Annotated in this window: 65 protein-coding genes (1 of these 65 running past the window's edge); 48 read left to right on the plus strand and 17 right to left on the minus strand. The window is 67.3% G+C overall.

Going from position 1 to position 53255, the window contains the following annotated elements; genetic code table 11:
- From ACIPRI_RS25160 to ACIPRI_RS25230, 15 genes are all read left to right on the plus strand, one after another.
- On the plus strand, positions 1-131 hold a 131-nt coding region (locus ACIPRI_RS25160; RefSeq protein ID WP_446624325.1), incomplete at its 5' end, for an EF-Tu C-terminal domain-related protein.
- A gap of 23 nt (positions 132-154) precedes the next feature.
- Positions 155-469, plus strand: a complete 315-nt coding sequence (gene rpsJ / locus ACIPRI_RS25165) for a 30S ribosomal protein S10 (RefSeq protein WP_028250951.1) — start codon at positions 155-157, stop codon at positions 467-469.
- Between the two features lie 134 nt (positions 470-603).
- On the plus strand, positions 604-2175 hold the full coding sequence (locus ACIPRI_RS25170) for a hypothetical protein (RefSeq protein WP_446624244.1): 1572 nt from the start codon (positions 604-606) through the stop codon (positions 2173-2175).
- A 10-nt stretch (positions 2176-2185) separates the two neighbouring features.
- The gene (locus ACIPRI_RS25175) at positions 2186-2701 is read left to right on the plus strand and encodes a hypothetical protein (protein ID WP_446624245.1); all 516 of its coding nucleotides are present in this window, start codon (positions 2186-2188) and stop codon (positions 2699-2701) included.
- 220 nt (positions 2702-2921) lie between these two features.
- Positions 2922-3599: a 50S ribosomal protein L3 gene (rplC, locus tag ACIPRI_RS25180; protein WP_446624246.1), complete on the plus strand. Its 678-nt coding sequence runs from the start codon at positions 2922-2924 to the stop codon at positions 3597-3599.
- A complete protein-coding gene (gene rplD / locus ACIPRI_RS25185; protein ID WP_446624247.1) occupies positions 3599-4219 on the plus strand; it encodes a 50S ribosomal protein L4 in 621 nt (206 codons plus the stop codon). The genes rplC and rplD overlap by 1 nt, the downstream gene beginning before the upstream one ends.
- The gene (gene rplW / locus ACIPRI_RS25190) at positions 4216-4551 is read left to right on the plus strand and encodes a 50S ribosomal protein L23 (protein WP_446624248.1); all 336 of its coding nucleotides are present in this window, start codon (positions 4216-4218) and stop codon (positions 4549-4551) included. The genes rplD and rplW overlap by 4 nt, the downstream gene beginning before the upstream one ends.
- A 3-nt stretch (positions 4552-4554) precedes the next feature.
- Complete coding sequence (gene rplB, locus ACIPRI_RS25195) at positions 4555-5379, plus strand: 50S ribosomal protein L2 (protein ID WP_446624249.1); 825 nt, start codon at positions 4555-4557, stop codon at positions 5377-5379.
- 11 nt (positions 5380-5390) lie between these two features.
- Entirely contained in the window at positions 5391-5669 is a 279-nt protein-coding gene (gene rpsS, locus ACIPRI_RS25200; RefSeq protein WP_007838132.1) for a 30S ribosomal protein S19, read from the plus strand.
- A gap of 9 nt (positions 5670-5678) precedes the next feature.
- Positions 5679-6011: a 50S ribosomal protein L22 gene (gene rplV / locus ACIPRI_RS25205; RefSeq protein ID WP_007838134.1), complete on the plus strand. Its 333-nt coding sequence runs from the start codon at positions 5679-5681 to the stop codon at positions 6009-6011.
- A 16-nt stretch (positions 6012-6027) separates the two neighbouring features.
- The gene (gene rpsC, locus ACIPRI_RS25210) at positions 6028-6933 is read left to right on the plus strand and encodes a 30S ribosomal protein S3 (protein ID WP_446624250.1); all 906 of its coding nucleotides are present in this window, start codon (positions 6028-6030) and stop codon (positions 6931-6933) included.
- A gap of 28 nt (positions 6934-6961) precedes the next feature.
- Positions 6962-7378, plus strand: coding sequence for a 50S ribosomal protein L16 (rplP, locus tag ACIPRI_RS25215; protein ID WP_446624251.1), 417 nt, complete (start codon positions 6962-6964; stop codon positions 7376-7378).
- A gap of 17 nt (positions 7379-7395) precedes the next feature.
- Positions 7396-7629: a 50S ribosomal protein L29 gene (rpmC, locus tag ACIPRI_RS25220; RefSeq protein ID WP_446624252.1), complete on the plus strand. Its 234-nt coding sequence runs from the start codon at positions 7396-7398 to the stop codon at positions 7627-7629.
- Positions 7630-7638: 9 nt separating this feature from the next.
- Positions 7639-7908 carry a 30S ribosomal protein S17 gene (gene rpsQ, locus ACIPRI_RS25225; protein ID WP_446624253.1) on the plus strand — a complete coding sequence of 90 codons (270 nt, stop codon included), beginning with the start codon at positions 7639-7641 and terminating at the stop codon, positions 7906-7908.
- A 90-nt stretch (positions 7909-7998) separates the two neighbouring features.
- Positions 7999-8505, plus strand: coding sequence for a redoxin family protein (locus ACIPRI_RS25230; protein WP_446624254.1), 507 nt, complete (start codon positions 7999-8001; stop codon positions 8503-8505).
- On the opposite strand, the gene ACIPRI_RS25235 is transcribed toward ACIPRI_RS25230, so the two are convergent.
- Together ACIPRI_RS25235 and ACIPRI_RS25240 are read right to left on the minus strand one after the other, a co-directional pair.
- Positions 8502-9074: a GNAT family N-acetyltransferase gene (locus ACIPRI_RS25235; RefSeq protein ID WP_446624255.1), complete on the minus strand. Its 573-nt coding sequence runs from the start codon at positions 9072-9074 to the stop codon at positions 8502-8504. The two genes, ACIPRI_RS25230 and ACIPRI_RS25235, sit on opposite strands and share 4 nt — an antisense overlap.
- Positions 9071-9781, minus strand: coding sequence for a cytochrome b/b6 domain-containing protein (locus ACIPRI_RS25240; RefSeq protein ID WP_446624256.1), 711 nt, complete (start codon positions 9779-9781; stop codon positions 9071-9073). Before ACIPRI_RS25240 ends, ACIPRI_RS25235 begins: the two co-directional genes overlap by 4 nt.
- Positions 9782-9950: 169 nt before the next feature.
- On the opposite strand from ACIPRI_RS25240, the gene ACIPRI_RS25245 reads away from it, so the two are divergent.
- A complete protein-coding gene (locus tag ACIPRI_RS25245) occupies positions 9951-10400 on the plus strand; it encodes a c-type cytochrome (protein ID WP_446624257.1) in 450 nt (149 codons plus the stop codon).
- Between the two features lie 143 nt (positions 10401-10543).
- On the opposite strand, the gene ACIPRI_RS25250 is transcribed toward ACIPRI_RS25245, so the two are convergent.
- Entirely contained in the window at positions 10544-11044 is a 501-nt protein-coding gene (locus ACIPRI_RS25250) for a TlpA family protein disulfide reductase (RefSeq protein ID WP_446624258.1), read from the minus strand.
- 86 nt (positions 11045-11130) lie between these two features.
- Here ACIPRI_RS25250 and ACIPRI_RS25255 point away from each other — a divergent pair, with 86 nt between their 5' ends.
- From ACIPRI_RS25255 to ACIPRI_RS25300, 10 genes are all read left to right on the plus strand, one after another.
- Entirely contained in the window at positions 11131-11667 is a 537-nt protein-coding gene (locus tag ACIPRI_RS25255) for a hypothetical protein (RefSeq protein ID WP_446624259.1), read from the plus strand.
- A gap of 65 nt (positions 11668-11732) precedes the next feature.
- Positions 11733-12191: a PTS sugar transporter subunit IIA gene (locus tag ACIPRI_RS25260; protein WP_446624260.1), complete on the plus strand. Its 459-nt coding sequence runs from the start codon at positions 11733-11735 to the stop codon at positions 12189-12191.
- Positions 12160-12429 (plus strand): HPr family phosphocarrier protein, encoded by a 270-nt coding sequence (locus ACIPRI_RS25265; RefSeq protein WP_446624261.1) that lies wholly within the window; start codon positions 12160-12162, stop codon positions 12427-12429. Before ACIPRI_RS25260 ends, ACIPRI_RS25265 begins: the two co-directional genes overlap by 32 nt.
- Positions 12426-14231 (plus strand): phosphoenolpyruvate--protein phosphotransferase, encoded by a 1806-nt coding sequence (ptsP, locus tag ACIPRI_RS25270; RefSeq protein WP_446624262.1) that lies wholly within the window; start codon positions 12426-12428, stop codon positions 14229-14231. Before ACIPRI_RS25265 ends, ptsP begins: the two co-directional genes overlap by 4 nt.
- Positions 14232-14345: 114 nt before the next feature.
- Complete coding sequence (locus ACIPRI_RS25275; protein ID WP_446624263.1) at positions 14346-15308, plus strand: LysR family transcriptional regulator; 963 nt, start codon at positions 14346-14348, stop codon at positions 15306-15308.
- A 115-nt stretch (positions 15309-15423) separates the two neighbouring features.
- A complete protein-coding gene (locus ACIPRI_RS25280) occupies positions 15424-15885 on the plus strand; it encodes a Spy/CpxP family protein refolding chaperone (RefSeq protein ID WP_446624264.1) in 462 nt (153 codons plus the stop codon).
- Positions 15878-16264: a DUF4260 family protein gene (locus ACIPRI_RS25285; RefSeq protein ID WP_446624265.1), complete on the plus strand. Its 387-nt coding sequence runs from the start codon at positions 15878-15880 to the stop codon at positions 16262-16264. Before ACIPRI_RS25280 ends, ACIPRI_RS25285 begins: the two co-directional genes overlap by 8 nt.
- A 37-nt stretch (positions 16265-16301) precedes the next feature.
- Positions 16302-17009, plus strand: coding sequence for a response regulator transcription factor (locus tag ACIPRI_RS25290; protein WP_446624266.1), 708 nt, complete (start codon positions 16302-16304; stop codon positions 17007-17009).
- The gene (locus ACIPRI_RS25295) at positions 17006-18331 is read left to right on the plus strand and encodes an ATP-binding protein (RefSeq protein ID WP_446624267.1); all 1326 of its coding nucleotides are present in this window, start codon (positions 17006-17008) and stop codon (positions 18329-18331) included. The genes ACIPRI_RS25290 and ACIPRI_RS25295 overlap by 4 nt, the downstream gene beginning before the upstream one ends.
- A gap of 68 nt (positions 18332-18399) precedes the next feature.
- Positions 18400-19449: an NADP-dependent oxidoreductase gene (locus ACIPRI_RS25300; RefSeq protein WP_446624268.1), complete on the plus strand. Its 1050-nt coding sequence runs from the start codon at positions 18400-18402 to the stop codon at positions 19447-19449.
- Here ACIPRI_RS25300 and ACIPRI_RS25305 read toward each other — a convergent pair.
- From ACIPRI_RS25305 to ACIPRI_RS25315, 3 genes are read right to left on the minus strand one after another with little or no spacing between them, the layout of a single operon-like run.
- Entirely contained in the window at positions 19446-20585 is a 1140-nt protein-coding gene (locus tag ACIPRI_RS25305) for an SLC13 family permease (protein WP_446624269.1), read from the minus strand. The genes ACIPRI_RS25300 and ACIPRI_RS25305 overlap by 4 nt on opposite strands.
- Before the next feature lie 8 nt (positions 20586-20593).
- Entirely contained in the window at positions 20594-22147 is a 1554-nt protein-coding gene (locus ACIPRI_RS25310; RefSeq protein ID WP_446624270.1) for a class I adenylate-forming enzyme family protein, read from the minus strand.
- A 27-nt stretch (positions 22148-22174) separates the two neighbouring features.
- Positions 22175-22678: a nuclear transport factor 2 family protein gene (locus ACIPRI_RS25315; protein WP_446624271.1), complete on the minus strand. Its 504-nt coding sequence runs from the start codon at positions 22676-22678 to the stop codon at positions 22175-22177.
- A gap of 289 nt (positions 22679-22967) precedes the next feature.
- Here ACIPRI_RS25315 and ACIPRI_RS25320 point away from each other — a divergent pair, with 289 nt between their 5' ends.
- Positions 22968-23864, plus strand: coding sequence for a LysR substrate-binding domain-containing protein (locus ACIPRI_RS25320; protein WP_446624272.1), 897 nt, complete (start codon positions 22968-22970; stop codon positions 23862-23864).
- A gap of 121 nt (positions 23865-23985) precedes the next feature.
- Here the strand turns inward: ACIPRI_RS25320 and ACIPRI_RS25325 are convergent, their stop codons facing one another.
- The 5 genes from ACIPRI_RS25325 to ACIPRI_RS25345 form a co-directional block, all read right to left on the minus strand.
- Positions 23986-26046 carry a pyridoxamine 5'-phosphate oxidase family protein gene (locus tag ACIPRI_RS25325; RefSeq protein WP_446624273.1) on the minus strand — a complete coding sequence of 687 codons (2061 nt, stop codon included), beginning with the start codon at positions 26044-26046 and terminating at the stop codon, positions 23986-23988.
- A gap of 29 nt (positions 26047-26075) precedes the next feature.
- A complete protein-coding gene (locus ACIPRI_RS25330) occupies positions 26076-26708 on the minus strand; it encodes a glutathione S-transferase family protein (RefSeq protein ID WP_446624274.1) in 633 nt (210 codons plus the stop codon).
- A gap of 132 nt (positions 26709-26840) precedes the next feature.
- On the minus strand, positions 26841-27830 hold the full coding sequence (lipA, locus tag ACIPRI_RS25335) for a lipoyl synthase (protein ID WP_446624275.1): 990 nt from the start codon (positions 27828-27830) through the stop codon (positions 26841-26843).
- A 16-nt stretch (positions 27831-27846) separates the two neighbouring features.
- Positions 27847-28515, minus strand: a complete 669-nt coding sequence (gene lipB / locus ACIPRI_RS25340) for a lipoyl(octanoyl) transferase LipB (protein ID WP_446624276.1) — start codon at positions 28513-28515, stop codon at positions 27847-27849.
- 29 nt (positions 28516-28544) lie between these two features.
- Positions 28545-28850, minus strand: a complete 306-nt coding sequence (locus ACIPRI_RS25345; protein ID WP_446624277.1) for a YbeD family protein — start codon at positions 28848-28850, stop codon at positions 28545-28547.
- A gap of 158 nt (positions 28851-29008) precedes the next feature.
- Between ACIPRI_RS25345 and ACIPRI_RS25350 the strand changes: the two genes are divergently transcribed.
- The 15 genes from ACIPRI_RS25350 (at position 29009) to ACIPRI_RS25420 (ending at position 42960) form a co-directional block, all read left to right on the plus strand.
- Positions 29009-29488 carry an ATP synthase subunit I gene (locus tag ACIPRI_RS25350; protein WP_446624278.1) on the plus strand — a complete coding sequence of 160 codons (480 nt, stop codon included), beginning with the start codon at positions 29009-29011 and terminating at the stop codon, positions 29486-29488.
- A gap of 25 nt (positions 29489-29513) precedes the next feature.
- Positions 29514-30383, plus strand: coding sequence for a F0F1 ATP synthase subunit A (gene atpB, locus ACIPRI_RS25355; RefSeq protein ID WP_446624279.1), 870 nt, complete (start codon positions 29514-29516; stop codon positions 30381-30383).
- Between the two features lie 58 nt (positions 30384-30441).
- Entirely contained in the window at positions 30442-30705 is a 264-nt protein-coding gene (atpE, locus tag ACIPRI_RS25360; RefSeq protein ID WP_165908898.1) for a F0F1 ATP synthase subunit C, read from the plus strand.
- Between the two features lie 78 nt (positions 30706-30783).
- Positions 30784-31254, plus strand: coding sequence for a F0F1 ATP synthase subunit B (locus ACIPRI_RS25365; RefSeq protein WP_446624280.1), 471 nt, complete (start codon positions 30784-30786; stop codon positions 31252-31254).
- Positions 31255-31275: 21 nt separating this feature from the next.
- Positions 31276-31806, plus strand: a complete 531-nt coding sequence (locus ACIPRI_RS25370) for a F0F1 ATP synthase subunit delta (RefSeq protein WP_446624281.1) — start codon at positions 31276-31278, stop codon at positions 31804-31806.
- A 36-nt stretch (positions 31807-31842) separates the two neighbouring features.
- Positions 31843-33396, plus strand: a complete 1554-nt coding sequence (gene atpA / locus ACIPRI_RS25375) for a F0F1 ATP synthase subunit alpha (protein ID WP_446624282.1) — start codon at positions 31843-31845, stop codon at positions 33394-33396.
- A gap of 30 nt (positions 33397-33426) precedes the next feature.
- Complete coding sequence (gene atpG / locus ACIPRI_RS25380; protein ID WP_446624283.1) at positions 33427-34305, plus strand: F0F1 ATP synthase subunit gamma; 879 nt, start codon at positions 33427-33429, stop codon at positions 34303-34305.
- 43 nt (positions 34306-34348) lie between these two features.
- Positions 34349-35764: a F0F1 ATP synthase subunit beta gene (gene atpD / locus ACIPRI_RS25385; RefSeq protein ID WP_446624284.1), complete on the plus strand. Its 1416-nt coding sequence runs from the start codon at positions 34349-34351 to the stop codon at positions 35762-35764.
- Positions 35765-35776: 12 nt separating this feature from the next.
- A complete protein-coding gene (locus ACIPRI_RS25390) occupies positions 35777-36196 on the plus strand; it encodes a F0F1 ATP synthase subunit epsilon (RefSeq protein ID WP_446624285.1) in 420 nt (139 codons plus the stop codon).
- A gap of 227 nt (positions 36197-36423) precedes the next feature.
- The gene (locus tag ACIPRI_RS25395) at positions 36424-37593 is read left to right on the plus strand and encodes an ROK family protein (protein ID WP_446624326.1); all 1170 of its coding nucleotides are present in this window, start codon (positions 36424-36426) and stop codon (positions 37591-37593) included.
- Positions 37590-39098, plus strand: coding sequence for a sugar ABC transporter ATP-binding protein (locus ACIPRI_RS25400; protein ID WP_446624286.1), 1509 nt, complete (start codon positions 37590-37592; stop codon positions 39096-39098). Before ACIPRI_RS25395 ends, ACIPRI_RS25400 begins: the two co-directional genes overlap by 4 nt.
- Complete coding sequence (locus ACIPRI_RS25405) at positions 39061-40083, plus strand: ABC transporter permease (RefSeq protein ID WP_446624287.1); 1023 nt, start codon at positions 39061-39063, stop codon at positions 40081-40083. Before ACIPRI_RS25400 ends, ACIPRI_RS25405 begins: the two co-directional genes overlap by 38 nt.
- Before the next feature lie 146 nt (positions 40084-40229).
- Entirely contained in the window at positions 40230-41192 is a 963-nt protein-coding gene (locus ACIPRI_RS25410) for a substrate-binding domain-containing protein (RefSeq protein WP_446624288.1), read from the plus strand.
- On the plus strand, positions 41189-42352 hold the full coding sequence (locus tag ACIPRI_RS25415) for a Gfo/Idh/MocA family protein (RefSeq protein ID WP_446624327.1): 1164 nt from the start codon (positions 41189-41191) through the stop codon (positions 42350-42352). Before ACIPRI_RS25410 ends, ACIPRI_RS25415 begins: the two co-directional genes overlap by 4 nt.
- A gap of 83 nt (positions 42353-42435) precedes the next feature.
- Positions 42436-42960: a DUF3617 domain-containing protein gene (locus tag ACIPRI_RS25420; RefSeq protein WP_446624289.1), complete on the plus strand. Its 525-nt coding sequence runs from the start codon at positions 42436-42438 to the stop codon at positions 42958-42960.
- Between the two features lie 44 nt (positions 42961-43004).
- On the opposite strand, the gene ACIPRI_RS25425 is transcribed toward ACIPRI_RS25420, so the two are convergent.
- Positions 43005-43901 (minus strand): CsgG/HfaB family protein, encoded by an 897-nt coding sequence (locus ACIPRI_RS25425; protein WP_446624290.1) that lies wholly within the window; start codon positions 43899-43901, stop codon positions 43005-43007.
- Positions 43902-44082: 181 nt separating this feature from the next.
- On the opposite strand from ACIPRI_RS25425, the gene ACIPRI_RS25430 reads away from it, so the two are divergent.
- Both ACIPRI_RS25430 and pdeM read left to right on the plus strand, forming a co-directional pair.
- Positions 44083-46638 (plus strand): ligase-associated DNA damage response DEXH box helicase, encoded by a 2556-nt coding sequence (locus ACIPRI_RS25430; RefSeq protein WP_446624291.1) that lies wholly within the window; start codon positions 44083-44085, stop codon positions 46636-46638.
- 10 nt (positions 46639-46648) lie between these two features.
- On the plus strand, positions 46649-47320 hold the full coding sequence (pdeM, locus tag ACIPRI_RS25435; RefSeq protein WP_446624292.1) for a ligase-associated DNA damage response endonuclease PdeM: 672 nt from the start codon (positions 46649-46651) through the stop codon (positions 47318-47320).
- On the opposite strand, the gene ACIPRI_RS25440 is transcribed toward pdeM, so the two are convergent.
- From ACIPRI_RS25440 to ACIPRI_RS25450, 3 genes are read right to left on the minus strand one after another with little or no spacing between them, the layout of a single operon-like run.
- On the minus strand, positions 47317-47838 hold the full coding sequence (locus ACIPRI_RS25440) for a TPM domain-containing protein (RefSeq protein ID WP_446624293.1): 522 nt from the start codon (positions 47836-47838) through the stop codon (positions 47317-47319). The genes pdeM and ACIPRI_RS25440 overlap by 4 nt on opposite strands.
- A gap of 2 nt (positions 47839-47840) precedes the next feature.
- Positions 47841-48803, minus strand: coding sequence for a TPM domain-containing protein (locus ACIPRI_RS25445; RefSeq protein ID WP_446624294.1), 963 nt, complete (start codon positions 48801-48803; stop codon positions 47841-47843).
- Between the two features lie 17 nt (positions 48804-48820).
- Entirely contained in the window at positions 48821-49426 is a 606-nt protein-coding gene (locus ACIPRI_RS25450; RefSeq protein ID WP_446624295.1) for a LemA family protein, read from the minus strand.
- 46 nt (positions 49427-49472) lie between these two features.
- Here ACIPRI_RS25450 and ACIPRI_RS25455 point away from each other — a divergent pair, with 46 nt between their 5' ends.
- Genes ACIPRI_RS25455 through ACIPRI_RS25470 form a run of 4 tightly spaced genes read left to right on the plus strand, consistent with a single transcriptional unit; the run spans position 49473 to position 52304 of the window.
- Complete coding sequence (locus ACIPRI_RS25455) at positions 49473-50255, plus strand: hypothetical protein (RefSeq protein ID WP_446624296.1); 783 nt, start codon at positions 49473-49475, stop codon at positions 50253-50255.
- 29 nt (positions 50256-50284) lie between these two features.
- On the plus strand, positions 50285-50731 hold the full coding sequence (locus ACIPRI_RS25460) for a YybH family protein (RefSeq protein WP_446624297.1): 447 nt from the start codon (positions 50285-50287) through the stop codon (positions 50729-50731).
- 5 nt (positions 50732-50736) lie between these two features.
- Positions 50737-51726 (plus strand): YheT family hydrolase, encoded by a 990-nt coding sequence (locus ACIPRI_RS25465; protein ID WP_446624298.1) that lies wholly within the window; start codon positions 50737-50739, stop codon positions 51724-51726.
- Positions 51727-51749: 23 nt separating this feature from the next.
- Positions 51750-52304, plus strand: a complete 555-nt coding sequence (locus tag ACIPRI_RS25470) for a DUF2946 family protein (protein WP_446624299.1) — start codon at positions 51750-51752, stop codon at positions 52302-52304.
- 66 nt (positions 52305-52370) lie between these two features.
- Here the strand turns inward: ACIPRI_RS25470 and ACIPRI_RS25475 are convergent, their stop codons facing one another.
- Positions 52371-52946, minus strand: a complete 576-nt coding sequence (locus ACIPRI_RS25475) for a c-type cytochrome (protein WP_446624300.1) — start codon at positions 52944-52946, stop codon at positions 52371-52373.
- Between the two features lie 81 nt (positions 52947-53027).
- A protein-coding gene (locus ACIPRI_RS25480; protein ID WP_446624301.1) for an efflux transporter outer membrane subunit crosses the window boundary here: on the minus strand, positions 53028-53255 show its 3' portion. 1188 nt of this gene lie beyond the right edge of the window; 228 of the gene's 1416 nt are visible here — the last part of the coding sequence; its start codon lies off the right edge, out of view; its stop codon occupies positions 53028-53030.

Consider the following 53255-nt stretch of genomic DNA (forward strand, 5'->3'; position numbering starts at 1 on the left):
TGCCGGGCGACAACGTGTCGATCACCGTCAAGCTGATCGCTCCGATCGCCATGGAAGAGGGCCTGCGCTTCGCCATCCGCGAAGGTGGCCGCACCGTGGGTTCGGGCGTCGTGGCCAAGATCCTCGCGTAATCCCGCAAGAGGAATCAAGAACCATGGCTACCAAGCAAAAAATCCGCATCCGCCTCAAGGCCTTCGACTACAAGCTGATCGACCAGTCGGCCGCCGAGATCGTGGACACCGCCAAGCGCACTGGCGCGATCGTCAAGGGCCCCGTGCCCCTGCCGACTCGCATGAAGCGTTTCGACATCCTGCGTTCGCCGCACGTCAACAAGACCAGCCGCGACCAGTTCGAGATCCGCACGCACCAGCGCCTGATGGACATCGTCGACCCCACCGACAAGACCGTGGACGCGCTGATGAAGCTCGACCTGCCGGCTGGCGTGGACGTCGAGATCAAGCTGCAATAAAGCATTCTTCGCTTTGATTCAGCAAAGCCCGAGCGCAGCAATGCGGTCGGGCTTTTTACTTTCATCCTTGTCCCCGAGACAGATGTAGCATGGCTGCCCAAGCAATATCGCGCCCGAAAAGAAGGAATCTGCTGATGAGTTTGGAAGCCAAGGTCCGCGCGGCGGCCGTCTGGGCTGTGATGGGTCTCGCGCTGGCGGGTTGCGGCGGCGGAGGCGGTGGTGGTTCCGGCGGCGGCCCTGCCGTCGCGCTCAGCGGCAAGGTCAGCTTCGACTCGGTGGGCACCGGTGCGCAGGGGGCATTGAACTACGCCGCCATCAGCGCCAAACCGGTTCGCGGCGCCGTCGTCGACGTGCTCGGCGCCAGCGGCGATGCCGTCCTGGCCAGCACCAGCACCGACGATGAAGGCGGTTATTCGCTTCAGGTGCCGGCCCACAGCGCGGTGCGCGTGCGTGTGCGGGCGCAATCCCTGCGCGACGGGCCAGGCCCCAGCTGGAACGTCAGCGTGCGTGACAACACGCAGGCCAACGCCATCTATGCCATGGAGTCGCCGGTTTTCTCGATCGCCGCCGGCGCCGGCATGCGCGATCTGCATGCGCCTTCCGGCTGGGGCGGCGCGCGCTACACCGGCGAACGCGTGGCCGGCCCCTTCGCCATCCTCGACACCACCCAGCGGGCCATGGCCAAGGTGCGTACCGTGGCGCCCGCGGCCAGCTTCCCGCCGCTGCGGGTGTTCTGGAGCCCCGACAACGTGCCCGCCAGCGGCTCGGTGGCGGCGGGCCAGATCGGCACCACCTCCTACACCAACGACAGCGCAGGTGCCGCCATCTACGTGCTGGGCAAGGAGGATGTGGACACCGACGAGTACGACGACTCGGTCATTGCCCACGAATGGGGGCACTACTACCAGCACGCCTTCAGCCGCGACGATTCGCCCGGCGGCCCGCACGGCTTCAACGACCGGCTGGACCAGCGGCTGGCCTTTTCCGAGGGCTGGGGCAACGCCTGGTCCGGCATGGCGCTCGGGAAGTCGCGCTACACGGATTCGATCGGTGTGGGCCAGGGGCCCGGCACCGATATGGACCTCAGCGCCGGCGCCAACAGCCCGGCCGGCTGGTACCGCGAAGCCTCGGTCCAGTCGGTGCTCTGGCGGCTGCACAGCCTGCACGGCTTTGCCGCCTTCCACCAGGCCATGTCGGGGCCCCTGCGCACGATGCCGGCGCTGACCACCATCCATTCCTTTGCCGCGGCCTACGCCGCGGTGCTGCCTTCGAGCCGCTCCGAACTGAGCTCCGCGCTGATGGGCCAGGCGATCAGCGGCGCGACCGATGACCCCTGGGGCACCCAGGAAACCAATGGCGGCGGACTGTCGGACCTGGTGTTGCCGCTGTACAAGCAGTCAAGCGTGGGCGCCGCCGCCCAGGCCTGTGTCAGCAACAGCTTCGGCGCGTACAACAAGCTGGGCAGCTTCGTGTACCTGCGCTACACGGTCCAGACCGCCGGCCGCTACAACGTGACGGTCAACGGGCCGGGCAATGCCGACCCGGATTTCAACGTCTACGCTGGCGCCCGCCTGGCTTCGGCCACCGGCCTCGGCGCGAGCGAATCCCTGGCTGTCAGCCTGCCGGCCGGCGACGTCGTTGTGGCTTTGCATGACGCCAACGACTCGTCCGACAGGACCTGCTTCCAGATCAACGTCCAACCCTGAAGACCATCCGATGCATACGCGAAGCCGCCGCCAGATCCTGGGCATCGCCCTTTCCTCGCTGGCGCTCGTCCCGGCGGGCCACCTGGCATGGGCCAGCGCGGGCTCCGCGCCGGCCGGTGGCAAGACCATGGCGCAGGCGGCCAAGAAGCCCAGCGGTTCCGGGATCGACGTCCGCCACCGCCTCGAGGGAGAGCCGGTGGCCGGACGCGCGACCCGCGTGGTGGTCGTGCTGTCGGGCGTCACCGATCCCGATGCCTCGGTGCGTTTCGCCGCCGACCGGGAGCTGAAGCTGGAGGGCGCCGACGGCACCCCGGTGCGGCTCGAGGCCGGCCGGCCCAGTACCTTCAACCTGACGGTGGTGCCGCAATCGGACGGCCTGCGCTACTTGAACGTCTTCACCACGCAGTACGGCGTCAGCAGTTCCACCTCGATCGCCGTGCAAGCCGGAGCGCCGCCAGCCGCCAAAAGCGACAAGCTCCAAAGCACGCCCAAGGGCGACAAGATCCGTTCGATGCCGGTCAAATAGGGGGCAGGGCGGGGCTCCGCCCCACCCGGGGGTTTTGCTGCGCTTGCGCGAAATAGCTAGCGCAGGCTATAATCCTTGGCTCTGCCTTTTTTGCGCCTTAGTCTTTTTGCTGGGGCGGTGCGGGTAGAGATTTATCAACCTTCTTTCGCGGCGCCTGTAACTCGGTGCCAACGCTGTCGCCAATTGAAGTGGCAGCGGCGGAAGTCTTGGAGAAAAAACCATGAGTCTGAGCAACTCCCTGGGGTTGCTGGGCCGCAAGGTGGGGATGATGCGTCTCTTCACCGATGACGGGGATGCAGTTCCTGTCACGGTGGTGGATGTGTCCAACAACCGCGTGACCCAGATCAAAACCCAAGAGACCGACGGCTACGTTGCCCTGCAGGTGACGTTCGGCGCGCGCAAAGCTTCGCGCGTGACCAAGCCGCAAGCCGGCCACCTCGCCAAGGCGGGTGTCGAAGCCGGTGAAATCATCCGCGAATTCCGCGTCACTGCCGATGCGGCTGCCCAGCACACCGCTGGCGGCGCGATCGCCGTGAGCAGCGTGTTTGCGGTGGGCCAGAAGGTCGACGTGCAAGGCACCTCGATCGGCAAGGGCTTCGCAGGCACCATCAAGCGTCACAACTTCAAGTCGCAGCGCGCGTCGCACGGTAACAGCCGTTCGCACAACGTGCCGGGCTCGATCTCGATGGCGCAGGATCCGGGCCGCGTGTTTCCGGGCAAGAAGATGACCGGCCACATGGGCGACGAAACCTGCACCACGCAGAACCTGGACGTCATCCGCATCGATGAAGCGCGTCAACTGCTGCTCATCAAGGGTGCGATCCCCGGCGCCAAGGGCGGTTTCGTGACCGTCCGTCCGGCCATCAAGGCCAAGGCCGCCGCAGAAGGAGCGAAGTGATGCAACTCGAACTCCTGAACGAACAGGGTCAAGCCGCGTCGAAGTACGACGCCCCCGAGACCGTTTTCGGTCGTGACTACAACGAAGACCTGGTTCACCAGATCGTCGTCGCTTACCAGGCCAACGCGCGCCAGGGCACCCGTGCCCAGAAGGACCGCGAGCAGGTCAAGCACTCGACCAAGAAGCCTTTCAAGCAAAAGGGAACGGGCCGCGCCCGTGCCGGTATGACTTCCTCGCCGCTGTGGCGCGGAGGCGGCCGCATCTTCCCGAACAGCCCGGAAGAAAACTTCACCCAGAAGATCAACAAGAAGATGTACCGCGCCGGCATGGCGTCCATCTTCTCGCAGCTCGCCCGTGAAGGCCGTCTGGCCGTGGTCGATTCGATCAAGGTCGATTCGCCCAAGACCAAGCCGCTGGCCGCCAAGTTCAAGGCGATGAACCTCGAGTCCGTGCTCGTGATCGCCGAGGAAGTCGACGAGAACCTGTACCTGGCCTCGCGCAACCTCGTGAACGTGCTGGTCGTGGAGCCGCGTTACGCCGACCCCGTGTCGCTGGTGCACTACAAGAAGGTGCTGGTGACCAAGGGCGCCGTCGACAAGCTCAAGGAGATGTTCGCATGAGCCGCGTGAACCCCACCCCCGCACAACGTTCGTTCGACGAAGGCCGCCTGATGCAGGTGCTGGTCGCCCCGATCGTGTCCGAAAAGGCCACGATGGTCGGCGAGAAGTCGAATGCCGTCACTTTCAAGGTGCTGCAGGACGCCACCAAGCCGGAGATCAAGGCCGCTGTTGAACTGATGTTCAAGGTCGAGGTCAAGGGCGTGTCCGTCGCCAACATCAAGGGCAAGACCAAGCGCTTCGGCAAGTCCGTCGGCCGCCGCGACAATGTTCGCAAGGCCTACGTCACGCTCAAGCAGGGTCAAGAGCTCAACCTCGTCGGAGAGGGCGCTTAAATCATGGCCGTCATCAAGATGAAACCCACTTCGCCGGGCCAACGTGGCGCGGTGAAGATCTCGCGTGATCACCTGTTCAAGGGTGCTCCGCATGCAGCCCTGCTGGAACCCCAGTTCCAGAAGGCCGGCCGCAACAACAACGGCCACATCACGATCCGTCATCGTGGCGGCGGTGCCAAGCACCACTACCGCGTCGTCGACTTCGTGCGCAACAAGGACGGCATCCCGGCCAAGGTCGAGCGCATCGAGTACGACCCGAACCGTACGGCGCACATCGCTCTGGTGTGCTACGCCGACGGCGAGCGTCGCTACATCATTGCTCCGCGCGGCCTGGAAGCCGGCGCAACGCTGCTGAGCGGTTCGGAAGCCCCGATCCGCGCCGGCAACACGCTGCCGATCCGCAACATCCCCGTGGGCTCGACCATCCACTGCATCGAGCTGCAACCCGGCAAGGGTGCGCAGATCGCGCGTTCGGCTGGTACGTCTGCAACCCTGCTGGCACGCGAAGGCGTGTACGCACAGGTTCGCATGCGCTCGGGTGAAGTTCGCAAGATCCACATCGAGTGCCGCGCCACCATCGGTGAAGTCGCCAATGAAGAACACAGCCTGCGCCAGCTCGGCAAGGCCGGTGTGAAGCGCCACATGGGTATCCGCCCGACCGTCCGCGGTGTGGTGATGAACCCGGTTGACCACCCGCACGGTGGCGGCGAAGGCAAGACTGGCGAAGGTCGTCACCCGGTCGATCCGTGGGGCAACCTCACCAAGGGCTATCGCACCCGCAACAACAAGCGCACGCAAGTCTTCATCGTGTCGCGTCGCAAGAAGTAAGGGACACGTTCATGACTCGCTCTCTCAAAAAGGGTCCGTTCGTCGATCACCACCTCGTGGCCAAGGCCGACAAGGCGGTGACCACCAAGGACAAAAAGCCGATCAAGACCTGGTCGCGCCGCTCGATGGTTCTGCCCGAGTTCATCGGCCTGACCATCGCTGTGCACAACGGCAAGCAACACGTGCCTGTGTACATCACCGACCAGATGGTCGGCCACAAGCTCGGCGAATTTGCGCTCACGCGCACGTTCAAGGGGCACCCCGCGGACAAGAAAGTCCAGAAGAAGTAAGGAACGACCATGTCTGAAACACGTGCAGTTCTCCGCGGCGTCCGCCTTTCGGTCGACAAGGGCCGTCTGGTCGCCGACCTGATCCGCGGCAAGAAGGTTGATCAAGCGCTCAACGTTCTGCAGTTCACGCAGAAGAAGGCCGCTGTGATCATCAAGAAGGTGCTCGAGTCGGCCATTGCCAACGCCGAGCACAACGACGGTGCCGACATCGACGAACTGAAGGTCAAGACCATCTACGTCGAGCAAGGCGCCACGCTCAAGCGCTTCACGGCCCGTGCCAAGGGTCGCGGCAATCGCATCAGCAAGCCCACGTGCCATGTGTACGTGACGGTTGGCAACTAAGTAGGCCTGGAAGACTATGGGACAAAAAATCCACCCGACCGGCTTCCGCCTTGCGGTCAGCCGCAACTGGGCCAGCCGCTGGTACGCCAATGACCGCGATTTCGCGGGCATGCTGGCCGAAGACATCAAGGTGCGCGAGTACCTGAAGAAGAAGCTCAAGAACGCGTCGGTTTCGCGCGTGCTGATCGAGCGCCCCGCCAAGAACGCCCGCATCACGATCTACTCGGCACGTCCGGGCGTCGTGATCGGCAAGAAGGGCGAGGACATCGAGAACCTCAAGCGCGAACTGGGCAAGCAGTTGGGCGTGCCGGTGGCAGTCAACATCGAAGAAGTGCGCAAGCCCGAAATCGATGCACAGCTGATCGCCGACTCGATCACCCAGCAGCTCGAAAAGCGCATCATGTTCCGCCGCGCCATGAAGCGCGCCATGCAGAACGCCATGCGTCTGGGTGCCCAGGGCATCAAGATCATGTCGTCGGGCCGCCTGAACGGCATCGAAATCGCTCGTTGCGAGTGGTACCGCGAAGGTCGCGTGCCGCTTCACACGCTGCGCGCCGACATCGACTACGGCACCTCGGAAGCCAAGACCACCTACGGCGTCATCGGCGTCAAGGTCTGGGTCTACAAGGGTGACACGCTGGGTCGCAACGACCTGCCGGCCGTCGAAACGCCGCGTCCGGACGAAGAGCGCCGCCCGCGCGGTCCCCGCCGTGATGGCCGTCCTGGTGGCGATCGCCCCGGTTCGGATCGTCGTGGTGGTCCGCGCGCCGGTGCCCGTGGCCCGATCGGTGGCAACACCGCTCCGGCCGACGGCAGCGACAAGCCCGCCGAAGCCGGTGGTGCAGACGCCCCGAAACCAGCCGTTAAGCGCGTCCGCAAAGCCGCGCCCGCTGCAGCAGCGGACGGCTCCAAGACCGAGTAATCGGTCTTAGAACTACGGAGTAAGAAACATGCTGCAACCTGCACGCAGAAAGTACCGCAAGGAACAGAAGGGTCGCAACACCGGCGTCGCGACGCGCGGTAACGCCGTCTCCTTCGGTGACTTCGGCCTCAAGTCGATCGATCGCGGCCGCCTTACGGCGCGCCAGATCGAAGCCGCTCGTCGCGCGATCTCGCGTCACGTGAAGCGCGGTGGCCGCATCTGGATTCGAGTGTTCCCCGACAAGCCGATCTCTACCAAGCCCGCAGAAGTGCGGATGGGTAACGGCAAGGGCAACCCCGAGTACTACGTGGCTGAAATCCAGCCGGGCAAGGTGATCTACGAGATCGTCGGCGTGCCCGAAGAACTCGCCCGCGAAGCGTTCCGCCTGGCTGCCGCCAAGCTGCCGCTGCGCACCACTTTCGTCGCTCGCCAGCTCGGCACTTGATCCAGGAGGACATGAACATGGCAACCGGATCCAAGAAGACCGCCAAGGTGAGCAAGGCTGTGGCCCTGCGCGAAAAAGACGTGACTGGCCTGCAAACCGAAATCAAGGACCTGCAGAAGGCCCATTTCGGCCTGCGCATGCAGAAGGCCACGCAACAGCTGAGCAACCTGTCGCAGCTGCGCGTGACGCGCCGCGACATCGCTCGCGCCAAGACCATTCTTGCCCAAAAGCAAGAGCAAGCCGCCAAGTAAGGAGTGAACATGACGGAAGCTAAAAAATCCCTCAAGCGCACCCTGATCGGCAAGGTCGTCAGCGACAAGCGCGCCAAGACCGTGACCGTGCTGGTCGAGCGTCGTGTCAAGCACGAGCTCTACGGCAAGATCGTGGCCAAGACCAGCAAGTACCACGCCCATGACGAAAATGGCGTGTACAAGCTGGGTGACGTCATCGAGATCACGGAAAGCCGTCCGATCTCGAAGACCAAGAACTGGGTCGCCACGCGCCTGGTCGAAAAGGCTGCCATCGTCTAAGACGATCAGCGCTTCGCTTGTCCGCCGCCTGACGGCGGACGCAAAAACGGCCCACAATGTGGGCCGTTTTCTTTTTTTCGGAGCACATACATGATCAAGGTTGGCGACACGCTGCCGCAGGCAACGCTGCAGGAATATTCGGAAGTCGAAGGCGAGGGTTGCAGCATCGGGCCGAATCCGGTCGACGTGGCGAAGGCAACGGCCGGCAAGACCATTGCCTTGTTCGCGCTGCCGGGGGCTTTCACTCCGACCTGCTCGGCCAAGCATGTGCCCGGCTATGTGCAGCACGCGGACGATTTCAAGGCCGCCGGCGTCGACGAGATCTGGTGCGTGAGCGTGAATGACGCCTTCGTCATGGGCGCCTGGGCGCGCGACCAGAAGACCGGCAGCAAGGTGCGCATGCTGGCCGATGGCAGCGCCGACTTCGCCAAGGCCACCGGCCTGACCCTGGACCTGACATCGCGCGGCATGGGCCTGCGCAGCAATCGCTATTCGATGCTGGTGAAAGATGGCAAGGTGGCCGCGCTCAACGTGGAAGGCCCCGGCAAGTTCGAAGTCAGCGACGCCGACACCCTGCTCAAGCAAGCCAAGGGCTAAAGCTCGACTTTCAGGTAGTGCGAGCCCGCGATCGGGTTGTGATAGTAGGGCGGCACTTCCTCGAAACCCAGCTCTTCGTAGAGCGTGCGGGCCGCTTCCATGTCGTCCAGCGTGTCGAGCAGGACGCAGGCGTAGCCGGCGCCGCGGGCGGCATCGAGCACGGCCTCGGCCAGTTGCCGCCCCAGCCCCATGCCACGAAAGGCCGGGCGCACGTACAGCCGTTTCATTTCCGCCGCATTCGGGTAGTCGGCCGCATCCAGGGGCCGCAGCGCGCAGCAGGCCGCCACGTGGGCCGGGCGCCCGTCACCTCGGGTGAGCAAGGGCCCGACGGCGCCGGGCTGCGCGTCGATCAGCGCCAGCAGCAAGGCGCCGCGCGGCTCGGCATAGTCGCCGGGGAGCGCCGCCAATTCTTCTTCGAAATTCTGGAAGCTCAGGTCCACAGTCAGCGAAGCCGCGTACTCGCGCAAGATCGCGCGTGCCGCGTCGATCTCGTGCGCTTCCTCGGCCGTGACGATCACCACATTGGGCGTGTCCGCCAGCGGCAGCGGACGGGAGGCAGAAAAGCTCATAGGCGCAAGGTCGAAATCCAATAGGCGAAGCCCGCGCAGCAGGCAAAGACGAGCAGCGCCAGCAGGCGCGCGGCCGCGTTGTCGCGGCTTTGCGCTGCCTGCTGCGCAAGCAGCTTGTCACCGGAAATCATGGGCTTCACCAGTTGCTGGCGGCGCACGCCCACGTAGAAGAGCACGGCCAGCACATGCAGGACGACCAGCGCCAGGATGATCCACTTGCCCACGGCAACATGCCACGTGCTGGCCAGGCTGACGGTGGCGCTGGAGACGAAGCGGGTCAGTGGTCCGGCGGCAGAGATCTCGTCGTCGGACACCAGGCCGGTGGCCACCTGCGCCGCCAGCACGGCCAGCAGGGCGAACACCGATAGCGCGCCCAGCGGCGTGTGGCCCACCAGGTGGTCCGGCCGCGCGCGTCCGCGCAGGTAGTCCAGCAGCGCGCCGGGCGAATAGACGAAGGCGGCAAAGCGCGACCAATGCCCGCCGATGAAGCCCCAGACCAGCCGGAACAGCAGCAGCGCCAGCAACAGGTAGCCATTGCGGAAGTGCCATTCCATCAGGCCCGACAGGCCGGTGACGAGCTGCCCGATCACCGCCAGCGCCAGCGCCCAATGAAAAATCCGCGTCGGCAGGTCCCACACCCGCACACGCAATGTCGGACCGGCTTCGAGCTCGGTGAAGCCGGTGGACAGGGAGGAAGGGTCGGGCATGAAGCGGGCGGACGCGGCAGTCGGCGCGAGCAAATGGACGAAGGCGCAGATTAACAAAGCTGCGGGGTGCGCTGACTCGGGGTTGTTTCTATGCGCATCCGAAAGGTCCTAAACTGGCTCGCCGGCCGAACCGGAGCGGCGTCCCCACGTTCACAAAAAGAGGTTCACCATGGTCATTCGCCTTGCTTCGCTGCTGCTGGCCACGGCCGGCGCTCTGGTCGGATCCCCGGCCGCCGCCCAATTTGCCAAGACCGAAGATGCGATCAGCTATCGGCAAAGTGCGATGTTCATCCAGAACCAGCATTTCGGCCGGATCGCCGCCATGGCCAACGGCCGCGCGCCCTTCGATGCGGCGGCAGCGGCCGCCAATGCGGAAATCGTGGCCACCGTGTCCAAGCTGCCCTGGCCGGCCTTCGGCGCCGGCACGGAAGGCGGCAAGGCCCGGCCCGAGATCTGGAAGGAGCAGGCCAAGTTCAAGGAGCTGAACGAGAAGCTCCAGGCCGAAACCAGCAAGCTGCAGGTGGTGGCCAAGGGCGGTGACCTGGCTGCGATCAAGGCCCAGGTCGGTGTGGTGGGCGAGACCTGCAAGGCCTGCCACGACGACTTCAGGAAGAAGTAGAAGCCTCCCGGCTTTTCACTGCGCTGCGCTGCGTGTAATTCGCCACCTCCCGAGGAGGGGACCTCACCTGCGGCCCGGCAAAGCCGGTTCCGCGGTGCGGGACTTGAAAAGAGACCTGCTGCGCTGCTGGGCGGCTTTTGCGCTCAGGCTTCGGCGAGGAGCTTTTCGATGAGCTTGTGCAGCTCGGCGAAGTCGGGCTCGCCGACATAGCGCTTGACGATCTCGCCGCGCTTGTTCACCAGGTAGGTGGTGGGGGTGAGTTGTACGTCGCCCCAGGCCTTGGCCACCGCGCCGGTGTTGTCGATCGCCACCTTGAAGGGGAGCTTGCGCGTCTGCGCGAAATTCACGACGTAGGCCGGCGGGTCGTAGCTCATGGCCACGGCCAGGGTGTCGTAGCCCTGCGCCTGGTACTTCTGGAAGGTGGCCGCCACCTTGGGCATCTCGGCCACGCAGGTGGTGCAGCTGGTGGCCCAGAAATTGACCAGCGTGACCTTGCCCTTGAGGTCGTCGGTGCTCTTCTTGCTGCCATCGAGCAGCACAAAAGTGGAGGCCGGCGCAGCAGTCACGCCGGTGTTCAGGTAGACACCCACGCCGACGGCCAGCGCAAGCGCGAGGGCGGCGGCAATGGCAGCGGTCTTTTTCATGGGCGGATGATCGAGCGGAGGCTGCGATTTTAGTTCCCGCGGCCAAGACGTGCCTGGTGCGCGGCGGCCACCATAATGGCGGCCCCATGAGCCTTCCCTCCATGCGGCGCGCCGCCTGCATCGCCGGCGCCGCGGCCCTCCTGGCCGGCGCCTGCAGCCCGGTCTTCAACTGGCGTGAGGTGCCGCTGGGCGGCGACGCCGAACTGGTCGCGTTGCTGCCCTGCAAGCCGGATCGAGCCCAACGGGATCTGCCTTTGGGTGCCCAATCGGTCGCCGTCCGCATGGCCGGCTGTGAAGCCGGCGGCGCCACCTTCGCCGTGGCCCAGGCCAGCGCGGCCGATGCGGCACAAGCCCAGCGCTGGCTGGCCGCCTGGCGCGACCAGGCCCGCGCGCAATGGGCCGGCGGCAGCGTCGACGAGCGCCCGGCCAGCGTGGCGCGGGCGGCAGCCGTTCCGGCGCCGCTGCTTGTCGAGGCCAGCCGGGCGCAGCAGCAGATACGGCTCTTGTGGTTCGCCCATACGCAGCGCAACGGCGCGGTTTCGCTGTATCAGGCCACGGTGCTCGGCGCGCCGTCGGCGCCAGAGGCGGTTCAGACGTTCTTCGAAGGGTTGCGCCTGCCTTGAGGGACCAAGGGAAGCTGTTGATCGGCGGGCGCTCATAATCAGGCAGGCCGCGCTTCCCGCAACGCATGAACAGCATCCTTCTCATCGCCCACGCTCCGCTGGCGCACGCATTGCGCCAGTGCGCGCTGCATGTGTTCCCGGACTGCGAGCAAGACATCGCCGGCATCGATGTGCAGCCCAACGTCTCGCCCGAAGAGACCTTGGCCGCCGCGCGCATCACGCTGGCCCAGTTGCTGGGCCGCTCGCCGCGCGCCAAGGTGCTGGTGCTGGCCGACGTGTTCGGCGCCACGCCCTGCAACGTGGCGCAAAAGCTCGTGGACGGCACCCATTCCAGGCTGGTGGCCGGGGTCAACCTGCCCATGCTCTTGCGCGCCGTGACCTACCGGCACGAACCGCTGGACGCCCAGGTGCAGCGGGCCATCGCGGGAGGCACCTCGGGTGTCATGCAGGTGGCGGTGGCGGCGCCGCAGAATCAGGCAAAAAGAAAGCACAGTGATCAAGAAATCCGTGACCATCAGCAATAAGCTCGGGCTGCATGCACGCGCCTCGGCCAAACTCACCAAGCTGGCAGGCAGTTTTCCCTGCGAGGTCTGGCTCTCGCGCGGCGAGCGCCGCGTCAATGCCAAGAGCATCATGGGCGTCATGATGCTGGCCGCCGGCCTTGGCGTGACCATCGAGCTCGAAACCAACGGCGAGCAGGAACAGCAAGCCATGGACGCGCTGGTGGCCCTGATGGACGACAAGTTCGGCGAAGGCGAATGACGCTCTCGATCCACGGCCTCCCGGTTGCCCGCGGCATCGCCATCGGGCGCGCGGTCATGGTGGTGTCCAGCCGCATCGACGTGGCCCACTACTTCATCAAGCCGCAGGAGGTCGAGGCCGAGATCGACCGCGTGCGCGTGGCGCGAAACGCCGTCACCGAGGAGCTGCACCGGCTGCAGGCCAGCGTGGCGCAGATGGGCCCCAGCGAGGCGCCGCACGAACTGACCGCCCTGCTCGACGTGCACCTGATGCTGCTGCAGGACGAGGCCCTCACCGGCGGCGTCAAGCACTGGATCAGCGAGCGCCTCTACAACGCCGAATGGGCGCTCACCACGCAGCTGGAAATCATCGCCCGCCAGTTCGACGAGATGGAGGACGAGTACCTGCGCGAGCGCAAGGCCGACCTCGAGCAGGTGGTCGAGCGCATGCTGCACCAGATGAAGGGCAGCGCCGCGGTGCTGGCGCCGACCCCGCCGCGTCCGCGCCACAAGCACGCCGACGAAGACGACGGCCCCATGGACGCCGACGCCATCGACGCGCCGCTGGTGCTGATCGCGCACGATCTCTCGCCGGCCGACATGCTGCAGTTCAAGAAGAGCGTGTTCGCCGGCTTCGTCACCGACGTCGGCGGGCGCACCTCGCACACCGCCATCGTGGCGCGCAGCATGGACATCCCCGCGGTGGTGGGCGCGCGCAGCGCCAGCCAGCTGGTACGCCAGGACGACTGGGTCATCATCGACGGCGACAGCGGCGTGGTCATCATCGACCCCTCGCCCATCATCCTGGCCGAGTACGGCTTCAAGCAGCGCCAGGGCGACCTGGAGCGCGGCCGCCTCTCGCGCCTGCGCCACAAGCCGGCCGTCACGCTGGATGGCCAGCGCATCGACCTCCTGGCCAACATCGAGATGCCGGAAGATACGCTGGGTGCGGTGAAGGCCGGCGCCGTCGGCGTCGGGCTCTTTCGCAGCGAATTCCTCTTCATGGGCCGCGAGGCGCAGCAACTCGCCCGCCTGCCCAATGAAGAAGAGCAGTACCAGGCCTACAAGCGCGCGCTCGACGGCATGCAGGGCATGCCGGTGACCATCCGTACCATCGACGTGGGCGCCGACAAGCCGCTCGATGGCAAGCCTGCCTTGCGCGAGGACTCGCACCTCAACCCGGCGCTGGGCCTGCGCGCCATCCGCTGGAGCCTGGCCGACCCGTCGATGTTTCTCACGCAGCTGCGCGCCATCCTGCGCGCGGCGGCGCACGGCGAGATCCACCTCTTGATCCCGATGCTGGCCCATGCCAGCGAGATCCGCCAGACCTTGTCGCTGCTCGACTTTGCCCGCGCCGAACTGGACAACCGCGGCGTGGCCTATGGCGTGCTGAAGGTCGGCGCGATGATCGAGATCCCGGCGGCCGCATTGACGCTGCGCACCTTCCTCAAGCACTTCGACTTCCTGTCGATCGGCACCAACGACCTGATCCAGTACACCCTGGCGATCGACCGCGCCGACGAATCGGTGGCGCACCTGTACGACCCGGCGCACCCGGCCGTGCTGCGCCTGGTGGCCGACACCATTGCCGAATGCCGGCGCCAGGGCAAGCCCGTGAGCGTGTGCGGCGAGATGGCGGGCGACGTCAACTTCACCCGCTTGCTGCTGGGCCTGGGCCTGCGCAGCTTTTCGATGCATCCCTCGCAGATCCTGGCCGTCAAGCAGGAAGTGCTGCGCGCCGACATCGGCAAGCTGGAAGCCTGGGCGCAGGGCGTGATCGACGCCGAAGACCCGGCGGCGGCCATGGCGCTCAAGGCTTCCTGAATTTTTTTTTGCGCCCGCCGTCGACATAAAACGAAACACGCCGAAACGGCGGCGAAAGGACATGGCGGCGCTGGCCGCGCAGCATCGGGCCTTCTCAACGACCAGCGAAGAGAAATGGACCCCATCCTCGCCATGCGCGCCTTCGTGCGCGTTGTCGAATCCGGCAACTTCACCCGGGCGGCAGAATCGCTCGCCCTGCCCAAGGGCACGGTCACCAAGCAGATCCAGTCGCTGGAAGAGCGGGTGAAGTCGCAGCTGCTCAATCGCAACACCCGGCGTGTGGCGGTCACGCCAGACGGCGCGGCCTACTACGAACGCGCCGCGCGGCTGCTAAGCGACTTCGACGACCTCGAAGCCGGCATGTGCAACGCCCAGGCCAGTCCGCAGGGAAGGTTGCGGGTCGACGTAGGCTCCGCCACCGCCAAGCTCTTGATCGTTCCGAGCCTGCAGTCTTTCTGCGACCGCTACCCGGATATCCAGGTCGACCTTGGAGTGACCGACCGACCGGTGGACCTCTTGGGCGAGAACGTGGACTGCGTGATCCGCGTCGGCCGCCTGACCGACCCCTCGCTGGTGGCCAGGCGCATCGGCCAATTTCCCTTTGTCACGGTGGCGTCGCCCGGCTACCTGGGGCGCTACGGCGTGCCGCAGCATCCGCGCGACCTGGAGAAGCGCCACCATGTGGTGGGCTTCTTCAAGGCCAGCTCGCGGCGCAATCACCCGCACGAATTCAGCAAGGGCGACGAACATCACGTACTGAGCCTGCCCTATCGGATATCGACCAACGAAGCCAACGCGCACGTTGCCGCGGTGCTGGCGGGCTTCGGCATCTCGCAGGTGGTGAGCTTGCAGGCGGCGCCCTACCTGAACAGCAGGCAGCTGGTGCAGATCCTCCCGGACTGGGAGCGGGAACCCCTGCCGGTGCACGTCGTCTATCCACCCAATCGGCATCTCAGTTCCAAGGTGCGTGCCTTCGTCGACTGGGCCGCCGAGCTGTTTGCCGCGCATCCCCATCTGCGTCGGGTGCCTGGGCCGCCGCATCCGCTGGCCGACATGCGCCAGGCGGTCGCGGCCTGAACGCCAGGCATCGGCGGGCGACATAAAACGAAACACGCCGAAACTGCGGCGAAAGGACTTGGCGGCGCTGTCCGCGCAGCATCGAGTCTTCCCAATCTCTTCTTGAAAGACTGCCATGCAATCTTGGATTCGACGCTCTCTTTTCGGCGTGGCCGGCCTGGCCCTGGTGGCCGGTACCCTGGGCGGCTGCGCCAACTACCGCGAACGCGGCTGGCACGGCGACTCGGCCGAGTTCCGGGCCAAGATGGTCGAGCGGGTGAGCAGCAAGCTCGAGCTCGACGCCCTGCAAAAGCAGAAGCTCGGCGTGCTGGCCGACAAGCTGCAGGCGCAGCGCGAAGCCATGCGTGCCGGCAGCGACCCGCGCGCGCAGTTCCGCCAGCTGTTCGCCGGCAACAAGCTGGATCAGGCCGGCGCCGCCAAGCTGATCGAGGAAAAGACCGCCGCGGTGAAGACCGGCAGCCCCGAGGTGATTGCCGCCGCGGCCGACTTCTTCGACAACCTGCGGCCCGAACAGCAACAGCAGGTGCGCGACTTCATGGACCGCCGCGGCCGCGGTCGCTGGGGCCGCCATGGCTGAGACCGCCGGCGGCGGCGTGCGCCTGCTGCTGCGCGCCGAAGGGCTGGCACTGCTGGCCCTGGCCGCCGTCGTCTATGCGCGCTTCGGCGGCGAATGGAGCTTTTTCGCGTTGACCTTCCTGCTGCCCGACCTGGCCTTGCTGGCCTACCTGGCGGGGCCGCGTGCCGGTGCCGCGGCCTACAACGCCGCGCATTCGCTGCTCGTTCCGGCCGCACTGCTCGCGCTGGGGCTGCTGGCCGACCTGGGTCCGGCCTTCGACCTGGGCTTGATCTGGACCGCCCACATCGGCCTGGATCGCGCCCTGGGCTTTGGCCTCAAGTACGCGCGCGGCTTTGCCCACACGCACCTGGGCCAGTTGGGGCCGGCCGATCCATGGTGAAGGACGCAGGAGCGAAGGCGTGACAGACAATCGCGCCATGCCCCGCATCCTGCTGATCGACGACGACGAACACCTGGCGCCGCCGCTGGCCAGCTACTTCGCTCGCTTCGACTTCGTGCTCGACAGCGCATTGCGCCCGAGCATTGGCCTGGCCAAGTTGCGCGGCGGCGGCTACGACGCCGCCATCCTGGACGTCATGCTGCCCGAGATGGATGGCTTCGCGCTGTGCCGCGAGATCCGCAAGCAAAGCGACATCCCGATCGTGATGCTCACCGCCCGTGGCGAGGTGATGGACCGGGTGGTGGGCCTGGAGCTGGGCGCCGACGACTACCTGCCCAAGCCCTTCGAGCCGCGCGAACTGGTGGCCCGGGTGCAGACCATCCTGCGGCGTCAGCGTGCGGCCGCAGCGGCCGCGCAGCCGGCGGCCGGCGCGAGTGCGTCGCGCCGCGTCTTCGATGGCCTCACGATCGACCTGGACAAACGCGAGGTGCAGCGCCATGGCGAGCCGGTGGAGCTCACCGGCACCGAGTTCGAGCTGCTGGCCTTGCTGGCCAGCGAACCCGGCAAGGTCTTCGGCCGCGACGACATCCTGAATCGCCTGCGCGGCCACGAGGCCGAGCTTTACTCGCGCGCGGTCGACATCGTGATCAGCCGTCTGCGCAAGAAACTGGAGCCGCTGGACTGCATCAAGACCCTGCGCAACGCCGGCTACGCGCTGGCGGTCGGAAAGAGCGGCGCGGCGTGAGGAAGAGCGAGCCCGGGTCGGAAAAACGCCATCCCCACGGCCGGACCTGGCACCGGCGCTGGCGCCACTCGCTGCGCCTGCGCCTGGTCACCATGTTCGTGCTGCTGGCGCTGGCCATGACGGCGGTGTTCATGGGCGGCATGCGCGGCGTCTTTGCCAGCGGCTGGCGCGAGGCGGCAAAACCGCTGATTGCCGACTACGTGGACCGGCTGACGGCCGAGATCGGCTCGCCGCCCGAAGTCGCGCGCGCCCAGGCGCTCACCCAGCGCCTTCCGCTGGCGGTGCGCATCGAAGGGCCCGCGGTGAACTGGGAATCGCATCCGGGCAGCATGCGGGGACGCGGCTTCGATTCGCCGGCCAGCGCTTTCTTCAGCCGCACGACGGCCGATGGCCATCGCGTCAGCTTCGGCCTGGGCACGCTGCCCTGGCAGCGCGGCCCGCACCGCATCGGCTGGTACACCCTGGTCGGTTTGCTGCTGCTGATCCTGGTGGCCTTTTTCTTCGTGCGGCGCCTGCTGCGGCCGCTGGACGACATCCGCGACGGCGCCCAGCGCTTTGGCCGCGGCGAGTTCGAAAAGCCCATTCCGATCCGCCGCAACGACGAGCTGGGCGACCTGGCGCAGCGCATCAACACCATGGCACGCGACATCCACGGCATGCTCGACGCCAAGCGCGCCCTCCTGCTGGCGCTGAGCCACGAGTTGCGCTCCCCGCTGACCCGGGCGCGCCTGAATGCCGAGCTGCTGCCCGCCACGCCGGAAGGCCAGGCCGAGCGCGACGCCCTGCTGCGTGACCTGGGCGAGATGCGCGACCTGATCAGCGACCTCCTGGAAAGCGAGCGCCTGGCCAGCCCGCACGCGGCGCTGCTGCGCGAGCACGTCGACCTGACCGCCCTGGTGCACGACGTGGTCGCCGACCTGCCGCACGCGGACGAAGTCGAGCTGGACCTGTCGCCCGACGTGCCGCCGATGACGCTGGACCGCACCCGCATCCGCCTTCTGCTGCGCAACCTGCTGGACAACGCGGTGCGCCATGGCGGCCTGTCCGCCGGCGCCAGCAAGCCGCCGCTGCTGTCGCTGCGGCGCGTGCAGGGCGCAGTGGAGATCGAGGTGCGCGATTTCGGTCCCGGCGTGGACGAAGCGCAGCTGGAGCACCTGTCCGAGCCTTTCTTTCGCACCGACAGCGCACGCCAGCGCGCCACCGGTGGCGTCGGCCTGGGCATGTACCTGTGCCGGCTGGTGACGCAGGCGCACGGGGGCAGCTTCCTGCTGCGCAGCGCCAATCCTGGCCTGTCGGTGCTGGTGCGGCTGTCGCTTTCGTAACCGCGGGGCGGCGGTCGCCGCTCTACCATGCGCGTCCGGGCGTTCCTGCCCGAATGGAGACAACGCACATGAGCAGCATCAGCAGCACCGCCCCCGCCAATCATCAAGTGCGCCTGGCCAAGCGGCCGGAGGGCACGCCCAAGCGCGACGACTGGTCCTTCACCACCGAAGCGGCCGGCGAACCGGCCGAAGGCGGCGTGCTGGTGCAGACCCTGTCGCTCTCGCTCGACCCGGCCATGCGCGGCTGGATGAACGAGGGCAAGAGCTACATCCCGCCGGTGGAGCTGGGCGCCGTGATGCGCGCCGGCGGCATCGGCCGCGTGGTCGCTTCGCGCAACCCGGACTTCGCCGTGGGCGACATGGTCTATGCCTCGCTGGGCGTGCAGGAGTACTGCCTGATCCCGCAAGAAGAGATCAAGCGCAGCGGCCTGGTGAAGATCGACTTGCGCGCCGGCAGCATCGGCCAGTGGCTCAACGTGCTGGGCATGCCCGGCATGACCGCCTACTTCGGCCTGATGGACGTCGGCCTGCCGCAGCCCGGTGAAACCGTAGTCGTCTCTGGTGCGGCAGGTGCCGTCGGCCAGACGGTCGGGCAACTTGCCAAGATCAAGGGCTGCCGCGTGGTCGGCATCGCCGGCGGCGCGGCCAAGTGCGACTGGGTGGTCAAGGAGCTGGGCTTTGATGCCTGCATCGACTACAAGGCCGGCCCGGCCGCGGTGCGCGAAGGCCTGAAGGCCCACTGCCCCAAGGGCGTCGACATCTATTTCGACAACGTCGGCGGCGAGATCCTCGATGCCGTGCTGGCGAAGCTGGCGCGCGGCGCGCGCATCATCATCTGCGGCGCCATCAGCCAGTACAACAACACCACGCCGGTGCAGGGCCCGAAGAACTACCTGAGCCTGCTGGTGAACCGCGCCCGCATGCAGGGCATCGTGGTGTTCGACTACGCCGACCGCTACCACCTGGCGGTGACGGAGTTGGCCGGCTACCTGAAGGACGGCCGCATGAAGAGCAAGGAAGACGTGGTCGACGGCGGCGTTGCCGCCTTCCCCGAGGCGCTGCTGCGGCTGTTCACCGGCGAGAACTTCGGCAAGCTGGTGCTCAAGGTTTCGGACTAAAGCCGCAGCAGCAGCGCCGACGGCGCACACACCACCAGGAAGGGGAAGCTGATGCGGTGGAACCTGGCGATGCCGTGTGGCAGGCGTGCCAGGCGCAGCGCGATCAGGTTGGCCAGCGAGCCGATCGCGCAGCCGAAGCCGCCGACGCTGACCCCCGCCGCCAGGGCCGGCAGGTCGTGCACGTAGCGCTCCAGCAGGATGGCCGCCGGCACGTTGCTGATGAACTGCGACGTGAGCACGGCCGCCAGGTAGGCGCGCCAGCCTTCGCCGATGGGCAACTGCGAGGCCCAGTTCGCCAGCACCGGCAGCTCGGCCAGCTGGCGCAGGTCGATGAACATCAGCGCGATGATCGCCAGCAGCGCCCAGTCGATGCCCAGCAGCACGCGCGGCCGCAGCAGCAGGAAGGTCAGCAGGACGAGCCCCAACCCCCAGGGCAGCCAGCCACGGTCCAGCGTGATCACGAAAGCCACGAAGAGCGCCGCCGACAGCGCCAGCAGACGCGGTTCATGCGGTGCCGATTCGGCCCGCGGACGCAGCGTGATGGGCGTGTTGGGCGTCAGCAGCCACACGGCGACCGCCACCCAGAACAGCATGACGGCTACGGTCGGCGCCATCATCGCCATGAAGCCCAGGAAGCTCTCGCCCGAGCGGTGCCACAGGAAGAGGTTCTGGGGGTTGCCGATCGGCGTCAGGGCCGAACCCGCGTTCACCGCCAGCGCCTCCAGTACCACCAGCTGCAGCAGCGGCAGATGGGCCTGGGCGGCCAGCACGCGTGTCAGCGGCACCAGCAGGAACAGGCTGACGTCGTTGGTGAGCAGGGCCGAGAGCAGGGCGGCACTGGCCGTGAGCACCAGCGCCAGGCTGCGCAGGTGCGTGGTGTGGGTCAATAGGCGCGCGGCCGCCAGCTGCAGCATGCCGCTCTTCTCCACGCCCTGGGTGATGGCCAGCAGCCCGGCCAGCGCACCCATGGTCTGCCAGTCGACCAGGCGCAGGTAGTCCAGCGGCGCGCGCGGTCGCAGCAGCGCGAAGCCGATCGCCACCGCCAGCAGGATCCACAGCAGGCGGTTGCCGCCGCCGGCGTCGATCGCATGGTCCGATGTGAGCGGTAGCTGTAGCTTGGCGCGGTCGGTCGCCATAGGTCCGCTCAGGCGAAGTCGCCCGCGGCCAGACGATCGCGAAGCTCGCGCTTGAGCACTTTGCCGATGGCGCTGCGCGGCAGCTCGTCGACCAACACCAGGCGCGACAGGCGCTGGGTCTTGCCGAGCTGCGCGTTGGTCCATTGCAACAGCGCGTCGGCATCGAGTTCGGCGCCGTTCCTGCGCACCGCGAAGCCCACCGGCGTCTCGCCCCAGTCCTCGGAAGGCACGCCCACGACCGAGGCTTCCAGCACGGCCGGGTGCTGGCGCAGTACAGCCTCCAGGTCGCTCGGGTAGATGTTGAAGCCGCCGCTGATGATCATGTCCTTCTTGCGGTCGAACAGGGTGAGAAAGCCATCGGCGTCGAAGCGGCCGATGTCGCCGGTGCGGATGAAGCGCTTGCCGTCGGGCGCGAACCATTCGGCTTCGCGCGTCTTCTCGGGCTGGCGGTGGTAGCCGGTCATCATGCCGGCCGAATGGCCAACCACTTCGCCGGCCTCACCGCGCGCCACCTCGCGACCGGCCTCGTCGATCAGGCGGATGTCGCTGCCCTCGGCGGGCTGGCCCACGGTGTGCAGCTTGTCCGGATGGAGATGCGCCTCCAGGATGCAGGTGCCGCCGCCCTCGGTCATGCCGTAGAACTCGACCAGCCCGCCGGGCCAGCGCTTCCGCACATCGGCCTTGAGCGCGGCGTTGAAAGGGGCGCTGGTGCTGAACTTGTACTGAAAACTCGACAGGTCATGGGCATCGAAGTCCGGGTGCGCCATCAGCCGCTGGTACTGCACCGGCACCAGCATGGAGTGGGTCACGCGCTGTGCCTGCGCCAACCGCAGGTAGCGGCCGGCGTCGAACTTGGCCATCAGGCTCACGCAGCCGCCGAAGGCCAGGGTCGGGAAGAACACCACCAGTGTGGTGTTGGAGTACAGCGGTGTCGACAGCAGCGTGACCGTCTGCGGCCCGTACTCGTACTTGGCGCCGCGCCGCACATGGGCCCAGCGCATGCCGTGGCCCTGCACGATGCCCTTGGGCTCGCCGGTGGTGCCGGAGGAATAGATGATGTTGAAGGGCGTGCCGGCTTCGATGTGTGCCGGCGCCGGCTGAGCGCCGGCCGGCGCCAGCCAGGATTCGAAGTCGCCGTCATCCAGCGCGATGCGGCGCACGCCGACGGGCACCGCGGCCAGCAGCTCGGCGGTGCTGGCGTCCATGAACAGCAGGCGCGCATCCGCGTCTTGCACCATGCGCGCCAGGCTGGCCGGGGTGGAACTGGGCGCCAGCGGCGCCACCGCCACGCCGGCGCGCAGCGCGCCCAGGAACAGGGCCGCGTAGTTCACCGAGGAAGCGGCGCACACGGCCACCGCGTCACCGGTCTTCAGGCCGCCTTGCTGCAGGGCCGTGGCCACGCGGTCCATCAGCGCATCGAGCTGCGCGTAGCGCAAGGTGCGCGCGTCGTCGCGCAGGGCAGGGTGCTCGGGGCGCTGCCCGGCATGCAGGCGGATCAGCTCGGCAATGGTGCCGAAGTCTTGGGCAATGGCGGTGCTGGCGAGGTCAACGGGTTCGGTCATAGGCCCCGAGCCTACGACCAAGCACGTCTACAAGCCAAGCTCGCCGAGTCCCGGATGTTCATCGGGCCGCCGGCCCTGGGGCCAGAAGAACTTGCGATCGGCCTGCGCAATCGGCTTGTCGTTGATGCTGGCAAAACGCTTTTGCATCAGGCCCTGGTCGTCGAACTCCCAGTTCTCGTTGCCGTAGGAGCGGAACCAGTTGCCGGCGTCGTCCCGCCATTCGTAGGCAAAGCGCACCGCGATGCGGTTGCCGTCATGCGCCCACAGCTCCTTGATGAGACGGTAGTCCAGCTCGCGCGCCCACTTGCGTTCCAGAAAGGCTTCGATCTGCGCGCGGCCGACCGGGAACTCGGCGCGGTTGCGCCAGACGCTGTCCGCCGTGTAGGCCAGCGCGACGCGCTTGGGGTCACGCGAGTTCCAGGCGTCCTCGGCCAGGCGCACCTTTTGGCGCGCGGTCTCGAGCGTGAAGGGCGGAAGCGGCGGGCGTGCCGTGTCGGCGGAAGAAGAAGGAGAAGTAGAAGAAAGGCTCATGCAAGGCTCCATGTTGAAGATGCGGGTCCTCAGTGGCGACGTCGCGGCGCGCCAGCAGCGAGTTCAGCACCTCGCGTCCCATCCACGCTTCATCGAGACCGAGGTCGGCCGGGACTTCGTCGACGAAGAAGGGCGAGGGCAGCATGGCGGGACTCCTGAGGTTGCGGGAAGGGACGTCTCGACTATGGGCTTTTCCCCGCGCGCCGTGAATGCGCGCCGCCGGCAAGGCAACATTTCGCGCCTCGCAATAATGGCGCCCGCCCCAAGAAGGCAAACAAAGAAAGACAACATGGATCGTCTGCAAGCGATGAGCACTTTCGTGGCCGTGGTGGACAGCGGGGGCTTCGCCAGCGCGGCGCGCAAGCTCAAGCTGTCGCCGCCGGTGGTGACGCGCGCCGTGGCCGAGCTGGAGGAGCGCCTGGGCCTGCGCCTGCTGACGCGCACCACCCGCTTCGTGCGGGTCACCGAGGCTGGCGCGCGCTACGCCGAGGATTGCCGGCGCATCCTGGGCGAGATCGAGGAGGCGGAGAGCGCCGCGAGCTGCACGCATGCCGCGCCCCGCGGCACCTTGACCCTGACCGCGCCGGTGCTCTTCGGCCACATGTACGTCACGCCGGTGCTGGCGCGTTACCTGCAGCGCCACCCCGAGGTCGATGCGCAATGCCTCTTTCTCGACCGAATGACCAACCTGATCGAAGAAGGCATCGACGTGGCGGTGCGCATCGGCGAGCTGCCCGATTCCTCGTTGCAGGCGATTCGTGTCGGCCGCGTGCGCCGCACGCTGGTGGCGACGCCCGCTTACCTGGCCGCCCACGGCCGGCCGCAGCAGCCCGAAGAGCTGGCCGAGCACAGCATCATCACGCCGGGCCTCGGGCCCACGGTGGACTGGCGCTTCAGCCACGGCGGCCAGCAAGTCGTGCAGCGCCTGCGGCCGCGCATGCGCACCACCAGCAACGACTCGGCCATCGCGGCGGCGCTGGCCGGGCTCGGCATCACGCGCCTCTTGAGCTACCAGGTGGCGGGCCTGGTAGCCAGCGGCGCGCTGGTGCGGCTGATGGAGGACTTTGAGCCGGCCGCCGTGCCGATCCATGTGCTGCACCACGAGGGACGGCGTGTCACGCAGAAGGTGCGCGCCTTCGTCGACATGGCGGTCGACGCCCTGCGCGCCGATCCCGCCTTGACGTGAAGCCTCCCGGCTTCTCACTCCGCTTTCGCTCCGTGTAGTTCGCCACCTCCCGAGGAGGGGACCTCACCAGCGGCCCGGCAAAGCCGGTTCCGCGGTGTGGGGCTGGAATTTCGGGTGGCGGTCAGAGGTCCAGTTCGATGTGCTCGCCGCCGTCTTGGGCCGGACGGGCGCAGCACAGCAGCACCTCGCCGTCGGCCGGTCGCCAGGCGGTGGGCTGGTCGTAGGTCACGCGGCCAGCCAGCAGCGGCGTGGCGCAGGAGCCGCAGTGGCCGGCGCGGCAGGAGTAGGGTGGCGACAGGCCCTTGCCTTCGGCGAACTCGAGCAAGGTGCCGCGCGCCGGCGTCCAGTCCGCCGCTTCGCCGCTTTGTTTGAAGACCACGGTGGCGTGCTGCGCGGCGGGCGCGGGCGGCGGTGCGGCCATGGCGACGCCGTCCGGGCGGCGCTTGAGCGAGGCCGGCCCGAAGGCTTCGGCCTGGATGCGCTCGTCGCGCACGCCCAGGTCGCGCAGCCCGTCGTACATGGCCTGCATGAAGCCGGCCGGCCCGCACAGGAAGAACTCGTGGTCGTCGAAAGGCAGCAGCGACTTGAGCAGGTCGAGCGTGAGCGGCCCCTGGCGCGCACCGTTCGCGGCGCTGGCGCCGCTGCCCAGCACCAGATGCAATTGGATGGCGTTGCCGGCGCGTTGCTGCAGTTCCTGCAGCTCCTGGCCGAAGGCGCGCGTGACTTCGTCGTGCGCCACCTGGATCAGGTGGATCGGCCGCGTGCGCCGGTGCCGGAAGCCCTCCACCACCAGGTGCCGCGCGAAGGCCATCATCGGCGTAATGCCGACGCCGGCGCCGATCAGCACTGCCGGACGACGCAGCTGCGCATCGATGGTGAACTGGCCGCGCGGACCCAGCGCTTCGATGATGTCGCCGGCCTTCACCGCCGCGTGCAGATGGCGCGAGGCGGCGCCGTCGCGCTTGATGCTCAGGCGCAGGCCGCCGTCGGCCGGGGCGTGCGAGATGGTGTAGGTGCGGCGCAGTTCGGTGCCATCGGGCAGCGTGAGGCGGATCGGCAGGTGCTGCCCCGCCTCGAAAGGCGGCACCGGCAAGCCGTCGGCCGGTGCCAGGTGGAAGGAGCGGATCACGCTGCTTTCGTCCACCGTGCGCTCCACCCGGTAGGGCCGCCAGGTTTGGGCCAGGCGCTGCGCCTCGCGCTTTTGCGCCGCCTCGTCCCAGGTGCCGGTGATCAGCGAGTTGGGCGACCAGTCGCGAAACTTCCAGCGCAGCGGCAAGGCATCGCGCAGCCGCCAGCCGGACTCGATGCGAAAGCGCCAGGCGCGCTCGATGCCGTCGAAGGCTTGCAAGGCTTCTTCTTCCCACACCACTTCAGCCGAGCCCGTGAGCGTCAGCAGGTCGCCGGTGGCGAAGTCGACGAACAGCACGCCGGCGCGCGGATTGAGCAGCATGTTGCCCAGGGTCATGAAGAAATGGTTGCCGGCGAAGTCGGGCACCAGCAGCGTGCGCTCGTCCTCGATCTTCACGAAGCCGGGCCGGCCGCCGCGGTGCGAGACGTCGGCGCCGAGGTCGCCGTCGCCCTGGCTTTGCTCGGGCGCGGCGCTGGCGACGAACAGGGTGTCGGAGCGCGCGATCAGTTCGCGCGCGGCCTCGTCCAGCGCGGTCAGTGGCTGCGCGCCATGCGCCGGTGCGGGCTCATCCGCCGGGCGCGCCCAAGCGAATTCGCGCCCCTGGATGTACTGCGGGCAGTTGCCCGTGGTCTGATCGACCGCCAGCTGAAAGCCCTGCGGGTCCAGTTGCGACACGTGGCCGTTCACCCGGTTGCGGCGTCGCGTGTGCAGCTCGATGCCGAGGAAGCCCAGTCGGGCGCCAGCGCGCAGGCCCTGGGCCAGCGGATCGCCGGGCAGCGGTCGTGCACGGAATTCGAGCCGGTGCGCGTCCGGGGCCTGGATGAAGCCGGGTTGGCCGACCAGCACCGAGGCCCAGGGCCGGCCGGCCGGATCGATCGAGCCCACCAGCACGAAGGGAAGCTGCTCGTAGAAGCGCTGATGCTGCTCGGGCATGGAAGAGCGCACCGCCCGCTGGCCGATGTCGCGCATGCGATCGACGATGCCCAGGCGCTCCTGCACCGCTCGCTCTCCGGCGTGGAAGGGGTTGTCTTGGCGGGGTTGGTTCGAGATCATGGCGGGCGCTTCCTTGGGCGTGGGCTGTCTCAGGCGGCCAGGCCGACGCGGGTCTTTTGCAGCGGCACGAAGCCGGGCAGGGCCTCGATGCGCGCCAGCCAGGCGCGCACCGCTGGGTAGGGCGCCAGGTCCACATTGCCTTCGGGCGCGGCCGAGATGTAGCTGTAGCCGGCGACGTCGGCCAGGGTCAGCGTCCGGGCCGCCAGGAAGGGTTGCGCCGCCAAGCGCGCTTCCATCACCGCCAGCAGGGCGTGGGCGCGGGCAATCGCATCCTGCGGATCGCGCTTGGCGCCGAACACCGTGATCAGGCGCGCGGTGGCCGGGCCGAAGGCGATCGGGCCGGCGGCCGCCGACAGCCAGACCTGCACGTCGGCCTGCCCCTTGGCATCACGCGGCAGCCAGACGCGGTCGGCGTCGTACTTGTTGGCCAGGTAGACCAGGATGGCGTTGGAGTCGTGCAGCGTCACATCGCCGTCGACCAGCACCGGCACCTGGCCGAAGGGGTTGAGCTTGAGGAACTCGGGTTGCTTGTGGGCGCCCTTGAGCAGGTCGACGTCGATCAGCTCGTAGGGCAGGCCCAGCAGCGAGAGCGCCAGCTCGACGCGGTGGGAGTGGCCGGACAGCGGGTGGCGGTACAGCTTCAGGGCTTGGTTTGCGGACATTCGTGTTCTCCTCAAGGAGGTTGTTGGGACAACTCGAATGTGCCGGCGCAGCGCGCTTTGCGGAATCCGCGCGCGCGACAAGGCAGCCTTTCGGCTTTGGAAAGAATCGGCGCTGAGACGCCGCGGGGGGCCTTACTTGACCAGGCCGGCCGCGTGCGCCTGCTGGTCCGCGTGGTAGCTCGAGCGCACCATGGCGCCCACGGCCGCGTGGCTGAAGCCCATCTTGTAGGCCTCTTCCTCGAACATCTTGAAGGTGTCGGGATGCACGTAGCGGCGCACCGGCAGGTGGCTGTTGCTGGGCGACAGGTACTGGCCGATGGTGAGCATGTCGATGTCGTGCGCGCGCATGTCGCGCATCACTTGCAGGATCTCGTCGTCGGTCTCGCCCAGGCCCACCATGATGCCGCTCTTGGTCGGCACGCCGGGGTGCAGCGCCTTGAACTTCTTCAGCAGGTTCAGGCTGAACTGGTAGTCGCTACCCGGGCGTGCTTCCTTGTACAGGCGCGGTGCGGTCTCCAGGTTGTGGTTCATCACGTCCGGCGGCGCGGCCTTGAGGATTTCCAGTGCGCGGTCGTCGCGGCCGCGGAAGTCGGGCACCAGGATCTCGATCTGCGTCCTGGGCGAGAGCTCGCGGATGTTTTGGATGCAATCCACGAAGTGCTGGCTGCCGCCGTCACGCAGGTCGTCGCGGTCCACGCTAGTGATCACCACGTACGACAGGCGCAGCTTGGCGATGGTCTTGGCCAGGTTGAGCGGCTCGTCCTTGTCCAGCGGGTCGGGCCGGCCGTGGCCCACGTCGCAGAAGGGGCAGCGGCGCGTGCACTTGTCGCCCATGATCATGAAGGTGGCGGTGCCCTTGCCGAAGCACTCGCCGATGTTGGGGCACGAGGCCTCTTCGCACACGGTGTGCAGGTTGCTCTCGCGCAGGATCTGCTTGATCTCGTAGAAGCGCGTGGTCGGGCTGCCGGCCTTGACGCGGATCCATTCGGGCTTCTTCAACACCTCACCGGTCTGCTCGACCTTCACCGGAATGCGCGACAGCTTGGCGGCGGCCTTCTGCTTGGCCAGCGGGTTGTAGGTCTCTTGGCTTTGCGCGTCGCGGACGACTTCGGAGGTGCTCATGGCGAGGGGCGGGGAGTCAGGGTTGCAGGAAGGCGGCGAGCTTGTTGCCCAGCACCTGCGCGGCTTCGTCCCAAGTGGTTTGGAGCCCGATTGTAAAAAGGTCCACCGTTTTGAGCCCGCTATAGCCGCAAGGGTTGATGCGCGCGAAGGGTTCCAGGTCCATTTGCACGTTCAGGGCTACGCCGTGGTAAGTGCAATGGCGGCTGACCTTGATGCCAAGGGCTGCGATCTTGCCCAGCCCGCGGAACGGGTCGTTCGGGTGCACCGGGCCGCCGAGGGCCGCATGCGAGAAGGGATCATCCAGGCGGACGTAGATGCCGGGCGCGCCGGCCACGCGGTGGCCAGTGACGCCGAAACGTGCCAGCGTGCGGATCACCGCCTCCTCGATGCGGTAGACGTATTCCTTGACGTAGTAGCCGGCGCGGCGCAGGTCCAGCAGCGGATAGGCCACCACCTGGCCCGGGCCGTGATAGGTGACCTGGCCGCCCCGATCGGTTTGCACGACGGGAATCTCGCCCGGTGACAGGACGTGGTCGGCCTTGCCGGCCAGTCCCTGGGTGTACACGGGAGCGTGCTCGCAGATCCAGAGCCGGTCCGGCGTGGCCTCGCCGCGCGCGAGCGTGAACGCGCGCATCGCCGCATAGGTGGCCTGGTAGTCGGCGCGGCCGAGCTGCTGGATGTCCATGGCCGTAGGCGCGAGCGCGCTGGCCCCGTTCAGAGCACCACCTTCACCATAGGGTGCGAGGACAGAGCGCGGTACAGCTCGTCGAGCTGCTCGCGGCTGGTGGCGGTGACGGTGATGGTCACGCCCAGGTAGTTGCCGCTGCTGCTGTCGCGCAGCTGCACCGTGCTGGCGTCGAAGCCGGGATCGAACTGCTTGGCTATGTGCGTGACCGCCGTGACGAAGCCGTCCACGTTCGCGCCCATCACCTTGATGGGGAACTGCGAGGGGTATTCGATCAGCGAGTCCTTGCGCGCGTCGGCGACGGCCGGCGTCTCGGGTGTGTCGGGGGTGCTCATGGCCGGAGGCTCCTGGTTGGATGGGCAATGGTGGCAGATGGGGGCGCCGCGCGCCTTTCCAAGCGGGCCGAATCGGGCCCGTTTGGGCGTCATGTGTTTCTACTTATAATCAATGGCTTTGTGAAATTTGCGGGCTTCTCATCCGGGCGAGCACACCAATGAAAAAAATGCCCAGCGACTTCGACCGTGAGGACGAAGAGCAAAAAGAGCGAGACGCCAATTTCAAGCGGTTGACGGCCGAAGAGGCCCGCCAGCTGCGCGAGCGCAGTCCCCAGATCTCCCCTTGGCGGGTGATCGCGGGGCAAATCATTGCAGGCCTTCTGGTGGCTTTGGTCGCCTGGGGTCTGACGGGGAAACAAAATTTGGGTTGGTCGGCCGGTTACGGCGCGCTGTCGGTGGTTGTCCCCGCGGCCGTCTTTGCCCGCGGACTGACGGGGCGCCTGGCGACCCTGAACCCCAGCACCGCGGTGCTGGCGTTCTTTGTGTGGGAAATGGTCAAGATGGCCTTGACGGTGGCGATGCTCTTCGCCGCGCCAAGGCTGATAACGGCGCTGAGCTGGCCGGCGATGCTGGTGGGCTTGGTGGTGGCAATGCAGGCGTATTGGGTGGCGGTCGTGTTCGCTCCCAAGCGCAAGTGATTAATTTTGAAGAACGAGTAATCAGATGGCTGCTGAAAACGCTGCAGAACAAGGGCAAAGCGCTGGTGAATACATCATTCACCACTTGACGCACTTCCAGAGCGACAAGCCCCAAAGCATCGCCGACTTCACCGTTTTCAACTTCGACTCGCTGTTCTTCTCGATCGCGCTCGGCGTGATCGGCTGCTGGCTGCTCTGGCTGGGCGCCCGCAAGGCCACCTCCGGCGTGCCGGGCCGCTTCCAGGCCGCCGTCGAGATGCTGATCGAGATGGTCGACCAGCAGGCCAAGGGCATCGTGCACAACGCCACCAGCCGCAAGTTCGTGGCGCCGCTCGCCCTTACGGTCTTCGTCTGGATCATCCTGCTCAACACGATGGACCTGCTGCCGGTCGACCTGCTGCCTGCCGTCTGGGGCTGGCTGCATGGCGCCGCCGGCCACGATCCGCACCACGCCTACCTGCGCGTCGTGCCCACCGCCGACCTGGGCGTCACCATGGGCCTGTCGGTCGCGGTGCTGCTGATCTGCCTGTACTACAACGTCAAGATCAAGGGCCTGGGCGGCTGGGTGCACGAGCTCTTCACCGCGCCCTTCGGCAACCACTGGGCGCTGTACCTCCCCAATTTCGCCATGCAGATCATCGAGTTCGTCGCCAAGACGGTCTCGCACGGCATGCGACTGTTCGGCAACATGTATGCCGGCGAACTGATCTTCCTGCTGATCGCGCTGATGGGCGGCGCCTGGACGCTGTCGGCGACCGGCATCCTGCTGGCCCTGGGCCACATCATCGCGGGCACCGTCTGGTCGATCTTCCACATCCTGATCATCGTGCTGCAGGCATTCGTGTTCATGATGCTGACGCTGGTCTACATCGGCCAGGCGCACGATCACCACTGATCACGCTTTCCTTTTTCGTTTTTCTTTCTCGTCAACCAAAGTCCCTTTAGGAGTCATCATGGAAGTTATCAGCTTTGTTGCCCTGGCCGCGGGCCTGATCATCGGTCTCGGCGCTTTTGGCGCTTGCGTCGGCATCGGCATCATGGGCAGCAAGTACCTCGAGTCGGCTGCACGCCAACCCGAACTGATGGGCGAACTGCAAACCAAGATGTTCCTGCTGGTCGGCCTGATCGATGCTTCGTTCATCATCGGCACCGGTGTGGCCCTGTGGTTCGCAACCGCCAACCCCTTCCTGGCGCAAATCGCCACGCTGGCCAAGTAAGACCGGCCCTCTTTCGTCGGACCTAACGTCCATCCTTCGGGAACATCTGCGGATCCCTTCCCAAAGAGAGGTAGAAAAGTGAGCATTACCGGTACCCTCATCGTCCAGATGATCGTGTTCCTGATCCTGGTCGGGTTCACGATGAAGTTCGTGTGGCCGCCGATCGCGAAGGCGCTGGATGACCGTGCCCAGAAGATCGCCGACGGCCTGGCTGCGGCCGACAAGGCCAAGGTCGCATTGACCGAGGCCGACCGCAAGGTCGAAGTCGCGCTTGGCCAAGCCCGCAACGAGTCGGCCCAGCGCCTGGCCGATGCCGAACGCCGCGCCCAGGCTATCGTGGAAGAGGCCAAGGCCCGCGCCACGGAAGAAGGCAACAAGATCATTGCCGCTGCCAAGGCCGAAGCCGATCAGCAGGCCCTCAAGGCCCGCGAAGCACTGCGCGAGCAAGTGGCGGTGTTGGCCGTCAAGGGTGCAGAGCAGATCCTGCGCAAAGAAGTCAACGCCGGCGTGCACGCCGAGTTGCTCTCGCGTCTGCAGACTGAACTGTAAGAAGCCCGAGGCAGAACCACCATGGCAGAAATCGCCACCATTGCACGCCCCTACGCGGAAGCGCTGTTCAAGGCCTCCTCGTCGGACCTGGGCGGCACCGCCGTCTGGCTCGAAAAGGTTGCGGCGATCGCGGCCAATCCGCAGCTCAGGGCATTCGCCGACAACCCCAAGGCCAGCGTCGATCAGGTGCTGAGCGTGATTGCCGGCGTCGCCGACTCGAAGCTGCCCGCCGCTGCGACCAACTTCCTCACCACGGTGCTGGAAAACGGCCGCTTCGCCGCCTTGCCGGAAATCGCCAGGCAGTTCCGCGCCCTGGCCAATGCGCAAAAGGGCTCGTCCGATGCGGTGGTGCAAAGCGCCTTCCCGATCGGCGACGCCGAACTGGCCCAGCTGGGCACGACCCTCGAGAAGCGATTTGGCCGCAAGCTGCAGCTGACGGTGCAGCAGGATCCTTCGCTGATCGGTGGCATCCGCGTGGTGGTGGGTGACGAGGTGCTCGACACCTCCGTCAAGGCGCGCCTCGAACAAATGAAAGTTGCGCTGTCGGCTTGATGCCGCCAGCCCCTTGAAAGAAAGAAGGAAAGAGTCATGCAACTCAATCCCGCAGAAATTTCCGAACTCATCAAGAGCCGTATCGAGGGTCTTGGCGTTTCCGCCAACATCCGCAACGAAGGTACCGTGGTCTCGGTGACCGACGGCATCGTTCGCGTGCACGGCCTGTCCGACGCGATGCAGGGCGAAATGCTCGAGTTCCCGGCGACCGCCGACGGCACGCCCACCTTCGGGCTGGCGCTGAACCTGGAGCGTGACTCGGTTGGCGCCGTGATCCTGGGCGAGTACGAGCACATCTCCGAAGGCGACACGGTCAAGTGCACCGGCCGCATTCTGGAAGTGCCCGTGGGCCCTGAGCTCATCGGCCGCGTGGTGAATGCCCTGGGCCAGCCGATCGACGGCAAGGGTCCGATCAACGCCAAGATGACGGACGTGATCGAGAAGGTTGCGCCCGGCGTGATCGCGCGCAAATCCGTGGACCAGCCGATGCAGACCGGCCTGAAGTCGATCGACTCCATGGTGCCGATCGGCCGTGGCCAGCGCGAGCTGATCATTGGCGACCGCCAGACCGGCAAGACGGCCGTGGCGATCGACGCGATCATCAACCAGAAGGGTCAGAACATGACCTGCGTCTACGTTGCGATCGGCCAGAAGGCTTCGTCGATCAAGAACGTGGTGCGCTCGCTGGAACAAGCCGGCGCGATGGACTACACCATCGTCGTGGCTGCCTCGGCTTCCGAGTCGGCTGCCATGCAGTACGTGTCGGCCTACTCGGGCTGCACGATGGGCGAATACTTCCGCGATCGCGGCCAGGACGCCCTGATCGTCTATGACGACCTGTCCAAGCAGGCCGTGGCCTACCGCCAGGTTTCGCTGCTGCTGCGCCGCCCGCCGGGCCGCGAAGCCTACCCCGGCGACGTGTTCTATCTCCACTCGCGTCTGCTCGAGCGCGCAGCCCGCGTGAACGCCGACTACGTCGAAGCCTTCACCAAGGGTGAAGTCAAGGGCAAGACCGGCTCGCTCACCGCGCTGCCGATCATCGAGACGCAAGCCGGCGACGTGTCCGCCTTCGTGCCGACCAACGTGATCTCGATCACCGACGGCCAGATCTTCCTGGAAACCAACCTGTTCAACGCCGGCATCCGCCCCGCCATCAACGCCGGTATCTCGGTGTCGCGCGTGGGTTCGTCGGCACAGACCAAGGTCATCAAGGGCCTGTCCGGCGGTATCCGTACCGACCTGGCGCAGTACCGTGAACTGGCTGCGTTCGCGCAGTTCGCTTCCGACCTGGACGAAGCCACCCGCAAGCAGCTCGACCGCGGTGCCCGCGTGACCGAACTGCTCAAGCAGGCCCAGTACAGCCCGCTGCCGATCTCGCTGATGGGCGCCTCGCTCTTCTCGGTGAACAAGGGCTTCATGGACGACCTCGACGTCAAGAAGGTGCTGCCGTTCGAACATGGCCTGCATCAGTTCCTGAAGTCCAGCCACGCAGCGCTGCTCGACAAGATCGAGTCGGCCAAGGCCATCGACAAGGATGCAGAAGCCGAACTGACGGCTGCTGTCACCGCGTTCAAGAAGTCGTTCGCCTGATCGGCCTGACGGAACTCACAAGGAGCCCTCATGGCAGCTGGTAAGGAAATCCGCGGCAAGATCAAATCGGTGGAGAACACCAAGAAGATCACGAAGGCCATGGAAATGGTCTCGGTCTCCAAGATGCGCAAGGCGCAGGACCGCATGCGCGCCGCTCGCCCCTACAGCGAAAAGATCCGCAACATCGCGGCGAACCTCGGCAAGGCCAACCCGGAGTACACCCATGCGTTCATGAAGACGCATGAGGGTGCCAAGGGCGTGGGCTTCATCGTGGTCACGAGCGACAAGGGCCTGTGCGGCGGGTTGAACACCAACCTGCTGCGCGCTGTCACGGTCAAGTTGCGCGAAGCGCAAGGCGCAGGCAGCACGATCGACACGGTCGCCATCGGCAGCAAGGGCCTGGGCTTCTTGAACCGCATCGGCGCGCGCGTGGTGTCGCATGTCACCCACTTGGGCGACACGCCGCACCTCGACAAGCTGATCGGCCCGGTCAAGACGCTGCTTGACGCGTATGCCGAAGGCAAGCTGTCGGCCGTTTACCTGTGCTACACGAAGTTCATCAACACCATCAAGCAAGAGCCGATGGTGGAGCAACTCCTGCCGCTGGCGGCCGAGTCGCTGCAGGTGGAAGCCGGCCATCACTCGTGGGACTACATCTACGAGCCCGATGCGCAAAGCGTGATCGACGAGCTGCTGGTTCGCTATGTCGAGTCGCTGGTCTATCAGGCCGTCGCCGAGAACATGGCGTCCGAGCATTCGGCGCGCATGGTGGCGATGAAGGCGGCAACCGACAACGCAGGCAATGTGATCAGCGAGCTGAAGCTGGTCTACAACAAGACCCGTCAGGCCGGTATCACCAAAGAGCTGTCGGAAATCGTGTCGGGCGCCGCAGCGGCCGCCGGCGTCTGAGTCCCTCGGACCTCAACAGATTTAAATTTTTATCGGAGCAGACATGGCTCAAGCACAAGCAGTTCAAGGCAAGATCGTTCAATGTATTGGCGCCGTGGTCGACGTGGAATTTCCGCGCGACAAGATGCCCAAGGTTTACGACGCCCTGAAGTACGACGAAGGTGGCCTGACGCTCGAGGTGCAGCAGCAACTCGGTGACGGCGTGGTGCGCACCATTGCGCTCGGTTCTTCCGACGGTCTGCGCCGCGGCATCACCGTGACCAACACCGGTGCACCGATCACCGTGCCGGTTGGCAAGGCCACGCTCGGCCGCATCATGGACGTACTGGGTCGCCCGATCGACGAGCGCGGCGATGTGGGCCAGGAGCTCACCGCCTCGATCCACCGCAAGGCGCCGGCGTACGACGAACTGTCGCCCTCGCAAGACCTGCTGGAAACCGGCATCAAGGTGATCGACCTGGTGTGCCCCTTCGCCAAGGGCGGCAAGGTGGGCCTGTTCGGCGGCGCCGGCGTGGGCAAGACCGTGAACATGATGGAGCTCATCAACAACATCGCCAAGGCGCACTCGGGTCTGTCCGTGTTTGCCGGCGTGGGTGAGCGCACCCGTGAAGGCAACGACTTCTATCACGAGATGGCCGATTCCGGCGTCGTGAACCTGGAGAACCTGCCCGAGTCGAAGGTGGCCATGGTCTACGGCCAGATGAACGAGCCCCCGGGCAACCGTCTGCGCGTGGCCCTGACCGGCCTGACCATCGCCGAGTCCTTCCGCGACGAAGGCCGCGACGTGCTGTTCTTCGTGGACAACATCTACCGCTTCACGCTGGCCGGTACCGAAGTGTCGGCGCTGTTGGGCCGCATGCCTTCCGCCGTGGGCTACCAGCCGACGCTGGCCGAGGAAATGGGCCGCCTGCAAGAGCGCATCACGTCGACCAAGGTCGGCTCGATCACTTCGATCCAGGCCGTGTACGTGCCGGCCGACGACTTGACCGACCCGTCGCCCGCCACCACCTTCGCCCACCTGGACTCCACCGTGGTGCTGTCGCGCGACATCGCTTCGCTGGGCATCTACCCCGCCGTGGACCCGCTGGACTCGACCTCGCGCCAGCTCGACCCGCTGGTGGTCGGCGAAGAGCATTACAACGTGGCCCGCGCCGTGCAGGGCACGCTGCAGCGCTACAAGGAACTGCGCGACATCATCGCCATCCTGGGCATGGACGAACTGGCGCCGGAAGACAAGCTGGCCGTGGCCCGCGCCCGCAAGATCCAGCGCTTCCTGTCGCAGCCCTTCCACGTGGCCGAGGTGTTCACCGGCTCGCCCGGCAAGTACGTGCCGCTGTCCGAGACCATCCGAGGCTTCAAGATGATCGTGAACGGCGAAGCCGACCACCTGCCGGAACAAGCGTTCTACATGGTGGGTGGCATCGACGAAGCGTTCGAGAAGGCCAAGAAGGTCGCTTAAGAAGGAATCACCATGGCAGGCACCATTCATGTGGACGTGGTCAGCGCGGAAGAGTCGATCTTCTCGGGCGAGGCCAAGTTCGTCGCGCTGCCCGGTGAAGCCGGCGAGCTCGGCATCTACCCCCGCCACACGCCGCTGATCACGCGCATCCGCCCCGGCGCCGTGCGCATCGAGACGGCCGACGGCGGCGAAGAGTTCGTCTTCGTGGCCGGCGGCATCCTGGAAGTGCAGCCCAACGTCGTCACCGTGCTGTCCGACACCGCCATCCGCGGCAAGGACCTCGATGAGGAAAAGGCCAACTCCGCCAAGGCGGCCGCCGAGGAAGCGCTGAAGAACGCCAAGAGCGACATCGACATCGCGATGGCGCAATCCGAGCTGGCCGTGATGGCCGCCCAGATCGCGGCCCTGCGCAAGTACCGCGACAAGAAGTAATCGAGCCATCCGGCCGGTCTTCGACCAGAAAGCCGCCCTCGGGCGGCTTTTTTCATGGCCTCTCGCATTGCGCATCGTCACTTCGAGCAATAAATGGCCGAAGTTAAGCCTTGTCTGGCAAAAGCCTCGCTCCTAGTATTCGCCTTCGCTCGGCCCAAAGAGGCCGGCAGCAAAGAACAAACGGAGACATGGCCTTGGACCGCTGGAGCGGACTTACTGCCGACGAGATGCAACTGCTGGAGACCGCCTTCTGGTCTTCCGGCGGCTCGCGCCATGGCTTGGCCGATCAGCTGGGCTTCTCCAAGAGCAAGGCCAATGCCCTCATCGCCGGGCTGGTGGAGCAGGGACTCCTGGCTGAAGCCGGCCTTCAGGAATCCTCGGGCGGGCGTCGCCCCGAAAACCTGCGGCTGAACGGCGCGCTGGGCGTGGTGGTGGGCGTCGACATCGGCGCCACCAGCCTGGACGTGGCCGTGCTGCGGCCCGATCTCAGCGTGCTGGCCCAGCATGGCGAGGCGGCCGATGTGCGCCAGGGCCCGGGCGTGGTGCTGGCCCGCGTGCTGGTGCTGATGCGCGAACTGCTGTCGCGCAACGGCCTGCAGGCGCGCGATGTGCTGGGTATCGGCATCGGCGTGCCGGGGCCGGTCAACTTCGCGGCCGGCCAGCTGGTCAATCCACCGCTGATGCCGGCTTGGGACAGCTTCTCCATCCGCGACGTGCTGCGGGAGGACTATGCCGCGCCGGTCTTCGTCGACAACGACGTCAACCTGATGGCGCTGGGCGAGCTGTGGCGGCTGCAGCGCTCGCTCACCAACTTCCTGGTGATCAAGGTCGGCACCGGCATCGGCTGCGGCATCGTCTGCCATGGCGAGGTGTACCGCGGCGCCGCCGGCTCGGCCGGCGACGTGGGCCATATCTGCGTCGACCAGGAAGGTCCGCGCTGCCATTGCGGCAACCTGGGCTGCGTGGAAGTGATGGCCGCCGGCCCGGCCATCACCCGGATGGCCGTGGAGGCGGCCAATGCCGGAGAGAGCGAGGCGCTGGCCAAGGTGCTGCGCGCCCAAGGCCACCTGGAGGCGTTGGACGTGGGCGAGGCCAGCCGCGCCGGCGATGCCGCCGCCAACGCGATCGTGCAGCGTGCCGGCAAGCTGATCGGCCAGATGCTGGCCTCGGTGGTGAACTTCTTCAATCCCTCGCACATCTTCATCGGCGGCGGCATTACCCGCATCGGGCCGCTGTTCCTCGCGGCCGTGCGGCAGAGCGTCTACCAGCGCTCGCTGGCGCTGTCGACGCGCCACCTGGAGATTCAATACACGCCGCTGGGCACCCAGGGCGGCGTGATCGGCGCCGGCGTGCTGGCCATGCAGGAAACCTTGAAGGCACGCGGGGTGGCGCCATGAAGCCCAGCGTCGCGGTGGCCTTCGACGGCATCGTCAAGGCCTTCGGCCCGGTGCAGGTGCTGCATGGCGTGAGCTTCGCGCTGGCGCCCGGCCAGGTCTATGGCCTGCTGGGCGAGAACGGCGCCGGCAAGTCCACCTTGATGAAGATCCTGACGGGCTACGAGCAAGCCACGGGCGGCACGGTGCGCATCAACGGCGAGGTACGGCACTTCGTCAACTCGCGTGCCGCCGAGCAGCTGGGCATCGTGCTGATCCACCAGGAATTCAATCTGGCGGAAGACCTGAACATCGCGCAGAACATCTTCCTCGGCCATGAAAAGAAGAAGGGCCTGTGGCTGGACGACAAGGCGATGGAGCGCGAAGCCGCCGCCGCGCTGGCCGAGGTGGGCCTCACGATCGACCCGCGCACCAAGGTACGCCGCCTCATCGTGGCCGAGAAGCAGCTGGTGGAAATCGCCAAGGCGCTGGCTCGCCATGCGCGCCTCTTGATCATGGACGAGCCCACCGCCACCCTCACGCCCGGCGAGACCGAGCGGCTCTTCAAGCTCATCGCCCGCTTGCGCGCGGACGGCGTGACCATCGTCTACATCTCGCACAAGCTCGACGAGGTGGAGCGCATCACCGACGAAGTGATCGTGATGCGCGACGGCCGCTTTGTCGCCCGCGCGCCCACGCAAGAACTGACGCGCCACCAGATGGCCAACCTGATGGTGGGCCGCGAGATCGCCGACCTGTATCCGCCGCGCGATCCCGTGGCAGCCGAGAGTGCGCCCGCGCTGCGCGTGCGCCGCTTCAACGTGCCCGGTTGGGCCCAGGACGCCAGCTTCGAGGTTCGCCCCGCCGAGATCCTGGGTTTTGCCGGCCTGGTGGGCGCCGGCCGCACCGAGTTGTTCGAAGGCCTGATGGGCCTGCGCCCGGGCAGCGGGGAGGTCGAGCTGCATGGCCAGCCGGTGCAGCTGCGCAACCCGCGCGACGCCGCCCATCAGGGCCTCACCTACCTCAGCGAAGACCGCAAGGGCAAGGGTCTGCACGTCGATTTCGGCCTGCGCGAGAACCTCACCCTGATGGCGCTCGAGCGCTATGCGCAGCCCTGGCTGAAGCCCGAAGACGAGCGCGCCGCGCTGGCCGCAGCGGTGAAGGAATACGGCATCCGCACCGGCTCGCTCGACGTCAAGGCGTCGTCGCTCTCGGGCGGCAACCAGCAGAAGCTGGCGCTGGCCAAGGTGCTGCATCCGAAGCCGCGCGTGGTGGTGCTGGACGAGCCGACGCGTGGCGTCGACGTCGGCGCCAAGCGCGACATCTATTTCCTGATCCAGCGCATGGCCCGCGAGGGCCTGGCCGTGATCGTCGTCTCGTCCGAGCTGATGGAGCTGATCGGCCTCGCCCACCGCGTCGCGGTGATGCGCGCGGGCCGCATCGTGACCACCCTGGACGCCGACCACCTGACTGAAGAGGAGCTCATCGCTCATGCCACCGGAACCGCCCCCGTCGCCGCAAGCGCTTGATCCGCAACACCGCGCCGCCGCCCAGCATGGCTGGGCCGAACGCCTGCGCGGCGTCGGCCCGGTCATCGGCCTGGCGCTGCTGTGCATTGCCGGCACCGTGCTCAACAGCGACTTCGCCACGGTCGACAACGCGATGAACGTGCTGACCCGCACCGCCTTCATCGGCATCATCGCGGTGGGCATGTGCTTCGTCATCATCTCCGGCGGCATCGATCTGTCGGTGGGCTCGATGGCGGCGCTGATCGCCGGCAGCGTGATCATGTTCATCAACTGGGCCGGGCCCGCCACCGGCTCGCCCTTGGCCGCGGTGGTGCTGGGCGCGGGGCTGGCGGTGTTGCTGGGCGCACTGTTCGGGCTGGCGCATGGGCTGCTCATCACCAAGGGGCGCATCGAGCCCTTCATCGTGACGCTGGGCACGCTGGGCATCTTCCGCGCCTATCTCACCTACTTCGCCGACGGCGGCGCACTGACCCTGGACAACGAGCTGTCGGACCTGTATGCGCCGGTCTACTACGGCAGCCTGCTGGGCGTGCCGATCCCGGTGTGGATCTTCGTCATCGTGGCCGTCATCGGCGGGCTGATCCTGAACCGCAGCGCCTATGGCCGCTACGTGCAGGCCATCGGCTCCAACGAGCAGGTCGCGCGCTACGCAGCGGTGAACGTCGACCAGGTCAAGATCCTCACCTACGTGCTCCTGGGCGTGTGCGTGGGCATCGCCACCTTGCTCTACGTGCCGCGCCTGGGCTCGGCCTCGCCGACCACCGGGCTTCTGTGGGAGCTGGAGGCGATCGCCGCCGTGATCGTCGGCGGCACGGCGCTCAAGGGCGGCGCCGGCAGCATCACCGGCACGGTGATCGGGGCGATCCTGCTCTCGGTCATCAGCAACATCCTGAACCTCACCAGCATCATCAGCGTGTACCTCAACGCGGCGGTGCAGGGCTTCGTGATCATCATCGTCGCCTTCCTGCAGCGAGGCCGCCGGTAAATGACCCCCCGGCTTTTCACTCGCTGCGCTCGTGTAACTCCACCCCCCGAGGGGGAGGCGCGGCCGGCTTGGGGCGGCCCGGCGCTCGGCCGCATCGCGCATCGTTTTCCCGTTCCCAGTTCCAACCAAGCAAGGAGACAACTCGCATGACGACATTCACCCGACGCATCGCACTCACGGCCGTCGCCGCCGCTGCCTTCGCCAGCCTGCCGGCGCTGGCGCAGGAGAAGGTCAACCTCGGGGTCTCGATCCCGGCCGCCACGCACAGCTTCATGGGCGGCATCAACTACTGGGCCAACCAGGCGAAGAAGGACCTGGAGAAGCAGCACAAGGATCTGAAGATCACCATCAAGACGGCGGCCAACGCGCCCGAGCAGGCCAATCAGCTGCAGGACCTGTCCACCGTCACCAAGATCAACGCACTGGTCGTCTTCCCCTTTGAATCGGCGGCACTCACCAAGCCGGTGGCGCAGGTCAAGGCCAAGGGCGCCTACGTCACGGTGGTCGACCGCGGCCTGACCGACACCAGCGCGCAGGACGCCTACGTCGCCGGCGACAACACCGCATTCGGCAAGATCCCGGCCGAGTACATCGCCAAGCAGCTGGGCGGCAAGGGCAACGTCGTGGCGCTGCGCGGCATTGCCACCACGCTGGACAACGAGCGCATGGACGCCTTCAACACGGTCATGAAGAACTACCCCGACATCAAGCTGTTGGACGCCAAGTACGCCAACTGGAACCGCGACGATGCCTTCAAGGTCACGCAGGACTACCTGACGCGCTTCAAGAACATCGACGCCATCTGGGCTGCCGACGACGACATGGCCGTGGGCGTGCTCAAGGCCATCGAGCAGGCCAAGCGCGACGACATCAAGCTGATTTTCGGCGGCGCCGGCGCCAAGGGCATGGTCAAGACCATCATGGACGGCAAGGACAAGCGCCTCACGGCCGACGTGAGCTATTCGCCCAAATTCATCTACGACGCCATCAAGCTCACGGCCGAGGCGCGCCTGAAGGGCCAGAAGCTGCCGGCGACGACCATCATTCCTTCCGTTCTCATCACGAAGGACAACGCCAAGGACTTCTACTACCCGGATAGTCCCTTCTGATGTCCACACCTTCGCGCAAGCTGCGCTACGCCATGGTCGGCGGCGGGCGCGACGCATTCATCGGCGCCGTGCATCGCCATGCCATTGCGCTCGACGGTCAGGCGCAGCTGGTGGCCGGCGCGCTGTCGTCCACGCCGCAAAAGGCGCAGGCCTCGGGCCGCGACCTGTACCTGGCGGACGAGCGCAACCATGGCGACTGGCAGGCGCTGCTGGCCGATGAGCGCAAGCGCCCGGCGCACGAGCGCATCGACTTCGTTTCCATCGTCACGCCCAACCATGTGCACTTCCCGGTGGCGCAGGCCTTCGTCGAGGCCGGCTTTCACGTGGTGTGCGACAAGCCCCTGGTGCATACCCGGGCGCAGGCCGACGCGCTGGTGGCTGCGGTGCACCGCCAGCGCGTGGTGTTCGGCGTCACCTACAACTACTCCGGCTACCCGATGGTGCGGCAGGCCCGCGAGATGGTGCGCGCGGGCGAGCTGGGCGAGCTGCGCAAGGTGGTGGTCGAATACAACCAGGGCTGGCTCGCGACCCAGCTGGAAGGCAGCGGCAACAAGCAGGCCGACTGGCGCACCGATCCGGCCAGGAGCGGCGCAGCCGGCGCCATCGGCGACATCGGTTCGCATGCCGAGAACCTGGTCGCCAGCGTCACCGGCCTTTCCATCGAGAGCCTCTGCGCCGACCTGGCCCACATGGTGCCGGGCCGCGCGCTGGACGACGACGCCAGCCTGCTGCTGCGCTTTGCGGGCGGCGCGCGCGGCGTGCTGATCGCCTCGCAGATCAACACCGGGCTGGAGAACGACTTGCGCCTGCGCGTCTCCGGCACCCTGGGCACGCTCGAGTGGCGGCAGGAGCAACCGAGCCAGCTCGTGCACCTGCCGCACGATGGCCCGCGCCGCGTGCTGACGCGCGGCTCACCCTGGCTGCATCCCGCCGCCCAGCGGACCAGCCGCATCCCGGCCGGCCATCCGGAAGGCTTCATCGAGGCCTTTGCCAACGTCTACGGCGGCGTCATCGAAGACATCCGGGCCCGGCTGGAAGGCCGCGCGGCCGATCCCCTGGTGGCGGACTACCCGCGGGTGGAGGACGGTGCCCGCGGCGTGCGCTTCATCGAACGCACCTTGGCTTCGGCGGCGAGCGAAGCCAAGTGGACGCCCTGGTAGGGTCCTAGCGCGATCGCCCTATTCCGGCGCGCGGCCGGGCAGGGTAGAACAGTGGCTTCCACCTTTCTTCCGGAGCCCTGCCCATGACGAAGAAGACCGCCATTGCCCTCGCTCTGCTGGCTGCCGTTGCCGGCGGCAGTGCCGTCGCCGCCAGCCCCGACTACCCGCCGCGCAAGCCCGGCCTGTGGGAAATGAACATGGCCCAGCCCGATGACCCCCAGGCCAAGCCGCACGTGGTGCAGCAGTGCATCGACGCGCGCACCGATGCCGCCATGCGCGAGATGGGCCAGGGCATGAGCCGCGACGCCTGCTCCAAGCAGGACACGCGCAAGGAGGGCGGCAAGATCGTGGTCGATTCGGTCTGCAAGATGGGCGCCACCACCCTGACCAGCCACGCGGAAATCAGCGGCGACTTCGGCAGCAGCTACCGGATGGAGTCGAACACTGTCTACGACCCGCCGCTGGCCGGCCGGGCCAAGGGCACGGCCATCGTCGAGGCCAAATGGCTGGGCCCCTGCCGCGCCAACCAGAAGCCGGGCGACGTGATCATGCCCGACGGCCGGACCATGAACTTCATGGACATGCAGTCCATGCCGAAAAAGAAATGAAAAAGGGCCGCTTGCGCGGCCCTTGTCTCTTGTCGCTGGCAGTCTTACTGCTTGGTCTTGCGCGAACGTGCGCCCGGCGCCGAGGTCTGCGAGGGTGCGGCAGAGCCGTCCACCGTGAGGCGGCCGCCGCCGCCCAGGCCCTGGCCCTTCACCGTCTGCGCCTTGTACTGGCGCAGCGCCACCACCATCTGGTTGTAGGCGTCCATGAAGGCCGCAGCGATCACCTTGCCTTGCGGCGTCTTGCTGTAGCCGCCCATGCTGCCGCCGCCGGAGGAGCCGAAGAGCGTGCCCATGCCGGCAAAGTCGGTCTTGGAGGCGCTGCCTTCGGAGGCCGATACCTGCACGCCGGAGCGGTTGTCCACCAGGGTGAGCATGGTGCTGGCTTCCTTGGTCTGCAGGCCGCCGCCCACGGCTGCCAGCACGCCGCCGTAGCGTCCGCCCACCAGCCCGCCCAGCGACGCGCCGGCGCCGCCGGCATTGCTGGCGTTGAAGATGATCTCGGGCGACAGCGCGTAGTCCGACGACACCATCTGGCCCTTGCCGAAATTGCTGCCGCCGCGCATTTCGCCCGAGCCCATCAGCTCGCGCTCGCGGCTCATGGCGTTCATGCCGGCCGCGCTGCGCTCCACCACCACGAAGCAATTGGATTGCTGCACCAGCAGGCGCAGCAGGTTGGCCGTGGGCGGCAGTCGGTACTCGTTGCGCAGGATGGTGTACCAGCCGGCCTGCTGGTTTTCCACCAGCGAGATGGTGCCCAGCGGCGAGTCGCAGCGCTCGAGCTGCGAGCTGGCATTGGCACTGGCTTCGCCGGCGGCGGCGCCGGTGGCCACGGTCTTGGCGCTGGCGGCGCCCATCTGCATGTCGGTGGTCTGGCAGCCGGCCAGAAGGGCCAGCGCGGCGCCGGCAGTCGCAAGGCGAAGGAGGGTGGTCGAACGGGACATGATTGGAGAGAAGAATGGAAAAAGCGCGAACGCAGTTTTTAGCGTTGCTTGCCTTTTGATACATCCCCTGCGTGGATGAGTCCGCAGGGAAGACGCACGCATCATCAGCGCCGGGTGGCGCCGACGACAGTGCCGAAAGTCATGGGTCGGCCCCGTGCTGTACTGGCCATAGCATGGCCGTATGAACACGAGCGACGCCAGGGCCTGGTTTGCCGCGCGCGGCTGGAAGCCCTTTGCCTTCCAGCGCGAGGTCTGGCGCGCAGTGGGCGAGGGCCGATCAGGCTTGCTCCATGCCACCACCGGCGCCGGCAAGACCTACGCGCTATGGTTCGCGGCCCTGCTGGCCTTTGCCGGCGAGGTGCGCGGCCGCAGAAGGCGCGTCGGCGATGAAGAAAAGGAGGTGGCGGCGCCACTGACCGTGCTGTGGGTCACCCCCATGCGTGCGTTGGCGGCCGACACGCTGCGCGCGCTGCAGCTGCCGCTGGACGAACTGGCGCGTGATTGGCGGGCCGGCGCGCGCAGCGGCGACACCTCTTCAGCCGAGCGCAACGCGCAGGACAAGCGCATGCCCAGCGCGCTGGTCACCACGCCGGAAAGCCTGTCGCTGATGCTCTCGCGCGCCGACGCCAGGGAGCAGCTGCGCAGCGTGCGCATGGTGGTGGTGGACGAGTGGCACGAACTCCTGGGCAACAAGCGCGGCGTGCAGCTGCAGTTGGCGCTGGCACGGCTCAAGCACTGGCAGCCGCAACTGGTGGTCTGGGGCATGTCGGCCACGCTCGGCAACCTCGACGAAGCGCTGCACACCCTGCTTGGGCCCGGCGGCGGCGACGGCGTGCTGGTGCGGGGCGAAACGCCCAAGAAGCTCGTCGTCGATTCGCTGCTGCCCGGCCGGGCCGAGCGCTTTCCCTGGGGCGGCCACCTGGGCCTGACCATGCTGCAGCCGGTGATCGACGAAGTCGCCGCCAGCAGCACCACGCTCGTCTTCACCAACACCCGCTCGCAGGCCGAGATCTGGTATTCGGCCTTGCTGGAGGCGCGGCCCGACTGGGCCGGCGAGATCGCGCTGCACCACGGCTCGCTGGACCGGGCCGTGCGCGAATGGGTGGAGCTGGCGCTCAAGAAGGGCAGCCTGCGCGCGGTGGTGTGCACCTCCAGCCTGGACTTGGGCGTCGACTTCCTGCCGGTGGAACGGGTGCTGCAGATCGGCTCGGCCAAGGGCATCGCGCGCCTGCTGCAGCGCGCCGGCCGATCCGGCCACGCGCCGGGCCGGCCTTCGCGCATCACGCTGGTGCCCACCCACAGCATCGAGATCGTCGAGGGCGCCGCGGCGCGCGCCGCCATCGTCGCTGGCCACATCGAGGCGCGCCGCCCACCGCACCAGCCGCTGGACGTGCTGGTGCAGCACCTGGTGACCGTCGCGCTGGGCGGGGGCTTCAGTCCCGATGCGCTGTACGGCGAAGTGCGCAGCACGGCTGCCTACGCCGAGCTCTCACCCGATGCCTGGCAGTGGTGCCTGTCCTTCGTGGCGCAGGGCGGGCCGTCGCTGGCGGTCTATCCGGACTACCGGCGCGCCGTGCCGGACGACCAAGGCGTTTGGCGCGTGCCCGACGCGCGCCTGGCGCGGCGCCATCGCATGAACATCGGCACCATCGTCAGCGACGCCAGCATCTCGGTGCAGTACCTGGGCGGCGGACGCATCGGCAGCGTGGAGGAAAGCTTCGTCGCGCGCCTGAAGCCCGGCGATTGCTTCCTGTTCGGCGGGCGCCTTCTGGAGCTGGTGCGCATCCACGACATGACGGCGCTGGTGCGGCGCGCCAGCGGCAAGCGGCCGGCGGTGCCGCGCTGGGGCGGTGGCCGCATGGCGCTCAGCAGCACCTTGGCCGACGCGGTGGTGCAGCAACTCGCGCTGGCGGGACAAGGGCGCTACGACTCGCCCGAGTTGCAAAGCCTGCGGCCGCTGCTGCAGCTGCAGCAGCAGTGGTCGGCGCTGCCGACCCCGCAGACCCTGCTGGCCGAGAGCCTGCACACGCGCGAGGGTTGGCACCTGTTCGTCTATCCCTTTGCCGGGCGGCCGGTGCACCTGGGCCTGGCCAACCTGCTGGCCTGGCGTATTGCGCAGCAGGCGCCGCGCACCTTCTCGATCGCCTTCAACGACTACGGCTTCGAGCTGCTCAGCGCGGTGGAAGTCGACTGGGCGTCGCTGCTGCCCCGCGTGCTGCAGACGCAGGATGCGCCCGACGAGCGCACGGCGCTGCTGCACGAAGTGCTGGCCAGCCTCAACGCGAGCGAGCTGACGCGCCGGCGCTTTCGCGAGATCGCGCGGGTCTCGGGCCTGATCTTCCAGGGCTACCCGGGCGAGAAGCGCAGCAACCGCCAGCTGCAGGCCTCGTCCTCGCTGTTCTACGAGGTGTTCCGCAAGTACGACCCGGGCAATCGCCTGCTGGCCCAGGCCGAAGAAGAACTGCTGGCGCAAGAGCTGGAGATCGGTCGCCTGCAGGCCAGCCTGGCGCGCATGAGCGCGCAGCAGCTCGTGATGCGCCACATCGAACAGCCGACACCCTTCGCCTTTCCGCTGATGGTCGAGATCTTTCGCGAGCAGCTCTCCAACGAGAAGCTGGCCGATCGCATCGCGCGCATGGTGGCGCAGCTGGAGAAGGCGGCCGGCGGCAGCGTGGCGGTGGGCCACGCGGACGAGGTGCGCAAGACTTTGGTGTTTGGTGCGCAGGGCGCAAACTAGGTCCATGACCTTGCCTGTGATACGAGGCACCTGCGAAGCGCGATGGGCCGGCCAGCACCTGCTGCTGCTGCCCGAGCGTGCCTTGTACTGGCCGGGCGGCGGCGTGCTGTTCGTGGCCGACCTGCACCTGGGCAAGGCCGCCACCTTCCGCGCGCTGGGCCAGCCGGTGCCCGGCGGCACCACCGCCGAGAACCTGTCGCGGCTGGCTGTGCTGCTGGCGCGCCATGCGGTGCGACGCCTGGTGCTGCTGGGCGACTTCCTGCACGCGGCGCAGGCGCGCACGCCGGCACTGATGGCCGCGCTGGACGCGTGGCGCGAGCGCCATGCCGACCTCGCCTGTACCCTGGTTCGCGGCAACCACGACAGCCGCGCGGGCGATCCGCCGGCCGCACTTGGCTTCGACATCGTCGAGGAGCCCTGGCTCATCGGACCCTTTGCCTGCTGCCATCACCCGCAGCGCCACGCCACGCATTTCGTGCTGGCCGGCCACCTGCATCCGGCCTGCAGCCTGCATGGGCGGGGCCGCGATAGCGTGCGCCTGCCTTGCTTCGTGCAGGAGGAGGGCCAGGCGATCCTGCCGGCCTTCGGCGAATTCACCGGCGGCTTGTACATGGAGCCGCTGCCGGGGCGGCGCTTCTACGGCATCGGCGGCGACACGGTGTGGGCCCTGCCCGGAGGCTAGATCACCACCGGCGCATCGGGCAACTCGTTGCTGTCCGGCTCGCCTCGACCCAGGGGGAAGTGCTGCACCAGCAGCGCCGACACTTCGCCCAGCGCCTGCGTCAATCCGTCCTCGAAGCGGCCTTCGTGAAAGGCCGCGCCCATGCGGCGCGCCATCGCGGCCCATTCCTCGTCGCTGACCTTGGCGTCGATGCCGCGATCGGCCACGATCTCGATCGCGTGCTCGGCCAATAGCAGGTAGATCAGCACGCCGTTGTTGTTCTCGGTGTCCCACACGCGCAGCTTGCTGAACATGGCAATCGCCCGTTCGCGCGGCGTGGCGTCGCGCCGCAGGTAGGACAGCGGCAGGCCGGCCTCGACGCAGATGCGCACCTCGCCGCTGTGGCGCCGCTCGCTGGCGGCCACGCGTTGCGTCAGGCGCTCGAACACCTCGGGCGGCAGCACGCGCCGCACCTCGGCCTCGTCGATCCAGCGGTGGCGCCACATGCGCGCGAGGCGTGCGAAGAAGGATGTGTGCATGACTACCAGTCTCCCGAGGCGCCGCCGCCGCCGAAGTCGCCCCCGCCGCCCGAACTGAAGCCGCCTCCGCCTCCACCACCGCCGCCGTAGCCGCCTGCGCCATAGCCACCGCCGAGGCCGCCACCAAGGCCGCCGAGCCCGCCGCGCCCGCCGTGGTTGCGTCCCAGGGTTGGCAGGCCGATGAAGGCGCTGGAGAAGATGGTGAACAGCAGCGCCACCAGGCCCGCCAGTGCGGCCACCACCAGGCTGGCGGTGATGAAGAAGGCGACGGCGCCGGTGACCGCGCCGGTCGCCACCGCGCCCAGCTTGTTGCCGAAGAACATGCGCAGCACGCGGCTTGCCACCAGCACGCCGAAGAACAGGAAGATGCCCAGCGTGCCCCAGTCGAAGTCGGTGCCGCCGCCGGCAAAGCCGGCCGGGCCGCGCTCGCGCTTCACTTCGGGCAGGGTCTCACCGCGGATCAGCGCGCCGAGCTGGTCCACCGCCGCGTTCAGGCCGCCGGCAAAGTCGTTCTGCCGAAAGCGCGGCTTCATCGCGTTGTCGATGATGCGCGCGGCCATGATGTCGGGAATCGCGCCTTCCAGCGTCTTGGCGACCTCGATGCGCATCTTGCGATCGTCCTTGGCGACGATCACCAGCACGCCGTCGCCCACCGCCTTGCGCCCGATCTTCCAGTCGTTGGCCACGCGGTTGGCATAGCTGGCGATGTCCTCGGGCTGGGTGCTGCCCAGCATCAGCACCACTACCTGCGAGCCCTTCTCGGTCTCGATGGCGGCCAGCTTGGCCTCCAGCGCCTGCTTCTGCTGGATGTCGAGGGTGGCGGTCTGATCGATCACCCGCGCCGCGAGCGCAGGCACGGCCTGCAGGCCCTGGGCCATGGCCGGCGCGGCCCACAGGGCCAGCAGCGCGACGACCATCTGGACGACGGCCGCCAGTGCGCGCGCGATGCGGGCCTCCAGCGCCATGAAAGGGGCTGCGCCGATTACTTCTTCGGCGCGCCGAAATCGACCGTGGGCGGTGCGGAGATCTGCGTTTCGTTCTGCACGCTGAAGGTGGGCTTGGCCTGGTAGCTGAAGACCATGGCGGTCAGGTTGGTCGGGAAGCTGCGCGCCAGCACGTTGTATTCCTGCACGGTCTGGATGTAGCGGTTGCGCGCCACGGTGATGCGGTTCTCGGTGCCTTCCAGCGTGACGCGCAGGTCGCGGAAGCCCTGGTTGGCCTGCAGCTCCGGATAGCGCTCAGCCACCACCATCAGGCGCGACAGCGCACCCGACAGCTCGCCCTGGGCCTGCTGGAACTTGTTGAAGGCCTCGGGGTTGTTGAGGGTCTCGGGCGTCACCTGGATCGAGGTCGCCTTGGCGCGCGCCTCGACCACCTTGGTCAGCGTCTCCTGCTCGAAGTTGGCCTGCCCCTTCACGGTGGCCACGATGTTGGGCACCAGATCTGCACGCCGCTGGTACTGGTTGAGCACCTCGCTCCAGGCCGACTTGGTGGCCTCGTCGAGACGCTGGAAGTCGTTGTAGCCACAGCCCGTCAGCGACAAGGTCAGCGACAAGGCCACCGCGATCATCACAATCCAACGCTTCATCTTGTTTGCCCCTTGCTAGGAAGGGCGAGACGGTAGCATAGAACGCATGGCGCTCGACCCACTCCAAGCCCTGCAGGCGGCGCAGCGTCCACTGCCGCCGGCAGCCGCCGGACCGGGCGACACCCTGCTCATCGCCGGCGCCACCGGCGCGCTGGGCAACGAGCTGGTACGGCGCCTGGCCGGCACGCACCGCTATGCCCACACCCGGGTGCTGGCGCGTGAGCCCATGCAGGACGGCCTGCGCGGCATCGAAACGGTGCTGCTGCCGCCCGGCAGCGACGCATTGTCAATGCAGCACTGGCCCCGCATCCAGGCCGACGTTGCGCTGGTGTGCTTTGACCCGCCGCGCCTTTATCACGACCGCGAACGCGCCCTGTGGACGCCCATGCCCGAGCAGCTGCCGCAGCTGGCGCGCTGGCTGCGCGCCTGTGGCGTGCGCACCCTGGCGGTGGTGCAGCCGCATGCGCAGGGACGCCTGCCGGAGGCGCTCAAGCGCGGCCTGGCCAGCATGGACGAGCAGTCGGTGGCCGACTTGGGCTTCGAGCGCCTGCTGCTGGTGCGCTCGGCCCAGAAGCCGGTCGATGCGAAGACGGGCAGCGCCCCCCAGCGCCTGGCCACCTGGATGCTGTCCGTCGCCCGTTTCATGGTGCCGGCCAGCGAGCAGCCGGTGCGCGCCGCCGTGGTGGCGCAGTTCGTCGACGCGGCGCTGCGCCTGGCGCCGCGCGGCACCCACGTGGCCGCGCCGGAGCTGGTGTGGCAGGCCGCGCAGGGCCAGGCCGAGCCGGTGGTGCGTGCCTGGTTGCGCGGCAGCACGCCGGCGCAGCCGTGAGGGCGCACGGCCAAGGCAAAATCGGAGCCATGGCCAAAACCCGACCCCGCAGCGAACTTGGCGGCAGCGCCGACGATGTAGAAGCCGCGTTCTACGAAGCCTTGCAGCATGGCGACGTGGAGGCGCTGATGGCCTGCTGGGCCGACGACGAAGAGGTGTTCTGCGTGCACCCCGGCGGCCCGCGGCTGGTGGGCGCCGAAGCCATCCGCACCGCCTTCGAGCAGATGTTTGCCAACGGCGCCATCCATGCCACGCCGGCGCGCGTGCGCAAGGTGGAGGCGCTGGGCAGCTCGGTGCACAACGTGCTCGAGCGCATCGAGGTGCTCACGGCCGAAGGCCCCAAGCTGGCCTTCGTGCTGGCGACCAACGTCTATCTCAAGACCGCGCAGGGCTGGCGCATGGTGGCGCACCATGCCAGTCCGGGCACAGTGCAGGAACCGGCTGACAGCCATGACGCGCCGCAAGTGCTTCACTAGAGGCCATGGAGTATTTCGCACCCTGCTGGCTGCCTGGCGGCAATCTGCAGACCATCTGGTCGGCGCTGTATGCGCGCCGCTTCGTCGAGGGAGCGGCGGCGCCGCAGTACCAGCGTGAGCGCTGGAACACGCCGGACGGCGACTTCATCGATGTCGACTTCCAGGATGCGCACGCCGCCGCAGCGCCGCGGCCCCTCCTGGTGCTGTTCCATGGCCTGGAAGGCTCCTCGCGCAGCCACTATGCGCAGGCTTTCGCCGCCTTTGCCGCGCAGCAGGGCATGGCCTACGCCGTGCCGCACTTTCGCGGCTGCAGCGGCGAGCTGAACCTGGCGCCGCGCGCCTACCACTCGGGCGACTATGAGGAAATCGGCTGGATTCTCGGCCGGCTGCGCGAGCGCCACGACGCCGCCGGCGGCGGCCCGATGCTGGCCGTCGGCGTGTCGCTGGGCGGCAATGCGCTGTTGCGCTGGGCCGAGGAGGCCGGCAGCGAAGCGGCGCGCACGGCCAGCGCGGTGGCCGCGGTCTGCGCGCCGGTGGACCTCGCGGCCGGCGGCATGGCGATCGGCCAGGGCTTCAACCGGCTGGTCTACACGCGCATGTTCCTCCACACCATGAAGCCCAAGGCACTGGCCAAGCTGGCGCAGCACCCGGGCCTGTTCGACCGCGACCGGCTGATCCAGGCGCGCGACCTTTACACCTTCGACAATATCTTCACCGCCCCGCTGCACGGCTTTCGGGACACCGACGACTATTGGCGGCGCGGTTCGGCCAAGCCGCACCTGCATGCCATCCGGATTCCGGCGCTGGTGATGAACGCGCGCAACGACCCCTTCGTGCCGGTTTCGAGCCTGCCGCGCCAGGAAGACGTGGGCCACCACGTCACCCTGTGGCAACCCGAACACGGCGGCCACGTCGGCTTTGCGTCGGGCCCGCCGCCCGGCCATGTGACGAGCATGCCGCAGTCCGTCGGCGGCTGGCTGGCCCAACACGCCTGAGACGCCGCGAGGCACAATAGTTTATGGACGAGATCGTCAAGCAGGCGCTTGCCAAATGGCCCAACGTGCCGCACTGCTACGGCTGGCTGGGGCTGGACGCGCGCGGCAACTGGTACATGCGGGACGACCGCACGCAGGCCACCGGCCCATTCGCCACGGCAAAGGGTTCGCTGCTGCGGCATGACAAGCTGATCGACTTCATCCACCGCAACTACGAGCATGACGCGGCGGGGCAGTGGTTCTTCCAGAACGGGCCGCAGCGCGTCTATGTGGAGCTGGAGGCCACGCCCTGGATCTGGCGTCTTGGCGACGGCGGGCTGCAGGTCAGCGCGCACACCGGCGCGCCGGTGCAGGTTGCCGCCTGCCTGGTGGACGAGGAAGGGCGGGTCTACCTGCACACCTCGCTCGGCCTGGGGCTGGTTCACACCCAGGACGTGGGCGCCGCCGCCGACGCCATCGAGCAGGGCCGCTGGATGCCCGAGCAGGTGCTGGCGCAGGAGCTGCCGGCGTGCTATGGCTACGTGACGAGTCCGCAGGCCGCGCACTCGGCCCAGACGGCCGGTTCGCCGGCGTCCTGAGGCGCGCACTTCAAAAACAAAAGCCGGCGCGAGGCCGGCTTTTTGCTGGTGGGTGCGGGCGAAGGCCTACTTGGCGGCCGTCTCGGCAGCCGGGGCTGCCGCCGCCGGACGGTCCGGCACCGGGAACTTGGCGCCGCCGGAGTTGGCCAGGTAGACCACCGCACGGCCGATCTCCACGTCTTCGAAGTCGCCGCCGCCCTGGGCCGGCATCGCGCCCTTGCCCTTGAGCGCATGCTCCAGCAGGGTGGCGTAGCCCTGGCCGATGCGCGGGCCCCAAGCGGCCGCTTCGCCCAGATGCGGCGCACCGGGAATGCCTGGGCTTCCGTGGCAGGCCACGCACTGGGCCTTGAACACCGCCTCGCCATTGGCCAGCTCGCGGTTGGCATCGCGGATTTCCACCGTGCCGACACGCTTGAGGCGCTGGGCAATGTCGCGGTCGCGGGCTTCCTGCGACACGCCGTACAGGCTCATGCTTTCGCCGCTGGCCGAGCTCGACGGCTGGTAGGCCGACACCACGTAGGCCACCAGCCCGACGATGATGAGGATGGGAGCAACGAAGGAGAAGAAGACCGCGAGCAACAGCTGCTTGGGGTTCTTGATGGGGCCGGTGTGGGCTTCTTCGGTGTGCGCGACGTCGCTCATGGAGTCCTCAAGTTATTCGATCGGGGGGTGTCTCGGAGGGGGGACCTGGAATCAACCGCGGATTATAGGAGGGGGCCATGCTCACCGGCTGGCCCAGCCGCCTCCCAGCGCCTTGTACAGCGCCACCTGGTTCTGCAATTGCGTCAGCCGCGTCTGCGTGGCCGCCAGCTGGGCCGTGAACAGCGAGCGCTGCGCGTCCTGCAGGTCGAGCGCATTGGCCACGCCATTGCGGTAGCGCAGGGCCGACAGGTTGAAGCGCACCTGTTCCGCCGCCGCCTGCTTGCGCAATGCATTGAGCTGGTCGTTCAA

The sequence above is a fragment of the Variovorax sp. LARHSF232 genome, from assembly GCF_052871435.1.

Excerpts from the sequence above, each read along its gene's own strand:
- ACIPRI_RS25330 (WP_446624274.1), bottom strand. The coding sequence starts at position 26,708 with ATGTCCGCAAACCAAGCCCTGAAGCTGTACCGCCACCCGCTGTCCGGC.
- ACIPRI_RS25450 (WP_446624295.1), bottom strand. The coding sequence starts at position 49,426 with ATGAAGCGTTGGATTGTGATGATCGCGGTGGCCTTGTCGCTGACCTTG.
- ACIPRI_RS25230 (WP_446624254.1), top strand. The coding sequence starts at position 7,999 with ATGATCAAGGTTGGCGACACGCTGCCGCAGGCAACGCTGCAGGAATAT.
- ACIPRI_RS25395 (WP_446624326.1), top strand. The coding sequence starts at position 36,424 with ATGCAACTGCTGGAGACCGCCTTCTGGTCTTCCGGCGGCTCGCGCCAT.
- ACIPRI_RS25465 (WP_446624298.1), top strand. The coding sequence starts at position 50,737 with ATGGAGTATTTCGCACCCTGCTGGCTGCCTGGCGGCAATCTGCAGACC.
- ACIPRI_RS25315 (WP_446624271.1), bottom strand. The coding sequence starts at position 22,678 with ATGAGCCTTTCTTCTACTTCTCCTTCTTCTTCCGCCGACACGGCACGC.
- ACIPRI_RS25410 (WP_446624288.1), top strand. The coding sequence starts at position 40,230 with ATGACGACATTCACCCGACGCATCGCACTCACGGCCGTCGCCGCCGCT.
- ACIPRI_RS25310 (WP_446624270.1), bottom strand. The coding sequence starts at position 22,147 with ATGACCGAACCCGTTGACCTCGCCAGCACCGCCATTGCCCAAGACTTC.
- ACIPRI_RS25285 (WP_446624265.1), top strand. The coding sequence starts at position 15,878 with ATGGCTGAGACCGCCGGCGGCGGCGTGCGCCTGCTGCTGCGCGCCGAA.
- ACIPRI_RS25420 (WP_446624289.1), top strand. The coding sequence starts at position 42,436 with ATGACGAAGAAGACCGCCATTGCCCTCGCTCTGCTGGCTGCCGTTGCC.
- ACIPRI_RS25455 (WP_446624296.1), top strand. The coding sequence starts at position 49,473 with ATGGCGCTCGACCCACTCCAAGCCCTGCAGGCGGCGCAGCGTCCACTG.
- ACIPRI_RS25475 (WP_446624300.1), bottom strand. The coding sequence starts at position 52,946 with ATGAGCGACGTCGCGCACACCGAAGAAGCCCACACCGGCCCCATCAAG.
- rplB (WP_446624249.1), top strand. The coding sequence starts at position 4,555 with ATGGCCGTCATCAAGATGAAACCCACTTCGCCGGGCCAACGTGGCGCG.
- atpA (WP_446624282.1), top strand. The coding sequence starts at position 31,843 with ATGCAACTCAATCCCGCAGAAATTTCCGAACTCATCAAGAGCCGTATC.
- ACIPRI_RS25370 (WP_446624281.1), top strand. The coding sequence starts at position 31,276 with ATGGCAGAAATCGCCACCATTGCACGCCCCTACGCGGAAGCGCTGTTC.
- rpmC (WP_446624252.1), top strand. The coding sequence starts at position 7,396 with ATGGCAACCGGATCCAAGAAGACCGCCAAGGTGAGCAAGGCTGTGGCC.
- ACIPRI_RS25470 (WP_446624299.1), top strand. The coding sequence starts at position 51,750 with ATGGACGAGATCGTCAAGCAGGCGCTTGCCAAATGGCCCAACGTGCCG.
- ACIPRI_RS25350 (WP_446624278.1), top strand. The coding sequence starts at position 29,009 with ATGAAAAAAATGCCCAGCGACTTCGACCGTGAGGACGAAGAGCAAAAA.
- atpD (WP_446624284.1), top strand. The coding sequence starts at position 34,349 with ATGGCTCAAGCACAAGCAGTTCAAGGCAAGATCGTTCAATGTATTGGC.
- ACIPRI_RS25260 (WP_446624260.1), top strand. The coding sequence starts at position 11,733 with ATGAACAGCATCCTTCTCATCGCCCACGCTCCGCTGGCGCACGCATTG.
- rpsQ (WP_446624253.1), top strand. The coding sequence starts at position 7,639 with ATGACGGAAGCTAAAAAATCCCTCAAGCGCACCCTGATCGGCAAGGTC.
- ptsP (WP_446624262.1), top strand. The coding sequence starts at position 12,426 with ATGACGCTCTCGATCCACGGCCTCCCGGTTGCCCGCGGCATCGCCATC.
- ACIPRI_RS25320 (WP_446624272.1), top strand. The coding sequence starts at position 22,968 with ATGGATCGTCTGCAAGCGATGAGCACTTTCGTGGCCGTGGTGGACAGC.
- ACIPRI_RS25325 (WP_446624273.1), bottom strand. The coding sequence starts at position 26,046 with ATGATCTCGAACCAACCCCGCCAAGACAACCCCTTCCACGCCGGAGAG.
- ACIPRI_RS25275 (WP_446624263.1), top strand. The coding sequence starts at position 14,346 with ATGGACCCCATCCTCGCCATGCGCGCCTTCGTGCGCGTTGTCGAATCC.
- rplW (WP_446624248.1), top strand. The coding sequence starts at position 4,216 with ATGAGCCGCGTGAACCCCACCCCCGCACAACGTTCGTTCGACGAAGGC.
- rplV (WP_007838134.1), top strand. The coding sequence starts at position 5,679 with ATGTCTGAAACACGTGCAGTTCTCCGCGGCGTCCGCCTTTCGGTCGAC.
- ACIPRI_RS25175 (WP_446624245.1), top strand. The coding sequence starts at position 2,186 with ATGCATACGCGAAGCCGCCGCCAGATCCTGGGCATCGCCCTTTCCTCG.
- ACIPRI_RS25280 (WP_446624264.1), top strand. The coding sequence starts at position 15,424 with ATGCAATCTTGGATTCGACGCTCTCTTTTCGGCGTGGCCGGCCTGGCC.
- ACIPRI_RS25430 (WP_446624291.1), top strand. The coding sequence starts at position 44,083 with ATGAACACGAGCGACGCCAGGGCCTGGTTTGCCGCGCGCGGCTGGAAG.
- ACIPRI_RS25405 (WP_446624287.1), top strand. The coding sequence starts at position 39,061 with ATGCCACCGGAACCGCCCCCGTCGCCGCAAGCGCTTGATCCGCAACAC.
- ACIPRI_RS25240 (WP_446624256.1), bottom strand. The coding sequence starts at position 9,781 with ATGCCCGACCCTTCCTCCCTGTCCACCGGCTTCACCGAGCTCGAAGCC.
- ACIPRI_RS25245 (WP_446624257.1), top strand. The coding sequence starts at position 9,951 with ATGGTCATTCGCCTTGCTTCGCTGCTGCTGGCCACGGCCGGCGCTCTG.
- rpsJ (WP_028250951.1), top strand. The coding sequence starts at position 155 with ATGGCTACCAAGCAAAAAATCCGCATCCGCCTCAAGGCCTTCGACTAC.
- ACIPRI_RS25170 (WP_446624244.1), top strand. The coding sequence starts at position 604 with ATGAGTTTGGAAGCCAAGGTCCGCGCGGCGGCCGTCTGGGCTGTGATG.
- ACIPRI_RS25300 (WP_446624268.1), top strand. The coding sequence starts at position 18,400 with ATGAGCAGCATCAGCAGCACCGCCCCCGCCAATCATCAAGTGCGCCTG.
- ACIPRI_RS25390 (WP_446624285.1), top strand. The coding sequence starts at position 35,777 with ATGGCAGGCACCATTCATGTGGACGTGGTCAGCGCGGAAGAGTCGATC.
- rpsS (WP_007838132.1), top strand. The coding sequence starts at position 5,391 with ATGACTCGCTCTCTCAAAAAGGGTCCGTTCGTCGATCACCACCTCGTG.
- rplD (WP_446624247.1), top strand. The coding sequence starts at position 3,599 with ATGCAACTCGAACTCCTGAACGAACAGGGTCAAGCCGCGTCGAAGTAC.
- ACIPRI_RS25255 (WP_446624259.1), top strand. The coding sequence starts at position 11,131 with ATGAGCCTTCCCTCCATGCGGCGCGCCGCCTGCATCGCCGGCGCCGCG.
- ACIPRI_RS25425 (WP_446624290.1), bottom strand. The coding sequence starts at position 43,901 with ATGTCCCGTTCGACCACCCTCCTTCGCCTTGCGACTGCCGGCGCCGCG.
- atpG (WP_446624283.1), top strand. The coding sequence starts at position 33,427 with ATGGCAGCTGGTAAGGAAATCCGCGGCAAGATCAAATCGGTGGAGAAC.
- rpsC (WP_446624250.1), top strand. The coding sequence starts at position 6,028 with ATGGGACAAAAAATCCACCCGACCGGCTTCCGCCTTGCGGTCAGCCGC.
- lipB (WP_446624276.1), bottom strand. The coding sequence starts at position 28,515 with ATGGACATCCAGCAGCTCGGCCGCGCCGACTACCAGGCCACCTATGCG.
- ACIPRI_RS25250 (WP_446624258.1), bottom strand. The coding sequence starts at position 11,044 with ATGAAAAAGACCGCTGCCATTGCCGCCGCCCTCGCGCTTGCGCTGGCC.
- ACIPRI_RS25460 (WP_446624297.1), top strand. The coding sequence starts at position 50,285 with ATGGCCAAAACCCGACCCCGCAGCGAACTTGGCGGCAGCGCCGACGAT.
- ACIPRI_RS25445 (WP_446624294.1), bottom strand. The coding sequence starts at position 48,803 with ATGGCGCTGGAGGCCCGCATCGCGCGCGCACTGGCGGCCGTCGTCCAG.
- ACIPRI_RS25235 (WP_446624255.1), bottom strand. The coding sequence starts at position 9,074 with ATGAGCTTTTCTGCCTCCCGTCCGCTGCCGCTGGCGGACACGCCCAAT.
- ACIPRI_RS25305 (WP_446624269.1), bottom strand. The coding sequence starts at position 20,585 with ATGGCGACCGACCGCGCCAAGCTACAGCTACCGCTCACATCGGACCAT.
- atpB (WP_446624279.1), top strand. The coding sequence starts at position 29,514 with ATGGCTGCTGAAAACGCTGCAGAACAAGGGCAAAGCGCTGGTGAATAC.
- rplC (WP_446624246.1), top strand. The coding sequence starts at position 2,922 with ATGAGTCTGAGCAACTCCCTGGGGTTGCTGGGCCGCAAGGTGGGGATG.
- atpE (WP_165908898.1), top strand. The coding sequence starts at position 30,442 with ATGGAAGTTATCAGCTTTGTTGCCCTGGCCGCGGGCCTGATCATCGGT.
- ACIPRI_RS25400 (WP_446624286.1), top strand. The coding sequence starts at position 37,590 with ATGAAGCCCAGCGTCGCGGTGGCCTTCGACGGCATCGTCAAGGCCTTC.
- ACIPRI_RS25290 (WP_446624266.1), top strand. The coding sequence starts at position 16,302 with ATGCCCCGCATCCTGCTGATCGACGACGACGAACACCTGGCGCCGCCG.
- ACIPRI_RS25345 (WP_446624277.1), bottom strand. The coding sequence starts at position 28,850 with ATGAGCACCCCCGACACACCCGAGACGCCGGCCGTCGCCGACGCGCGC.
- ACIPRI_RS25440 (WP_446624293.1), bottom strand. The coding sequence starts at position 47,838 with ATGCACACATCCTTCTTCGCACGCCTCGCGCGCATGTGGCGCCACCGC.
- rplP (WP_446624251.1), top strand. The coding sequence starts at position 6,962 with ATGCTGCAACCTGCACGCAGAAAGTACCGCAAGGAACAGAAGGGTCGC.
- lipA (WP_446624275.1), bottom strand. The coding sequence starts at position 27,830 with ATGAGCACCTCCGAAGTCGTCCGCGACGCGCAAAGCCAAGAGACCTAC.